Origin of the sequence: Bradyrhizobium nitroreducens, from assembly GCF_002776695.1 — a bacterium.
In the GTDB taxonomy this organism is placed as follows: Bacteria; Pseudomonadota; Alphaproteobacteria; order Rhizobiales; family Xanthobacteraceae; genus Bradyrhizobium; species Bradyrhizobium nitroreducens.
Genome location: NZ_LFJC01000003.1, coordinates 3986314 through 4042029, shown reverse-complemented (window position 1 = coordinate 4042029; position 55716 = coordinate 3986314). Strand labels below are relative to the sequence as shown.

Genomic DNA, 55716 nt, shown 5'->3' with positions numbered 1-55716 from the left:
CAACCGCACGCCGGCGCCGTCGAACTGGCCGACGCTCCAGCTCTACCAGCCGGGCGGTGTGTTCACGATGAGCCAGGCCGGCAACGCCAATGTCAGCAACGCCTATGTGGTGTTCTATACCGGCGGCGTCTCCGCGACCGTCACCAATTACGGACCGAGCCACACCTGCTGCAACGACTTCACCGGCGCCAGCATGATGCGGAACATTGCGGTCGACGGCGAGGGCAAGGAGAGCATCGAGGCCTGGCTCGCGAAGAAGGACGGCGGAACGTTCTACCAGCTCGGCCTCTCCGGCCAGGCGCGGCTCGATGCGCTGCTGATGCCGCGGCCGGTCGAGGCCGTCGGCTCCGGCCCCGCCGTCAACATCGAGGGACTGAGCGACATGCGCAAGCTGCGCCAGAAGGGGCAGCGTGCGGGTCGCGCGGGCTGGAAGGACGCGGCGATCGAGACGGCGAGCCCGGCGATTGGCCGTCTTGCCGAGGCATGGTAATCGGATTCGGGATGCGGATTCTGGGGGCAGCATTGGCGGTTGGGCTGGCAGCGTCCTGCGTCGCCTCCGCGCGTGCGCAGTCGATCAATCCCGGCGTGATCCAGAACGACGTCGACCGGCAGCGCCGCCAGCTTGAACAGCAGAGCGCGCCGCCCAAGATAACGGGGCCAGCGGTGGTCGGCGGCGAGCGGGAAAAGTCCCAGCTGCTGAAGCCTGGCGGGCCGAAATTCCGCCTGCGCAAGGTGACGTTCGATGAGTCCAAATTCATCACGCCGGCGGAGCTGGACGAGATCGCGAAGAAATATGTCGGTAAGGACGTCGACATCGCAGCGCTCCTGCAGCTCGTCGCCGACATCAATGCCGTCTATGCCGCGCGCGGCATCGTCACGGGCATCGCGACGCTGCCCGACCAGGACGCCAAGGGCGGCGTCGTCCGCATCAAGCTCACCGAGGGCCGGCTCCAGAAGACGACCGTCGAGGGCAACAAGCAGACCCGCACCGACTACATCCTGGATCGCGTGAAGGAGCCCGAAGGCGAGGTCCTCGACGTTCCCAAGCTCAACCGGGACGTGATCTGGTTCAACCGGACCAACGACGTGCAGATCAAGGCGCTGCTGCAGCCCGGCACCAGCTTCGGCCTCACCGATCTCCAGTTCGCCGTGATCGAGCCGCCGGTCGACACCTTGCAGCTCTTCACCGACAACCAGGGCTCGGAGAACACCGGGCGCTGGGAGGGCGGGGCCTTCTACAAGCGCCACGGCCTGTTCGGCGTCGACGACCGCCTGACCTTCTACGGCGTTCGCTCCGACGGCAATCTCAACGGCAATGTCGCCTACAACATTCCGGTCAATCCCTGGGGCGGCCGCGCCGGCGTCAGCTACACCGAAGGCAAGATCAAGATCGTCCAGGGACCGTTCGTCGCGCTCGACGTCACCGGCCGCTCGAGCCAGGCCGCGGTCAATTTCAGCCAGCCGGTCTGGGTGACGCAGGACTGGCTGGTGCTGCTCAACGCCGCCTTGACCGAGGGCAAGACGGTCAGCCGTTTTGCCACCGTCGCAGTCACCGACGATCACTACGACAAATCCACGGCGGGCGTCTCGGTGACCAAATCCGGCAACACCTATTCGATCACGGTCTCGCCGGCAGTGAACTACGTTGCTTGGCACGATCACGTGCTCGGTGGCAACCGCGCGTTCACCACCTATACCGGCTCCATGCTTGCGACCAGCGCCGCGGGGCCCGCGAATTTCAGCGCCAATGTGCTGGCGAGCTGGCAGTACACGCAGGAGAAACTGCTGCCGGGCGACCAGATCTTCTCGATCGGCGGTCCAACCACCGTGCGCGGCTATCCCTCCAACGCGGCCTCCGGCGACAGCGGCTATTATTTCAACGCCGAGCTGCACTACAACTGGTCGCAATGGCTGAGGGGTTTCGACACCTACATCTTCACCGACTACGGTGCGGTGTACTCGACCTTCCCCGGCGTCACCGAAATGGCCTCCGTCGGCGTCGGCTTCTCCTGGACCTATGCGCAGTTCATGACCTTCGAGGCGAACTACGCGACGCCGGTGAAGATGGCGGTGTCGACCCAGAACCATTACGAGGCCTACGGCCGCGTCATTTTCCGGCCGCTGTTGATGTTCCAGAAGCAGGAAAGCGCGGCACCAGCGGTGGCGGGCAGGAGCAAGTCGTAGCGGAAGGTCGCGCCGCTCTCTCCGCCGTCATTGCGAGCGTAGCGAAGAAATCCAGACTGCCTCCGCGGAGGAATTCTGGATTGCTTCGTCGCAAGGGCTCCTCGCAATGACGGAGGATAGTGCGGTTTTCTAACGCCGCAGCGTGAACTCGTCCGCGCCGCGCCGGTGCTCCCATTTCGCCTGCTCCAGCTCCGGCTGGTCGCACTCGGCTTCCGGGTGGCCGATGCAGAGATAGGCGATGAACTTCCAGCTCTGGGGCACGTCGAGAATGGCGTGGATGCGATCCGGGCTCAGGATCGACACCCAGCCGAGACCGATGCCGTCCGCCCGCGCGGCGAGCCACATCGCGGTGATCGCGGCGACCACCGAATATTCCGTCGTCTCCGGCATGGTGGCGCGACCGAGGCCGTGCCCAACGTCGCTGGCCTTGTCCGCGAACACGGCGAGGTGGCCGGGTGCCTGTTCGAGGCCCGACAGCTTCAGCGTGGCGTAGCGCGCGGCGCGTTCGCCGGAATAGCAGCTCAAGGCATCGGCATTGCACGCCCTGAAATCGTCGATCACGGCGCGGCGGCGCGCGGCATCGTCCACGATGACGAAGCGCCAGGGCTGGCTCAGGCCGACCGAAGGCGAGAGGCAGCCGGTCTCGATCAACCCATCGATGGCGCCCTCCGGCAGCGGATCGCTGCGGAAGCGGCGCACGTCGCGGCGCCACACGAACAGCTCGTGCAATTGCCGGCGGAAGGTGTCGTCGAACGCGACCATGGATCAGCCTCCCGTTGGGAAGGATGCGGCGACCAGCAGGATCAGGATCTCGCCGATCTGCTCGAATGCGCCGAGGATGTCGCCGGTCTGCCCGCCGATCTGGCGAATGGCAAGCCGCGCCAGCAACAGTCCGGCGAGCGACAGCAGGAACAGGCCGGCAAGCGCCTTGGCTGGTCCGAGCATCAGGACAAGAGCGAGCGTACCAAGTGCAAAGGCGACAGCGACGCTGCGGCCGGGCGGCGCTCCGGCGCTCGCCGACAGCCCATCCGGCCGCGCTGGCGGCACCAGCGACATGAAGGCCGGCACGCCGGCGCGGGCGGCAGCGTGCGCGGCGCAGAGCGCCAGGGCGACGGCGAGGGGGTTGGCGATGACGGCGAGTGCGCTCCAGCGCAGGCCGAACGACAGGATCAGCGCGCAAGTCCCATAGGTGCCGATCCGGCTGTCGCGCATGATCTCGAGCTTGCGCTCGCGCGTCCGACCACCGCCGAGCCCATCCGCAGTGTCGGCAAGACCGTCCTCATGCAGCGCGCCGGTGATCAGCGCGGTGGTCGCGAGCGCGAGCAGGGCGGCAAGGCTCGGCGACAGGCCGACGCGGATGGCGACCTTGTAGATGAACGCGCCGGCCAAGCCGACCAGCAGTCCCGCGATGGGAAGCGCCCAGGTCGCGCGTGCGACGGCGCCGTCAGGTGCGGGCTTCGACGATGCCACCGGGAGGATCGTGACAAACGATGCCGCCATCCTGAGATCGGCAACGATGTCCTTGAGAATCTCGGCGCGCGGCATCATTTCAATTTCATGGGAAGGCCGGCGACCACGAACTCGACCTCGTCGGCGGCGGCCGCGATCATCTGGTTCATCAGTCCGGCCGCGTCGCGATAGCGGCGCGCGAGCGCGTTGTCGGGGACGATACCCAGGCCAACCTCGTTGGTGACGAGGACGACGGGGCTCTTCAAGCCGGGCAGGGCGGCGGCGAGCGCGGCCACCTCGCGTTCCCAATTGCGTTCGGCGTGCATCAAATTGGAGAGCCACAGCGTCAGGCAATCCACCAGCCGTGCGCCGCCGCCGTCTGTCGCGACCAGCGCGGGCACGAGATCGAGCGGCACCTCGCGTTCGATCCAGTCGGTTCCGCGCCGCGCGCGATGCGTCGCGATGCGTGCTTGCATCTCCGCGTCGAGCGCTTCGGCCGTCGCGACATAGACGGGCTGCCCGGGAAAGGCGCGCGTGCGGAATTCCGCACGCTTGCTTTTGCCCGATCGCGCTCCGCCGGTAATCAAGATGACGGCCATGAAGGTCTCCTGGAGGGCCTGACTAACCACCAATCGCGGCCAAAGACAAAGCCGAAATCAGGCGTGGAGGGGCTTGCGCTCAGCCCTTGCTTTGCGCAACAGGGGCGGGACAGGAGGCGGGTTTGGGCTTTGCGGGCGCGGTGGTGGTGGCGATGGCGGTGGATGCTCTGCTGGGCTGGCCGTCGTGGCTGTTCGCGCGGATCGGCCACCCCGTGACCTGGCTGGGGCGGCTGATCGGTGCCATCGATGCCGGCTGGAATCGCGAGTCCGATCCCACGACATTTCGCCGTGCTGCCGGCGTCGCCGGAGCGCTGGTGGTGATCGTGCTCGCTGTTGCCATCGGTTGGGTGCTCCAATTCTCGCTTCCGTCGGGCTGGGTTCAGATCGTGCTGGTCGGCATCCTCGCCTGGCCGCTGGTGGCACTGCGCTCGCTGCATGATCACGTGGCCGCTGTCGGTGCTCCCTTGCTGGCCGGCGATATCGCCGCCGCGCGCGAGGCGGTGTCGCGCATCGTCGGCCGTGATCCCGCGGCGCTCGATGAAGCCGGCATCGCGCGCGCCGCGATCGAGAGCCTTGCCGAGAATGCCTCGGACGGGATCGTGGCGCCGGTGTTCTGGGGCGCGCTGTTCGGCTTGCCGGGTATTCTCGGCTACAAGGCGATCAACACGCTGGATTCCATGATCGGCCACCGCAACGAACGGCACGAGGCCTTCGGCTGGGCCGCCGCGCGCATCGACGATGTCGCCAATTTCATCCCGGCGCGCCTGACCGGCTTTCTGTTCGTGCTGCTGGCGCCGCGACGATCCGAGGCGCTGGCTTGCATGACGCGCGATGCGCGCTGTCATCGCTCGCCCAATGCCGGGTGGCCGGAGGCGGCGATGGCCGGTGCGCTCGGCGTACGGCTCAGCGGTCCCCGGATCTATCACGGCAGCATCACGAACGAGCCCTGGCTGAACGAGGGCGCGCGCGATCCGCACGCGGCCGACATTGGCGAGGGATTGGCGGTCTATCGCCGTGCCATGCTGTTGCTCGCCGGCGTGCTTGCGATCCTGGCTTTCGCGTGAAAGAACGGGGCATGCGCGAGCACGGTGGAAATCTCGATCTGGCCCAGCAGCATTTTGGCGGGCGGGCGGAAGACTGGATCGACCTGTCGACCGGGATCAACCGGCTGCCTTATCCCGTCGGCGAGGTGAGCGCGCGCGCATGGAGCGCGCTGCCCTCGCGCGCCGAGATCGAGGGGCTGCACCGGGCCGCGCAGCATGCCTATCGCACGCGCGCGCCGCTCGTCGCGCTCGGCGGCGCACAGGCCGCCATTCAGTTGCTGCCACACCTCGCGCCGCCGGGCCGTGCGCGCATTATTGCGCCGACCTATAACGAATACGCCGGCGTGCTGTCGGCCGCGGGCTGGGAGGTGCAGGAGGTCGGAGAGCTCGGTGCGCTTGAAGGCGCGGACCTCGCCATCATCGTCAATCCCAACAATCCCGACGGCCGCTGCCATTCGCCGAAGGATCTGCTCGCGCTGCCGTCGCGCGTCGGCCGCCTTGTGGTCGACGAGAGCTTTGCGGATGCGGTTCCGCAGCTGTCACTCGCATCTGAAGCGGATCGGCCGGGACTGCTGATCCTGCGGTCCTTTGGAAAATTTTATGGACTGGCCGGCCTGCGGCTGGGATTCGCAATCGGCCATGCAGCCGACATCGACAGGCTGGATGCAATGTCGGGTCCATGGCCGGTCTCGGGTGCGGCCATCGCGATCGGCTGCCGCGCCTTGCGCGATGATGTCTGGGCCGAAGCCACGTCCGCGCGGCTGGCGCGCGACTGTGTCCGGCTCGACGAAATGGCCCAAGCGCAGGGCTGGCGGCTCATCGGCGGCACCGCGCTGTTTCGTCTCTACGGGACGCCGGATGCGCTTCCTGTGCAGGAGAAACTTGCGCGTGGCCACATCTGGTCGCGCGTCTTCGCACAAAAGCCGACATGGCTTCGGCTCGGGCTTCCCGGCAGCGAGGCCGAATGGACGCGCCTTGCCGAGGTGCTAGCGCGCTAGCGCAAGCAGTCCCTCGACGTCGAGATGCTTTTCGATATGATCGGCCAGCGCCTCGAGCGCGCTCTCGACCCTGGCGTGATAGGGCTCGTCGCCTGCGGGAATGTCGAGCTTGGCGAGATACGCCTTGCGGAAATCATCCGAGGTGAACAGGCCGTGCAGATAGCTGCCCTGCACACGGCCGTCGCGCGACATCGCGCCTTCCGGCTCGCCGTTCAGCGTCGCGAACGGGCGGATGCGGTCCGGGCCGTCGGTGCGGCCGATGTGGATTTCGTACGCCTCGATCGGCTGGTTCGTGGCGGCATGCACAGCCGCGACGCGCGTCAGCGTCTTCTGCGGGCTCATCACCGTCTCGACATCCAGCAGTCCGAGGCCCGGCGTGTCGCCTGCGGGACCTTCGATCCCATCGGGGTCGGCGACGCTGCGCCCGAGCATCTGATAGCCGCCGCAGAGGCCGAGCACATGGCCGCCCCTGCGGTGATGCGCGAGCAGATCGATGTCCCAGCCCTGCGCGCGCAGGAAGGCGAGGTCGCCGCGGGTGGATTTCGAGCCGGGGATGATGACGAGCCTGACATCGCCCGGAATGGCTTCGCCTGGTCGCACCATCACGAGATCGATGCCCGGTTCGAGCTTGAGCGGATCGAGATCGTCGAAATTGGCGATGCGCGACAGCGCGAGGCAGGCGATCTTGCATTGGCCGGGCTTGCGTGCGTCGCTCAGGCCCAGCGCGTCCTCGGCAGGCAGCTCGCCGGCGCGAGCGAACCAGGGCAGCACGCCGAAGCCGGGCCACGACGTCTTCTGCTCGATCAGCCTGTAGCCGTCGTCGAACAGCGTGGGATCGCCGCGGAACTTGTTGATGACGAAGCCGTGGATCATCGCGGCATCATCGGGGTCGATCACCGCCTTGATGCCGACGAGCTGGGCGATGACGCCGCCGCGGTCGATGTCGCCGACCAGCACCACCGGCACGTCGGCCTTGCGTGCAAAGCCCATATTGGCGATGTCGGACTTGCGCAAATTGACCTCGGCCGGGCTGCCGGCGCCTTCGACCAGCACCAGATCAGATCGCGCCTTCAGCCGTTCAAAGCTCTCCAGCACCGCGCCCATCAGCGAAGGTTTCATCGCCGCATAGTCACGTGCCCGCGCGGTGGCGATGCGCTTTCCGTGGACGATCACCTGCGCACCGACATCGGTCTCGGGCTTCAGAAGCACCGGGTTCATGTCGGTGTGCGGCTCGACGCCGGCGGCGAGCGCCTGCAGCGCCTGGGCGCGGCCGATCTCGCCGCCATCGACGGTGACGGCCGCGTTGTTCGACATGTTCTGCGGCTTGAACGGGAGCACGCGCAAGTCCCGCCGCGTGAAGGCGCGCGCAAGTCCGGCGACGATGAGCGACTTGCCCACGTCCGAGCCTGCCCCCTGGATCATCAGCGCGCGTGCCATCTGGCTTCAGAACTCGACGCCGGCCTGCGCCTTGATGCCGGAGCGGAACGGATGTTTCACCAGCGTCATCTCGGTGACGAGATCGGCGATCTCGATCAGCTCGTCCTTAGCGTTGCGCCCGGTGAGCACGACATGGGTCATCTCGGGCTTCTGTGTCGTCAGGAACTCGACCACTTCGGCGATGTCGAGATAGTCGTAGCGCAGCGCGATGTTGATCTCGTCGAGCACGACCATGCGCAGGTTGGCATCGAGGATCAGCTCCTTGGCCTTCTCCCAGCCGGCGCGCGCGGCGGCGATGTCGCGGGCGCGGTCCTGCGTCTCCCAGGTGAAGCCTTCGCCCATGGCGTGGAACTGGCAGAGCTCGCCGAAATGGCCGGTGAGCAGGCGCCGCTCGCCGGTATCCCAGGCGCCCTTGATGAACTGCACGACCGCACAGGGAAAGCCATGCGCGACGCAGCGCACGATCATGCCGAAGGCGGAGGACGACTTGCCCTTGCCGGCCCCGGTGTGGACGATGATGAGGCCTTTCTCGCCGCTCTTGGTCGCCATGATCTTGTCGCGGGCGGCCTTCTTCTTCGCCATTTTCGTGGCGTGCCTGATGTCGGTATCCTCGGCTGTTTTTGTATCCGGTTCAGGCGTCATCGATCCCGGTCCTTCGGCTTGACAAGAGGCGGCCACCGGCAAATGGTGGCCCGGCGTTGGTTCCTGTCCTATGACAGGCGAAGAGGGAATGCGATAGGGTCCGAATCGGCAAGATTTGGCTCCAAAATGCAGCCGCCCCCGCGACCGTGACCGGAGAGATGCCCGAAGCCACTGATTCCCTCAGGGAATCGGGAAGGCGGGGATCGAAGGGGAAACCCTGCTCCGCAAGCCGGGAGACCTGCCAGCGCGACGAGTTTTGGACCGGCGGACGGGGTGTTCCGCGACGGGGAAACGGGCCTTCCGACGAATGGTCCGTGTGCCTCATCGCCTCCCGCTGATATCTGGAAGAGGCGATGACCGTCACACTTCATGTCTGCATCACGTGCCGTGCCGGCCAGACGCTCGGCGAGGGCGAGACCACGCCCGGCAAGCGCCTGCACGGTGCGATCCTCGAAGCCGGCGTGCCTGACGGCGTCAAAGTGGTTCCCGTCGAATGCCTGTCGGCCTGCAGCCAGGGCTGCTCGGTCGCGCTGAGCGCGCCCGGCCGCTGGTCCTATGTCTATGGCCGTCTCTCGGATGCGAATGCGCAGGACGTGGTCGCGGGCGCCGCAGCCTACGCCGCCGCACCCGATGGCCTCGTGCCCTGGCGCAGCCGTCCGGAAATCTTCCGCAAGCAATCCCTTGCTCGCATTCCCCCCATTGCCGTGTTGCCGGAGGCCGCCGAATGAGCTCGCTTGCAAAAGTTCCGGTCACGGTGGTCACCGGTTTCCTCGGCTCGGGCAAGACGACGCTGATCCAGCACCTGCTCGCCAACCCCAACGGCAAGAAACTCGCCGTGCTCGTCAACGAGTTCGGCAGCGAAGGCGTCGACGGCCAGATCCTGAAATCCTGCGCCGACGCCAACTGCCCGGAAGAGAACATCGTCGAGCTTGCCAATGGCTGCATCTGCTGCACCGTCGCCGACGATTTCATTCCGACCATGGAGCTGTTGCTGGCGCGGCCGGTGCGGCCCGATCACATCCTGATCGAGACCTCGGGCCTGGCGCTGCCGAAGCCGCTGCTGAGGGCGTTCGACTGGCCGGAGATCCGCTCGCGCATCACGGTCGACGGCGTGATCGCGCTGGCTGATGCCGAGGCTGTCGCCGCCGGTCGCTTTGCGCCCGATCCCGACGCCGTCGAGGCGCAGCGCGCGGCGGACGAGAGTCTGGATCACGAGACGCCGCTGTCGGAAGTGTTCGAGGACCAGATCGCCTGCGCCGACATCGTGCTGCTGACCAAGGCCGATCTTGCCGGCGCCGCGGGCCTCGAAGCCGCCAGGGCCGTGATCACCGCCGAGATGCCGCGCCGCGTGCCGATGCTATCAGTCACCGACGGCGCGATCGATGCGCGCGTCATACTCGGCCTCGGCGCCGCCGCCGAGAACGATCTCGCCGCGCGCCCTTCGCATCACGACGGCGAAGAAGAGCATGAGCATGACGACTTCGCCTCCGTCGTGATCGATCTGCCTGAAGTGACCGACGTCGATGCGCTCGTCGCCTCGGTGCAGAAGCTGGCGCGCGAGCAGAACGTGCTGCGTGCCAAAGGCTACATCGCGGTTGCGGGCAAGCCGATGCGACTTCTGCTGCAGGCGGTCGGCGAGCGCGTGCGCCACCAGTTCGACAAGCCCTGGGGCGCGAGTATCAGGCAGTCAAGGCTCGTCGTGATTGGCGAGCACGGCGATATCGACGAGGCCGCGATCAGGGTGGGACTTGGTCTTTCAGGATCTGGGATCTGATGCACGTCGTCTTCCGCGAGAGCCGCGGTCTCGAGGAGACCGCGACGCCAAGGGACATCGGCCAGGACCCGGCCGATCTCGTGGTGCTCTCGTATTCGGATTCCGACCTTGCTGCGTTCGCAGCCGGCTGGCGCCGCGGTCGCGATAGCCTGCCGACGCTGCGGCTCGCGAACCTTGCCGAACTGCGTCATCCGCTGTCGGTCGACACCTATATCGAGCGCACGTTGTCGCAGGCGCGCGGCATTCTGGTGCGCCTGATCGGCGGAGAGTCCTATTGGGCCTATGGCCTCGCGGCTCTTCAGCAGCTCGCGAAGGACCGCAACATCGTGCTGGCCGCGCTGCCGGCCGACGGCCGCGATGACGTCAGGCTCGATGCGTACTCGACCTTGCCGGTCTCGACGCTGCGGCGCCTCAAGGTGCTCTGCGACACCGGCGGTCCGGTCGCGGCGCAAGCGGCGATCGCGCAGCTCGCGCTGGCCTCGGGGCTCTACGCCGGGCCTGTCATCGGCGAGATGAGCGTGCCCGAGATGGGCTTTTACGATCCCGCGCGCGGCGTCATTGCTGCGCCAATGGGCGCTGACGGCAAGCCGCGCGCGCTGGTGACCTTCTATCGTTCCTATCTCACCGCCGCCGACACCGGCCCGGTCGATGCGCTGATCGCGGCGCTGCGCGAGCAGGGCTTTGACGCCTATGGCGCCTTCGTCACCTCGCTGAAGGCTGCGGGCGTCGCGGACTGGATGCGGGCGCATCTGGCGCAAAATCCTCCAGCGGCGATCGTCAACGCAACGGCGTTCTCCGCGGTCGGTGACGACGGCACGACGCCGTTCGATGCCGCGCCATGCCCGGTGTTCCAGGTCGCGCTCTCCACGGCGCGGCGCGAGGACTGGGCGGACTCGCTGCGCGGCCTGTCGCCCGGCGACCTCGCGATGCATGTGGTGCTGCCCGAGGTCGACGGCCGCCTGTTCGCGGGCGTGGTGAGTTTCAAATCGGCGGCGATGCGCGACCCCGATTTGCAGTTCTCGCATCTGGCGCACCAGCCGGATGGGGAGCGGGTGAAAGCCGTCGCCGCGCGTGTCGCGGCCTGGTGGCGCCTTGCGGAGAAGCCGGTTGCGGAGAAGCGGCTGGCGATCGTGCTCTCGAACTATCCGGGGCGTCCGCATCAGATCGCGCATGCGGTCGGTCTCGATGCGCTGGCGTCGGTCGAAGCGCTGGTGTCCGATCTCGGGCCGGCCGGCTTCGAAATAGCGCCTGTTCATGCGCTCGGCGAGACGCTGCTGAAGCAGAGCTTGACCTGGAGCGTTGCCGACTATCGCGCGGCGCTCTCGCGTTTGCCCCAATCCTTGCAGGATGATCTCGCGCAAGCCTGGGGCGCGCCGGAACATGATCCTGGCTGCCGCGACGGTGCCTTCCATTTCGCGGCGATTCAATGCGGCAACTCGATCATCGCGGTCCAACCGGAGCGCGGCGATGCGACCTCGCGCGATGCCGATTATCACGATCTCGCCCGCACGCCGCGCCACGCCTATGTCGCGTTCCATCTCTGGCTTCGGCAGCGGAACGTCGATGCCGTCGTGCACATGGGCGCGCATGGCACGCTGGAATGGCTGCCCGGCAAATCCGTGGCGCTGTCATCGCGTTGCTGGCCGGAAGCTCTGATCGGCGATCTCCCCGTCATCTATCCCTTCATCGTCAACGATCCCGGCGAGGCCGCGCAGGCCAAGCGCCGCATCGGTGCGGTCACGATCGGCCATCTGCCGCCGCCGCTGGAGACATCCGCGGTGCCGGAAGGCTTGCGCCGGCTCGAACGACTGCTCGACGAATATTCGACCGCCGATGGTCTCGATCCCGCGCGCCGCCAGCGCCTGATTGCCGCGGTCCGCGATGAAGCACGTGCGGCGGGTCTCGAAGACGATCTTGGTCTCGATGCCTCGGCCGCGCCGGCCGAAGCGATTCCGCGGATCGATCGCTTCGTCTGCGATCTCAAGGAAAGCCAGTTCGGTGACGGCCTGCACGTGTTCGGTCGCGGCGCCTGTGGCGAAGCGGAGCGAGATGCGTTGCGCGCCGCGCTTGCAGGCCGGCGCGTTGCACCGGGTCCATCCGGCTCGCCCTATCGCGGCCGTCAGGACGTGCTGCCGACCGGGCGCAATCTCTTTGCCGTCGACCCGCGCGCGGTGCCGACACCTTCGGCGCATGCGCAGGGAATAAAGCTCGCCGAAGAGCTGCTGCGCCGTCACCTGCAGGATCACGGCGACTGGCCGAAAGGCCTCGTGGTCGACCTCTGGGGCTCGGCGACGATGCGCACCGCGGGCGAAGAGTTTGCAATGGCGCTGCATCTGGCCGGCCTTGCGCCGCGCTGGGATCACGCCTCCGGCCGCGTCACCGGCTACGATATCGTCGCGCCGGCTGAGCTCGGCCGGCCCCGCATCGACGTCACGTTGCGGGTGTCGGGCCTGTTCCGCGACGTCTTCGCGGGTCTTGCGCAATTGTTCGAGGCGGCATCCGAAGCGCTTGCGTCGCGCGACGACGAGGGCGAGGAGAATCCCTATCGCCACCGCGCCTCGCGCGTATTCGCGCCGCGTCCCGGACAATACGGCGTCGGCCTGTCGGCGATCCCCGATGCCTTCACGCCGGAGACGCGCGAGGCTGCGGGCGAAGCCTGGCTGTCGGCGTCGTCCTGGGCGTTCTCGGCCGATGGCGAGATCAAGCCGGATCGCGCCGGCATCGAGCAGCGCCTCGCGGCCGCCGACGCCTTTGTCCACGTCCAGGATCTGCCGGAGACCGACCTGCTGCTCGCTGCCGATTATGCCGCCCATGAAGCCGGCGTTGCGGCCGCGGCAGCGCATCTCGGCGCGGCGGGGCCTGCGCTCTATCATCTTGATACGACGCGCCCCGAGCAGCCGAATGCACGCACGCTGACCGAGGAAATTTCCCGTGTCGTCCGCGCACGCGCGACCAACCCGGCCTGGATCGCCGGCATGATGCGGCATGGCTTTCGCGGCGCCGCCGAGATCACCGCGACGCTGGAGCACATGGCGGCCTTCGCGCATCTCGCCGGCGCCGTGCCGCCGCATCTGTTCGATCTCTATTACGACGCGACGCTCGGCAATGACGACGTCCGCGCCTTCATGGCGCGCGAGAATCCGTCAGCGCTCGTCGCAATGGAGACCTGCTTTGCGCGCCTGCATGATGCGGCACTGTGGCAGACGCGTCGCAATTCGATCGCCGCGGCGTTGCGGGAGGCCTCATGAGCGCGGCTTCGGTCAAGGGCTGGTGTCCCGGCGCGCTGCGCCCGATGCAGTCGGGCGACGGTCTCGTGGTGCGCGTGCGCCCGTTCGGGGGACGGCTCGAAGTCCAGCAAATCACCGGGCTTGCCGAACTCGCCGGGCAACACGGCAATGGCCTGATCGATGTGACGAGCCGCGCCAATCTCCAGATCCGGGGCGTCAGCGAACAAAGCCATCGGCCGCTGCTCGACGGCCTTGCGCGACTGGCACTGCTCGACCCCGACGCCGAGATCGAAGCCAGGCGGAATATTCTGGTGATGCCGTTCTGGAGCGGCGGCGACGAGACACAATCGCTGGCCGCCGGGCTGGAGGAGGCGCTTGCCGAGTGCGGCCTCGCGCTTCCCACCAAGTTCGGCTTCGCTATCGATGACGGGCGGTCGCGGGTGCTTGCCGGCGATTCCGCCGACATCCGCATCGAGCGCGATCGCGCGGGCGGTCTCCTGGTGAGAGCCGATGGCGCAAGGCTCGGCCGCTCGGTCGCACGCGGCGAGGCGGTCAGCACGGCGCTGGCGCTCGCAAGCTGGTTCCTGGTCTCCGGCGGCGCGAAGGGCGGGCGAGGGCGCATGGCCGCCCACATCGCCTCCGGCGCGGCATTGCCTCAATCGCTGCGCGGCGAGATCGAGCCTGCGCCCGTGATGGCCGCCTCGCGACCCGGGCATTACCCGCAAGGCGCGATGGTCGGCGTCGCGTTCGGGCAGTTGCTGCACACGACGCTCGGTCAATTCGCCGGTTGCGGCCACGCGCTGCGCATGACGCCGTGGCGAATGGTGCTGAGCGAGGGCAAGCGCGAGATGCCGAGCGGGGCAGGTCTCATCACCGAGCCGTTCGATCCCGCGCTGCGCGTCATCGCCTGCAGCGGTGCGCCGCGCTGCCGCGAGGCCCATGCCGATACGCGCGCGCTGGCCGCGGCGCTCGCGCCGAGCATCGCCGCCGACGCACGCCTGCACGTCTCCGGCTGCGGCAAGGGCTGCGCCCATTCCGGCGCGGCCGCGGTCACGCTGGTTGCGACGCACGCCGGTTTCGATCTCGTCCGCGACGGGTCGACGCGTGACGAGCCGGCCCTGCGCGGCCTGAACGGCGCGGACATCGTCAGCGATCCCTCGATCCTGGTCGGAGGGCATTGATGCCGCACACCTACGAGACCGATGGCGCGGAGATCTACCGGCAGTCTTTCGCCACCATCCGGGCCGAAGCCGATCTTGCGCGCTTCTCGCCTGATGAGGAGCAGGTCGTGGTGCGGATGATCCACGCCGCCGGCATGGTCGGCCTGGAGGCGCATATCCGCTTCACATCAGGCATGGCGACCGCCGCGCGCGCCGCCCTGCAGCGAGGCGCGCCGATCCTGTGCGACGCGCGCATGGTCTCGGAGGGGATTACGCGCGCAAGGCTTCCCGCGGCCAGTGCCGTGATCTGCACGCTGGGCGACGAAACCGTGCCCGCGCTCGCTCAATCCATGCGCAACACCCGCTCGGCCGCGGCGCTCGAGCTGTGGCGGCCGCATCTCGGCGGCGCGATCGTTGCGATCGGCAATGCGCCGACCGCGCTGTTTCATCTCCTCAACATGCTGGAGGACCCAAGCTGCCCGCGGCCGGCGGCGATCATCGGTTGCCCCGTCGGCTTCGTCGGTGCGGCCGAGTCCAAGGCGGCGCTGATGGCCGCTCCGCCCGTGCCGGCGCTGACGGTCGAGGGCCGCCTTGGCGGATCGGCGATCACCGTTGCCGCGGTGAATGCACTGGCGAGCCGGAGCGAATAGCGATGGGACGCATCATCTGCTGCGGTCTCGGCCCCGGCGATCCCGATCTGATGAGCGTGCGCGCCGATCGCACCGTGCGCGCAGCGCAGCACGTCGCCTATTTCCGCAAGAAGGGAAGGCCGGGCCAGGCGCGCCGCATCGTCGAAGGCATGCTGGCGGCCGGCGTCACCGAATATCCCATGGAATATCCGGTCACCACCGAGATCGCCTTCGACAGCCCCGAATACGTTCAGCTGCTCGCCGGCTTCTACGACGAATGGGCCGAGCGCCTGGCGCGGCTTTCGCGCGCGGTCGACGTCGTCGTGCTCTGCGAGGGCGATCCTTACTTCTACGGCTCCTTCATGCATCTGCACACGCGCCTGCAAGGCCGTGTCGAGATCGAGGTGATCGCCGGCATTCCCGGCATGGTCGGCTGCTGGAACGGTGTCGGCCAGCCGATCGCGCTCGGCGATGACGTGACGACGGTGCTGATGGGGACGCTTGCCGAGGCCGAGCTCGAGCGGCGCATGCGTGATTCCGACGCGCTGGTCGTCATGAAAACCGGCCGTAATCTCGCAAAGGTGCGCCGCGCGCTCAGCTCGGCCGGTCGGCTGGATGACGCCTGGCTGGTCGAGCGCGGCACCATGCCGGGCGAGCGTGTCGCGCGGCTCGCCGAGATCGATGCCGCCGACTGCCCCTATTTCGCGATCGTGCTGGTGCACGGCAAGGGCCGGCATCTGGACGCCGCCGAATGACGGGCACGCTGACCATCGCGGGCCTCGGGCCGGGCAACGAGGCGCTGGTGACGCCGGAGGTATCTGCCGCGCTCGCTTCTGCGACAGACATTCTGGGCTACGCGCCCTATGTCGCGCGCGTGCCGCCGCGGGCCGGACTCAAGCTGCATCCCTCGGATAATCGCGAGGAGCTTCATCGCGCAAGCGAAGCCCTGCGGCTTGCATCCGAGGGCGGCCAGGTCGTCGTCGTGTCCTCCGGCGATCCCGGCGTCTTCGCGATGGCCTCCGCCGTGTTCGAGGCGCTCGAGCAGGCACCGCAATATCAGGCGCTGTCGATCCGCGTGCTGCCCGGCATCACCGCGATGCTGGCAGCCGCCGCGCGCGCAGGTGCGCCGCTCGGCCATGATTTCTGCGCGATCAACCTCTCCGACAATCTCAAGCCGTGGACGGCGATCGAGAAGCGGCTGCGTCTCGCCGCGGAAGCCGATTTTTCGATTGCGATGTACAATCCGCGCTCGGCAAGCCGGCCGGAGGGTTTTGGCCGCGCGCTCGCAGTGCTGAAGGACGCCGGCTGCGGCGAGCGTCTCGTGATCTTCGCGCGCGCGATCAGCGCCGCCGACGAGACGATCGAGACCGTGACGCTGAATGATGCGACACCCGAGATGGCCGACATGCGCACGCTGGTGATCGTCGGGAATTCGCAGACGCGCCGCGTCGGCCGCTGGGTCTATGCACCGAGGCGGGTCGAATGACCGAGCCACTGCATCACTTCAGTGACGCTCTCGACCCGCCGGCGTTCGGGCAGCTCCGGTCGCGCGATCATGATCACGGGAAGGTCGAGCCTACGGGCCGCGTCGATCTTGGCGCGCGCGCCATCGCCGCCGGAATTGCGGGCGACAATCCATGCGATATTGCGCGCGCGCATCATCGCCAGCTCGCCCTCAAGCGTAAACGGTCCGCGCGATACGATCACGTCGGCGGCGAAAGGCAGGGGCGCTTCCGGCGGATCGACGAACCGCAGCGTGTAGGCATGCTGATTCTTGCGTGCGAACGGCGCGATGTGCTGGCGGCCGATGGCGAGGAACACGTTTGTGGGGGCCTCGGGCAGCGCCGCGACTGCAGCGTCGACATCGGTGACCTCGATCCAATTGTCGCCAGGCGTCTTCGGCCAAGGCGCGCGTTCGAGCGCGATGAGCGGCGTGCCGGTGGCCGCGCACGCCTGAACAGCATTGCGGCTCATCTCGGCTGCGAACGGATGCGTCGCGTCGATCACGTGCGTGATGCCTTCGGCGCGGATGGTATCGGCGAGACCTCTCACGCCGCCGAAGCCGCCGATACGGGTCGGCAGCGGCTGATCCGCCGGCGCGCGGGTGCGGCCGCCATAGGAATAGACGGCGTCGATGCGCGCGCGCGCGATTGCCGCAGCAAGCTCGCTCGCGTCGGCGGTTCCGCCCAGAATGAGGGCGCGTATGGCTGATCCCTGGCTGACCATCATCGGTATCGGCGAAGATGGCCTTGCCGGGCTGTCCGAGGCAAGCCGAAAGGCGCTCCATGAAGCCGAAACCGTGTTCGGCGGCGAACGACATCTCGCGCTGGCCGGTGTGGGCGACCGCGGTCGTCCGTGGCCGGTACCGTTCGACGCGAACGTCGTGCTGAGCTGCCGTGACCGGCCGACAGTGGTGCTCGCTTCCGGCGACCCGTTTTGGCACGGCGCCGGAGCAAGCCTTGCCGAGAAGCTCGGTGGTGACGAATGGATCACCTATCCGGGCCCCTCGACGTTCTCGCTCGCTGCCGGGCGGCTCGGCTGGCGTCTCGAATCGGTCGCGTGCCTCGGGCTCCACGCCGCGCCGTTCGAGCGTCTGGTGCCGCACCTGGCGCGCGATGCGCGCGTCATCTGTCTGATGCGCGATTCAAGGGCGGTGGGCGATCTCGCCAGATGGCTGACGGCGCGCGGATGGGGCGCTTCGCTGCTGTGGACTCTCGCTGCCCTCGGCGGTCCACGTGAAATTGTCGATCAGCATCGCGCCGATCTCTTTGCCGATGATCGCGATGAGAAGCTGATCGCGGTGGCGTTGCTGGCGAGAGGCGGGCAGGGCCTTCCCCGCAGTTCCGGACTGCCAGACAATCTCTTCGTCCATGACGGCCAGATCACCAAGCGGCCGGTGCGCGCGCTGGCGCTCTCCGCGCTGGCGCCGCGGCCGGGCGAACGGCTGTGGGACATCGGCGCCGGATCGGGGTCGATCTCGATCGAGTGGGCGCTGTGCGGGGGACTGGCGAGCGCAGTCGAAGCGCGCGAGGATCGCACCGAGAATATCCGCAAGAATGCGGCGGCGTTCGGGCTGGCACACCGCGTCACCGTCGTCACGGGGAAAGCGCCCGAGGTCCTTGCGGGGCTGAACGCGCCCGACGCCGTTTTCGTCGGCGGTGGCCTTGATGGCGCGCTGTTCGATGCCGTCTGGTCGCGGCTCACGCCCGGGACGCGGCTCGTCGCGCATTCCGTGACGCTGGAGACGGAAGCGCTGCTCGGCGAGCTGCATCAGCGCCACGGCGGCGAGCTGATGCGGGTTGAGATCGCACATGCCGCGCCGCTCGGCCGCTATCGTTCATGGGAAGCGGCGCGCCCGGTCGTGCAGTGGAGCGCGGTCCGATGAAGGTCGCCGGGCTCGGATTCAGAAAGGACGTCACGCTGGCTTCGCTGCGCGAGGCGCTGCTGGCAGCGGGCGGCCCCGATGGGCTGGCCGCGATGGCGACCGTCAGCGACAAAGCCGATACGGAGCCGCTGAAGCAGCTCGCGCGCGAGTACGGTTTGCCGATCAAGCCTGTGTCGGCCGACATGCTGGCAGGTATCGAAACGCCGACGCAGTCGAAGCTCGTCGTGGAAAAGTTCAATACCGGATCGGTCGCCGAAGCCGCGGCGCTCGCGGTTGCCGGCCCTCGGGCCCGGCTGATTGCGACGCGCGTGGTCTCGCAGGATCGCACGGCGACGGCCGCGATCGCGGAAGGAGACGGCGCATGACGGTGCATTTCATCGGCGCAGGGCCGGGCGCACCCGATTTGCTGACGCTGCGCGGCCGCGACCTGATCGCGGCGTGTCCGGTCTGTCTCTATGCCGGTTCGCTCGTGCCCGAGGGCGTGCTGGCGCATTGCCCGCCCGGTGCGCGGATCGTCAACACCGCACCATTGTCGCTCGACGAGATTATCGCAGAGATCGCCGCGGCGCATGCCGACGGCAAGGACGTCGCACGGCTGCATTCCGGCGATCTCGCGATCTGGTCGGCGATGGGCGAGCAGCTTCGTCGCCTGCGCGCGCTCGGGATCCCCTACACTGTCACGCCGGGCGTGCCGTCTTTCTCGGCTGCCGCGGCCGCGCTGGAGGCCGAGCTGACGCTGCCGGGGCTCGCTCAGAGCGTGGTGCTGACGCGCACGCCCGGCCGCGCCAGCGCGATGCCCGAGGGCGAGAAGCTTGCTGCTTTCGCTGCCACCGGGGCGGTGCTCGCAATCCATCTGTCGATCCATCTGCTCGATCAGGTCGTCGCCGAGCTCACGCCGCATTATGGCGCAGATTGCCCGGTTGCGATCGTCTGGCGCGCGAGCTGGCCGGACCAGCGCATCGTGCGCGCGACGCTGGCAACGCTCGATGCGGCCGTGGGCGCCGAGATGGAGCGCACCGCGCTGATCCTCGTCGGCAAGACGCTCGGCGCTGCGGATTTCGACGAGAGCCGCCTCTATGCGGTCGACTACGACCGTCGCTATCGGCCGGTCGGCGCCGAACCACGCTTTCCGGAGGCGTCGTGATGGCGGCAGGCCTCGTCATCTCCGCACCGGCCTCCGGCGTCGGCAAGACCACGCTGACGCTGGCGCTCGCGCGTGCCTGGCGCCATCGCGGCCTGAACGTGCAGTGCTTCAAGAGCGGGCCAGACTATATCGACCCCGCCTTCCATGCCGCCGCCACGGGCCGCGCCTCCGTCAACGTCGATAGCTGGGCGATGGAGCGCGGCACGATCGCGCACCTCGTCAGCAGCGGCGCCGATGCCGATATCGTGCTCGCCGAGGGATCGATGGGCCTGTTCGACGGCGTCGCCGCGCGCGGCGTCTCCGGCACAGGTGCCACCGCCGACATCGCGGAGATGCTGGGCTGGCCGGTGCTGCTGGTGATCGATCCCTCCGGCCAGGCGCAGACCGCAGCCGCAATCGCCGCGGGCCTTCGCGATTATCGCCCCGGCGTGCGCCTTGCCGGCGTGGTGCTCAACCGCGTCGCCAGTCCGCGGCACGAGGACCTGGTGCGGCGCGCACTCGCCGATGCCGGCATCGCCGTGTTCGGCGCGCTGCCGCGTCACGCCGAGATCAGCCTGCCGAAGCGGCACCTTGGCCTCGTGCAGGCCGAAGAGCAGGCGGAGATCGGCAAGCTGATCGACGAGGCCGCGCGGTTCGTGGCGGAGCATGTCGATCTCGAAGCGGTGCTGCGATCCGCGGCCAGCTGGTCGCCGCAGCCGGCGGCGAGCGGACCGAAATTGGTGCCGCCGGGCCAGCGCATTGCGCTTGCGCGCGATGCCGCATTCTCCTTCGTCTATCCGCACATGCTGGAGGCCTGGCGCGCGGCGGGCGCCGAGATATTGCCGTTCTCGCCGCTGGCAGATGAAGTGCCGGACGCAAGCGCGGATGTCTGCTGGCTGCCCGGCGGCTATCCCGAGCTTCATGCCGGCAGGATCGCGTCCAGCGCCCGTTTTCGCAGCTCCTTGCGCGCCTTCGCCGAAACGCGCTCCGTGCACGGCGAGTGCGGGGGCTATATGGTGCTGGGAACCGCTTTGACCGACGCGGACGGAGTCCGCCACGAGATGACGGGCCTGCTTGGCCTCGAGACGAGTTTTGCCAAGCGCCGCATGCATCTGGGCTATCGTCTCGCGACGCTCGCCGCGCCGATGCCGGGATATCGGACCAGTGCGCGTCTGCGCGGTCATGAGTTTCACTATTCGACCATTCTCGCCCAGCCTGACACGCCGCTGGCCGTCGTGCATGATGCGACGGGCGCCGTCGTTGCCGAGACCGGCTCGCACCGGGGCCACGTCAGCGGCACGTTCTTTCACCTGATCGCGGAGGACCGGTGAGCGGATTCGTTTCCTTCATCTCCGCCGGGCCCGGCGACCCCGAGCTGCTCACGCTCAGGGGTGCCGCGCGGCTGCGCGAGGCCGACGTCGTGCTCTATGACGATCTCGCCTCGGGCGCGATCCTCGATCTCGCCCGACCCGAAGCCAACCTCGTCGCGGTTGGGAAACGGGCGGGGCGCCCCTCGACCAAGCAGCATCACGTCAACCGCCTGCTGGTCGACTACGCCGCAACGGGGGTGCGCGTGGTGCGGCTCAAGTCCGGCGATGCCGGCATCTTCGGCCGGCTCGAGGAGGAGATCGAGACGCTGCGCGAGGCCGGCATCGGCTATGAGATCATTCCAGGCGTCACCTCGGCCTGCGCCGCAGCGGCCCAGGCGGGAATTCCTCTGACCCGGCGCCACACCTCGCGTCGGGTGCAGTTCGTGACCGGGGCCGATGTCACAGGCGAGCTGCCGCCGAATCTGAACTGGGCGGCGCTGGCCGATCCCGAGGCGACCACGGTGGTCTATATGGGCCGGCGCACCTTTCCGGCGCTTGCCGCAAAATTGATCGCGCATGGCCTTGCCGCAGATACCCCGGCGCTGGTCGCCGAATCCCTCGGCCGCTCCGACGAGCGGCTGGTTCGCACCACCATCGCCGAGCTTGCCGAGCAGCTTGCCCGCGGGGGCGCTCCCTCGACCGCAGCCGTGATCCTGTTCGGCGCGCTGGCAGGGGATTATCCCTCGTGACCGCCGCGGCGGCGCCTCGCCCCTTGACGCAGGCTCAGCGAAAGGGGCACACAGGAGAGGCATGGTGCTCACCACGGCGCAAAGCGCCGGAGCATAATCGGGAATGGGGGTGGGCGGACCCAGTTGCGGCGCCCAAAACCCCAGCCGCCCCCGCGACTGTAAGCGGTGAGGGACTTCGATCCGCCACTGGGCCGCAAGGTCCGGGAAGGCCGAAAGTCCCAGTGAACCGCGAGCCAGGAGACCGGCCCTGCACGTTTTGAGGCCAAGGCCGTCGGGTGTGACGGCAGGAAGGAACTGAGCCATGCATATCGAACCCGGCATCGTGACGGGCGCCAAGCTCGTGTTGAGTTACGCAACCGGCATCGCCGCAGGCGGCGTTGCCTTGAAGCTCGCAGCCGAGACCGTGCGCGAGCAGGGCGTCGGCTCGTTCGCGGCGCGGACGCTCGCCACCACCGCTCTCGTCTTCACCTTCTTCGAGATCCTGCCGCACTTCCCGGTCGGCGTCTCCGAGGTGCACTTCATCCTTGGCTCGACCTTGTTCCTGCTGTTCGGGGCCGCGCCCGCCGCCTTCGGCCTCGCGCTCGGTCTCTTCTTCCAGGGCGTGTTCTTCGAGCCGGCCGACATCCCGCAATACGGCATGAACGTCACGACGCTGCTGGTGCCGCTGTTCGCGATCCAGGCGATCGCCTCGCGGATCGTCTCGCGCAACACCGCCTATGTCGATCTGAAGTATCGTCAGGCGCTAGCGCTTTCGACGACCTATCAGGCCGGCGTGATCGCCTGGGTGGCGTTCTGGGCGCTCTATGGCTCCGGCTTTGCGATGAGCAACCTTGCCAGCATCGCGACGTTTGCGGCGTCCTACGCGCTGGTCATCGTGATCGAGCCGCTGGCTGATCTTGCCGTGCTGGCGCTGGCGAAGTCGCTGCGCGGCGTCACCGCGCCCGGCCTCGTCACCCCGCGCCTGCACAACGCGGCTTGAGGAGACAAGGGGCGGCCGTCATGGCCGCCCCCAGCGCCCGCGATGCTCACGCTTTCCCTGATCGGCATCGGTTGCGGCGATCCTGGCCAGCTCACGCGCGCCGCCGTCGAAGCCGTCAACGCCGCCGATCTCATCCTGATCCCGCGCAAGGGAACGGCGAAGGCCGATCTCGCCGATCTCAGGCGCATGATCTGCGCGGATGTTCTGACCAACGACAAGACTGTCATCGCCGAATTCGATCTTCCGGTGCGCGACGCAGGCGAAGCGGACTATCGCAAGGGCGTGGACGACTGGCACGATGCGGTCGCCGCAACCTGGTCGAAAGCGATCGCGGATCATCTCGGCGGCGAGGGCAAGGTCGCGCTGCTGATCTGGGGCGATCCCTCGCTCTACGATTCCTCGCTGCGCATCGCGCGGCGGCTCGATCCCTTGCCCAATATCGAGGTCGTGCCCGGCATCACCTCGATCCAGGCGCTGTGCGCGGCGCATGCGCTGCCGCTCAACGACATCGGCGAGCCGTTTCTGGTCACGACCGGGCGCCGCCTGCGCGAAGGCGGTTGGCCGGCAGGCGTCGATACGATTGTCGTGATGCTCGACGGCGGCACGGCGTTCCAGTCGCTCGATCCGGAAGGCTTGCACATCTATTGGGGCGCCTATCTCGGCATGCAAGATCAGATCATCCTATCCGGCGCGCTGGCCGACATCGGTCCGCGCATCGTCGCGGCGCGGCAAGAGGCGCGCGAGCGGCATGGCTGGATCATGGACAGCTACATTCTCAAGCGCGCGCGTGAGGCGAGGCAGCATGCTTCCTGACTGGGTTACCCAACAATGCCCTGCGATCTCCGCGACCCATCGCGACGCCGCGATCGCACGCCAGGCGCAACTGACGAAGCCGACCGGCGCGCTTGGCCGGCTCGAGCAGCTCGCGATCGAGCTCGCAGGCCTGCAGGCGACCGAGCAGCCGCGTGCCGCGCGCGTGCCGATCATCGTCTTCGCCGGCGATCACGGCATCGTCGCGCAGGGCGTCTCGGCCTATCCGCAAGCCGTGACCATCGCGATGATGGCGAATTTCGCCTCCGGCGGCGCCGCGATCTCGGTGCTGGCGCGCGAGCTCGGCTCCAGCCTTGATGTCGTCGACGCCGGCACGCTGGCAAATGAGGCGATGGCCGGCGTCATCACCGACAAGCCGCGCCATGGTACGCGCGATTTCAGCGTGGAGGCCGCGCTCTCTCCCGCGGAGCTGGCCTTCGCCTTCGAGGCCGGCCAGCGCGCGGTCGTTCGCGCAGAGGCGGGCAAGCCGGATCTCGTGATCTTCGGCGAGATGGGCATCGGCAACACGACAACGTCGGCAGCGATTGCAGCGAGCCTGCTCGGCGTCAGCGCCGAGGAGATCGCGGGCAGCGGCACCGGCGTCGATGCGGCCGGCCGCGCGCACAAGGCGCGGGTGATCGATGCGGCGATCGCACGTCACGGCGTGGCGGGCGCTTCGCCGGAAAAGATCCTGTGTGCCGTTGGTGGCCTGGAGATCGCGGCGATCTCAGGCGCCATCATTGCGGCTGCGCAGCGCCGCATCCCCGTGCTGATCGACGGCTTCATCGTTTCCGTGGCGGCGCTTGCGGCGGTGCGGCTGAACCCGTCGTGCCAGCCTTTCCTGCTGCCCTCGCATCAATCGGCGGAGCAGGGGCATCGGCTGGTGCTGCGCGCGCTGAACGTGCAGCCGCTGATCAGCCTCGATCTCCGGCTCGGCGAGGGATCGGGCGCGGCGATCGCGCTGCCGCTGGTACGGCTGGCCTGCGCGCTCCACAACGGCATGGCGACCTTCGCGCAGGCCAATGTGCCTGATCGGCCTGTCTGATCGGCTTCAGGCCACGCGCTGGTTGACGGAAACGACGCGCCAGCCGGCCGCGAGCCGGTCGATCCGGGTCAGCGAGAGCGGATCGATCACGAAGCGCAAGGCGGCCTGCGGCGTGAGATCCAGCGCGAGACAGAGCGCGGCGCGGATGGTGCCGGAATGCACGACGAGCGTGGCGGGTCCAGCTTCGATCCGCGACAGACCCAGCCGGACGCGCACGACCTGATCGGCAAAGCTCTCGCCGCCCGGCGGCCGTCCGCCGGCGGGGTCATTCCAGAAATGTGCATAGGCCTCGCCGCCGGTTGCGGCGAGCTCGTCGTGCCGGTGGCCGGTCCAGTCGCCGAAATCCTGCTCGCGGAATTCGCTGACGAGGGTCGGTTCGAGCCCCAGCGCGCGCGCCGTCTCGACCGTGCGTCGCGACGGGCTGGCATAACCGGCGGCATCTTGCGGGAGGCGCTGCCGCAGCACCTCCAGCCGCGCGCGATCGCCGAGATCGGCCGGCGCGTCGGCAGCGTGGATTGTCCCTTTGACGCCATCGACCGGCGCGTGCCGGACCAACCAGAGGAAGGTCTCGCCTTCCATGCTCATCTCTCCAAAGGAAGTTGGCCGCTGTGGCAATAACACCGCATGGGATACATTGACTCTGTCGTGATGGTAATCCTAGATGCTCGCGACGGTTTCCCCGAGAGGGGATGAAAAGGGAATGCGGTGCGGGGAATTTGTCCCCAACGCCGTGGCTGCCCCCGCAACTGTGAGCGGATAATCCTTCGTCACAAGCCACTGGGCCCTCGGTCCCGGGAAGGCGACGAAGCGGTGATGACCCGCGAGCCAGGAGACCTGCCGTCAGCCGTGGTCACACGCGAAGATGTCGGTCGGGGAGTACAGACATTCGGCTTCATCGGAGGGCTGACAAGCCCGTGGTGAGACCTCGTTCGCTGTGACGTGCCACTGACGTCATACCGAGGTCCGAAAATCGTGTCATCCATTCATACCGTACGACCGCGCGGCTTCCTGCTCGCCTCCGCTGCCCTTACGCTGGCTGCGGCTGATATGCCGGCCGCGCTGGCGCAGCAATCTCGGGAGCCGCTGCCGCCGATCGAGGTGTCGCCCGCCCAGTCCCGCAAGCAGGCGAAGCCTGCCGGGCGGGAAGGGCAGAGCGCACGTCGCGCGTCATCGCGCCGATCCGCAACTGCTGCGGCCGCGCCAGGGCCTGCGGTTCCGGGCGCATCGTCGCAAGTGCAAGCGGCGACGCCGCTCAACTCCAATGCCGTGGCCGAAAGCGCTTCGCGCCTTGGCCTGACCGTGCGCCAGACGCCTGCGACCGTCGAGGTGATCTCGGCCGAGACCATGCGCGAGCAGGGCTATCGCACCGTGTCCGAAGTGGCGCAGGGCGCGGTCGGCGTCACCTCCGGCGACGCTCCGGGAGAGCCGGCGGGCTTTTCGATGCGCGGCTTCACCAACAGCCAGATCAACACGCTCTACAACGGCATCAAGATCGGCCCGCAGAACATGACCTCGCGGATCATGGACACGGCCAATCTGGAGGCCGTGGAATTCCTCAAAGGTCCGGCCTCGCTGATCTCGGGCGAGGGCGCCGCCGGCGGCGCGATCAACTTCGTCACCAAGCAACCGCACACGGGGCCGATCCGCAACGAGGCGGATTTTTCGTATGACTCCCTGAACTCGTTCCGCGCCCATTACGGCTCGGGCGGCAGCACCAACGTGCAAGGTCTCGACTACCGCTTCGACATCAGCCGCTCCTCGCTCAACGGTTTCGTCGACGACACCTATACCAAGACGCTCGACGTCTCCGGGCAGCTCAACTACCGCATCTCCGACAGCCTCAAGGTCTGGGGCGCGATCGAGTACCGCGAGGATCGCGGCAAGGCCTATTGGGGTGCGCCGCTGGTGCCGGTCGCCTTCAGCGGCTCGCACGCGACGAGCGGGATCGTCTCGGGCAATTACGTCTCGAACTACAACAAGACCAATCTCGGCGCGGTCACCATCGACGACCGTACCTTCAGCACCAATTACAACGTACTCGACAATCGCAACGTCGCCCAGGAAGTCTGGCTGCGCGGCGGCTTCGAGCTGAAGCTGGCGCCCGACCTGACCTTGAAGAGCCAGGCCTATGGCTATGGCGCAGAGCGCAGCTGGTTCAACAACGAGATCGAGGCGTTCAACTCCGGTACGAACCTGGTGGATCGCGAACGCTTCTATGTCGCGCACAGCCAGCGCCTGGTCGGCAACATCACCGACCTGATCTGGGATACGAACATCGCAGGTTTCGACAACCGGCTGGTCACGACGCTGTCGTCGAGCTATCTCGATTTCGTCAGGCCGGGTGCGGCGAATTTCCCCGGGGATTCCGTTTCTCTTGTCGATCCCAACCGCGGATTCTACGGCCTGCTTACCACACAGCAGCAGACTGCACGCATTGACAACGAGGCGCTCTCGTTCGAGGACCGGCTGAAGCTGACGCGCAGCTTCGCGCTGGTCGGCGGCCTGCGCGTCGAGCATATCGGGCTCGACCGCAATTCGACTGACGTCAACGGTTCGGTGAAGGCCGGCTTCCCGTTCACCAAGGACTGGGCGCCGGTGACGGGGCGGATCGGCTACACCTGGGAGGCCGTGCCGGGCCTCACCTTCTTCAGCCAGTACGCGACCGGTGCCGACGTGTCCGCCAACAACATCTTCCTGTTGTTGCCGACCCAGCCGCTGGACCTCACGACGTCGCGCACCTACGAGACCGGCGTCAAGCACCTGTTCTGGGACAACCGGGCGGAGTGGTCGTTCTCGGCCTATGATATCCAGCGCAAGAATGTCTATGCGGCCGCCGGCGGGCAGGCGCTCAATATTGCCGGACGGCAGGAGTCCAAGGGCGTCGAGCTCGCAGCCTCGGTGCGGCCGATTGATCCGCTGCGGCTGTGGGGCAACATCGCCTATATCGACGCGCGCTATGCCGACTATAATTTCGTCGGCGGTTCGTTCTCCGGCAACACGCCGCCGAACGTGCCGCGCATCGTTGCCAATGCCGGTGCATCGTATCGGTTCTTCACGCCGTGGCCGGTGGAGCTCGGCATCACCGGCCGGCATGTCGGCGACCGCTACAACACCGACGCCAACACGGTGACGATGAAGGCGTATACCGTCGCCGACGTCTACGCCTTCGTCGACATCCCCAAGACGGTGCTTGGCGCGGTCGACCAGGCCCGCCTGACCTTCCGCGTCCGCAACATCACCGACAAGCGCTATGCGATCTGGGGCGATCCGTTCTATCCCGATCAGATCCTGCTCGGCGCGCCGCGCACCTACGAGCTCTCGGCGGCGTTCAAATGGTAGGGCGCTGACGAGATGATGGGCGTGATCGTCCTGCTGCATCGCTGGCTCGGGGTCGCGTTCTGTCTGCTGTTCGCGATGTGGTTCGCGACCGGCATCGTGATGCACTTCGTTCCATTCCCGTCGCTGACGGAAGCGGAACGTTTTGCCGGGCTTGCGCCGCTGGACCCAACGGCGGCGCGGATCGCGGTTGCCGATGCCGTGGCCGCGAGCGGCATCCCCGATGCGACGCGCGTGCGGCTGATCCAACGGGGCGATGGGCCGGTCTACATCGTGTCGATGGCCGCGCACCTGCGCGCGGTTCGCGCGACCGACGGGCAGGACGCGTCGGTGCGGTCGGCCGATCTGGCGCTCGCCATCGCGGGTGCGCATGCGCGTCAACGCGGGCTCGATGCCGCGCATGCGGCTCTCGTTGCGCGCGCGGCCTTCGACCAGTGGAGTGTTCCGAACGGCTTCGACCGTCACCGACCCTTGTTTCGGGTGGCGCTCGGCGACGCGACCGGAACGGAGGTCTACGTCTCCTCGCGCACCGGCGAGGTCGTGCTGGATACGACGCGAAGCGAGCGCGGCTGGAATCTCGTCGGCAGCGTGCTGCACTGGATCTACCCGACCGTCCTGCGGAGCGATTGGGCGCTGTGGGACGGCGTGGTCTGGACGCTGTCGCTGCTGGCCCTGATCGCGGCCCTGCTGGGGGCCGTGCTCGGCATCGTGCGGATCAGGATGAGGAGCGGCCGCCTCGCAACGCCTTATCGCGGCTGGCACGCGCTGCATCACGTCCTCGGCCTTGCGGCGATGGTGTTCGTGCTCAGCTGGATCTTCAGCGGCTGGCTCTCGATGGATCATGGCCGGCTGTTCTCGCGCGGGCAGCTGACGGGCCCCGAAGCCGACGCGGCGAATGCCGTGCCCGACTGGGCCGCAGCGTCATTGCTGGACCGGGTGAAGCTGCCGCCATCAGTCCGGGAAGCCGAATGGTTTGCCTCCGGCGGCGAAGTCTACCGCCGCGATCGGCTTGCGCTGGATGCGCAGGCGCTGGTCAGGACGGAAGATGCGTCTGATGCGGGACAAGGCGGATTTCTCAGCGCGCGAGAGGTTCGCGGCTTGACGACCCGCCTTGCTGCGGATTGCGGCATTCCCGGCATTCTCGCGGGCAATGACGACTATCCTGCACGATCCACCGTCCCGGGTGCACCGGTCTACCGTTCGCATTGCGGCGAGGTCTGGTTCGATATCGACAGCGCCGACGGCACTGTGCTGCAGAGGCTGGATGCTTCGCGTCGTGCCTATCGCTGGGCGTATGGCGCGCTGCACACGCTGGACTTTCCGAGCCTGCTCGCACGTCCTCTCTTGCGCGACATCCTGATCGTCGCGCTTTGCGGGCTTGGGCTGGCGTTCTCCGTCACGGGAATGGTCATCGGCTGGCGGCGCCTGCTTCTGTCGCGTTGACCGCTTGGTGCGCGCCAGTCAGCCCGCCACCGGAATCGCACGCAAGACCTCCTTGAAAACGCCGGACTGCAGCTGAAACGCGCGCGGGCTGTAGTCCTGATAATACCCTGCGGTCACAGCCACCACGAGATCGAGCTCGGGAACGACGCGGATGGACTGCCCGCCGCGGCCGAGCGCGGCGTCCCAATGGATCTCGCGTCCGCCATGGAGGGAGCGGCCAAGCCACCACAGATAGCCGTAGAAATAGGGACCCGTGGCTTCCAGCCGCGGTCTCGTCGACGCGTCGATCCACGCCTGCGACACGATTTGACGATCGTTCCAGCGGCCGCCCGCGAGCACGAGCTGACCGATCTTGACCATGTCGCGTGGACGCCGGCGCAATCCTCCTCCGGCGTCGGTGTCGCCCTTCACGCGCGTCCATTCGTAGCGGGTGATGCCGAGCGGCTCGAACAACACCTCGCGCGCGAATTCGTCGAGCGGCTTTCCGACGGCCTTTCGGATGATGGCCGAGACCAGCGTGAGCGTGCCGGTGTTGTAGAAGAAATCCTGTCCGGCCGGCGTCACCACGGGAAGACCGAGCACATAACGACAGGGGTCGGCGGCCATGTGCATGCGCGCCTCGTCATTGTTGTAGTTGCCGGTGCTCGGCGTCGCCTCCACCCATTTCAGGCCCAGCGACATGGTGAGCGCGTGTGACAGGCGGATGCGGTCTTTCTCTGGCGAACGCAGGTCGGACAATTCGGGAAAGAAGCTGAAGATCGGTTCGTCGACGCCCGCGATCAACCCACGATCGATCGCGATCCCGAGCGCGAGGCAGGCCACGCTCTTGGACACCGATTTCATGTCGTGCAGCGTATCGGCATCGAAGGTGGCGTTTGCGATGGGACGATCGTTGATCTCGTCGGAGCCCGTCAAATAGCGCTCGAACACCAGCTTGCCGCCGCGCGCGACCAGGACGGCGTGCACATTGGCGGACGCCGCGAGCCGGTCGGTCATCCTGCACAACGCCGCGGTATCGACGAGTCCGTCCTCAGTGGCGGACGCAATTGGCCAGCCATCGGCTTGTGGGGCAGGGATGCCGCAACTTCCGGGCTCTGCGGTTAAAGGCATCCCGGCGAGCGGTGACAACGCCGCTCCACCGATGAGCGACATGAACTGGCGCCGTTTCATCCGATCGTGCCGCTCTCGTCCACGACAACCTCATTAATGCATCGCACAATGCTGCCATCAGGAATTGTCGAGGGCAATGGGCAATTCGCCGGCCTACGCTCCCGGCCGACCTCGAGGTCTAGCTCACGAAAATGACAGTGAGATCGCGCTGGTGAAGGCGCATTTAGTGGCATACCATTTGCAAGCGAATGAGCTCTGGTTTCACTGCTCTTGGCCAACGATGGCCGGCATCACGGCAATAACGGGAGAACTTCATGGATCGCAGGACCGTATTGAAGGGACTGGCCGGCGCAGGCGGTTTGGCGTTGACCGGCCTCTCGGCACCGGCCATCGCGCAGGGCGCGTCAGCCCGCACCTTGCGCTTCGTGCCGCAGGCCAATCTCGCCAATTTCGATCCGATCTGGGGCACGCAATATGTGGTGCGCAATGCGGCCGCGCTGGTCTGGGACACGCTTTACGGCATCGACGCGCAGCTTCAGCCGCAGCGCCAGATGGTCGAGTCCGAGGAGACCTCCGACGACGGCAAGACCTGGACCTTCAAGCTGCGCCCTGGCCTCAAGTTCCATGACGGCGAGCCGGTGCTGGCCAAGGACGTCGTCGCGAGCCTGTCGCGCTGGGCTGCGCGCGATCCGATGGGGCTGATGATCATTGCGATCCAGCAGGAGTTGACCGCCGTCGACGACCGCACCTTCAAATGGGTCTTGAAGCAGCCCTTCCCGAAAATGCTCTACGCACTGGCCAAGAACAATGCGCCGTGCTCCTTCATCATGCCCGAGCGCATCGCCAAGACCGACCCGTTCAAGCAGATCACCGAATATGTCGGCTCGGGCCCGATGAAGTTCGCCAAGGGCGAATGGGTCCCCGGCGCCAAGGCCGTGTTCGAGAAATTCGCCGATTACGTCCCCCGCCAGGAGAAGGCATCGTGGCTGGCCGGCGGCAAGCAGATCATGGTCGACCGCGTGGAATGGATCGTGATGCCGGACCCGGCGACTGCGGCGGCTGCGCTGCAGAACGGTGAGGTCGACTGGTGGGAGAACCCGATCGCCGACCTCGTGTCCGTGCTGAAGAAGAACAAGAACATCAGCGTCGATATCGGCGATCCCCTCGGCAATATCGGCTCGTTCCGCATGAACCATCTGTTCGCGCCGTTCAATGACGTGCGGGCACGGCGCGCGGTGCTGATGGCACTGAGCCAGGAAGATTACATGCGCGCGATCGTCGGCGACGACACCGCGCTGTGGAAGCCGCTGCCGGGGTTCTTCACGCCGGACACGCCTGTCTACAATGAGCTGGGCGGGGAGATCCTCAAGGGCAAGCGCGATTTCGACGCGGCCAAGAAGCTGCTCGCCGAGAGCGGCTATTCAGGTCAGCCGGTGACCTGCCTCGTCGCGCAGGACCAGCCGATCACCAAGGCGCAAGGCGACGTCACCGCGGATCTCCTGAAGCGGCTCGGCATGAATGTCGACTTCGTCGCGACCGATTGGGGCACGGTTGGCTCGCGCCGGGCGCAGAAGACACCGCCCGGGCAGGGCGGCTGGAACATGTTCCACAGCTGGCATGCCGGCGCCGACTGCATCACGCCCGCCGCCTATACCGCGATCCGTGCCAACGGCGACAAGGCCTGGTTCGGCTGGCCCAACAGCCCGAATACCGAGAAGGAGATCACGGGTTGGTTCGAGGCCAAGAGCATCGACGAAGAGAAGGCCGCGATCGGGCGGGTCAACAAGGCGGCGATCGAGGACGTCGTCTACGCGCCGACCGGGTTCTTCCTGACCTACACGGCATGGCGAAAGAACGTCTCCGGCATCACCAAGGGGCCGCTGCCGTTCTTCTGGGGCGTATCGAAGTCCGCATGATCGTGCGCTGAGGTCAGATGCTCTCCTACATCCTCCGTCGCATCGTCGCGACCCTGCCGGTCATGGCGATCGTCGCGCTGTTCGTGTTCAGCCTGCTCTACATCGCGCCGGGCGATCCCGCCGTGGTGATCGCGGGCGACCAGGCCAGCCCGGAGGATGTGGAGCGCATCCGCCAGAGCCTCGGCCTCGACCGTCCGTTCCTGGTCCAGTTCGGAAGCTGGGTCTGGCGCATTCTGCACGGCGACCTCGGCACCTCGATCTTCACCAACCTGCCGGTCTCCGCCATGATCGGGCAGCGTCTCGGACCGACGCTGTCGCTGATGATCGTCACGCTGCTGCTCACGATCGTGGTGGCGGTGCCGCTCGGTGTGGTGGCGGCGTGGAAGGCCGGCAGCCTGATCGACCGCGTCATCATGGGCTTTGCCGTGTTCGGCTTCTCGCTGCCCGTCTTCGTGGTCGGCTACATGCTCGCCTACATCTTCGCGCTCGAGCTCGAATGGCTGCCGGTGCAGGGCTACACGCCGCTCAGCTCTGGCTTCTGGCCGTGGCTGGAGAATTTGATCCTGCCGGCGATCGCGCTCGGCTGCGTCTACATCGCGCTGGTCGCGCGCATCACGCGTGCCGCCATGCTCGAAGTGCTGCAGCAGGACTATATCCGCACGGCCAAGGCGAAGGGCCTGGGGCAGGGCGGCATCCTGTTCATTCATGCGCTGAAGAACGCGGCGGTGCCGATCGTGACCGTGATCGGGATCGGCATCGCGCTGCTGATCGGCGGCGCGGTCGTGACCGAGAGCGTGTTCGCGATTCCCGGTCTCGGCCGGCTCACGATCGATGCGATCCTGCGCCGCGACTATCCCGTCATTCAGGGCATCGTGCTGCTGTTCAGCTTCGTTTACGTCCTCGTCAATCTGATGATCGACGTTATCTATACGCTCGTTGACCCGAGGATCCGCTATTGACCGACACCACCGTCAATCCGCAATCGCTTCCGGCCGGATTCGTCCTCGCGCCGCAACTGCCGGAGATCCTTCGGCCGGTCAAGATCCGGCACGGCTTCATCGGCTTCCTGCGCGGTCACCCCACGGTCGCGATCGGCGGCGCGCTGCTGCTGACGCTGGTCCTGATCGCGGTCTTCGCGCCCTATCTCGGCACGGTCGATCCGACCGCGCTGGCACCCGCGAAGCGGACGCGCGCGCCCTCGGCGCTTTACTGGTTCGGGACCGACGTGCTCGGCCGCGACATCTATTCGCGCGTGCTGTTCGGTGCGCGGGTCTCCCTCACGGTCGGCCTGTCGGTCGCGATCTTCGCATCCGCGGCCGGCCTTGCCATCGGCATGGTCTCCGGCTTCATCCGCTGGGCCGACGGCATCTTGATGCGCTTCATGGACGGGCTGATGTCGATCCCGCCGATCCTGCTCGCGATCGCGCTGATGGCCTTGACGCGCGGCAGCGTCGGCAATGTCATCCTCGCCATCACCGTTGCTGAAATCCCGCGCGTCTCGCGCCTCGTGCGTAGCGTCGTGCTGTCGCTGCGCGAGCAGCCCTATGTGGATGCGGCCGTGGCCTGCGGCACGCGCACGCCGATGATCATCCTGCGCCACATCCTGCCGAACACCGTCGCGCCCATGCTGGTGCAGGCGACCTATATCTGCGCCAGCGCCATGATCACGGAGGCGATCCTGTCGTTCATCGGCGCGGGCACGCCGCCGACCATTCCGTCCTGGGGCAACATCATGGCCGAAGGCCGCGCGCTGTGGCAGGTGAAGCCCTACATCGTGTTCTTCCCGGCGGCGTTCCTGTCCGTCACCGTGCTCGCCGTGAACCTGCTCGGCGACGGCCTTCGCGATGCGCTCGATCCGCGCATGGCCAAGAGCCTGTGATGTTGCCTCTGATGGATCGAGGCTGATCGCGATGGCGCTGCTCGAAGTCGAGAATCTCCAGACCCATTTCCGTACGCCGAGCGGCATCAACCGCGCGGTGGACGGTGTGTCCTTCCATGTCAACGAAGGCGAGACGCTCGCCATCGTCGGCGAGTCCGGCTGCGGCAAGTCGGTGACCTCGATGTCGCTGATGCGGCTGATCCCGGAGCCGCCGGGTAGGATCGCGGGCAGCATCCGCTTTGCGGGCAAGGATCTCCTCGAGCTCTCCGACCGCGAGATGCGCGCGATCCGCGGCAACGACATCTCGATGATCTTCCAGGAGCCGATGACGAGCCTGAACCCGGTGCTCACCGTCGGCCGCCAGATTCGCGAGACGCTGATGATCCATCAGGGCCTCGACAAGGCCGCCGCCGAGGCGCATGCGGTCGAGATGCTGACGCTGGTCGGCATTCCCGAGCCGAAGCGGCGGGTGGGCGAATATCCGCATCAGCTCTCCGGTGGTATGCGCCAGCGCGTCATGATCGCGATCGCGCTCGCCTGCAATCCGAAACTTCTGATCGCTGACGAGCCGACCACCGCGCTCGACGTGACGATCCAGGCGCAGATCCTCAAGCTGATGCTGGACCTGAAGCGCCGGGTCGGCGCCGCCATCATCCTGATCACCCACGATCTCGGCGTCGTTGCCGAGATCGCCGAGCGCGTCATGGTGATGTATGCGGGACGCAAGGTCGAGGAAGCGCCGGTGGCCGAGTTGTTCCGTTCGCCGCGCCATCCTTATACGCAAGGCCTGCTGGGTGCGGTGCCGCGGCTCGGCTCCTCGCTGACGGGCACGGCACGACGGCTTGCCGAGATTCCGGGCCAGGTGCCCGACCTCAGGAAGCCGATCACAGGCTGCGTCTTTGCCGGCCGCTGTGCGCTCGCGACCGATCTCTGCCGCCAATATGCGCCGGGGCTGGAGGAGAAGGGACCCCGTCACGTCGCGGCCTGTCACTACGCTGCCAAGGGAGCCGTCGCGGCATGAGCCCTCCGCTGCTCCAGGTCAACGACCTCAAGAAGCATTTTCCCGTCAAGAAGGGCCTGTTCCAGCGCAAGTCCGAATTCGTCTATGCGGTCGACGGCGTGTCGTTCGAGATCGCGCGCGGCGAGACGCTGTCGCTGGTCGGTGAGTCCGGCTGCGGCAAGTCGACGGTCGGCCGTGCCATCCTGCGGCTGTTCGACATCACTTCGGGGCAAGTGATCCTCGACGGCCAGCGTATCGACGATGCCGCGCCGAACACGATGCGCCAGATGCGACGCCGCGTGCAGGTGGTGTTTCAGGACCCGTTCTCCAGCCTCAATCCGCGCATGCGCGTGCGCGACATCCTGGCCGAGCCGATCCGCAATTTCGGCCTCGCCAAATCCGCCGAGGATCTCGAAGTCCGTGTCACCGCGCTGATGGATACCGTCCGCCTGCCGCGCGAGGCGCTGAACAGGCGGCCGCACGAATTCTCCGGCGGCCAGCGCCAGCGCATCGGCATCGCACGGGCACTTGCGGCCGAACCGGAGCTGATCGTCTGCGACGAAGCGGTCTCCGCGCTCGACGTCTCCGTGAAGGCGCAGATCGTCAATCTCCTGCAGGATCTCCAGCGCGAATTCGGCCTCGCGCTGCTGTTCATCAGCCACGATCTCGCCATCGTCGAGCACATGACCCATCGTGTGGCCGTGATGTATCTCGGCAAGATCGTGGAGGTGGCGCCGCGCCGCGAGATCTTTGCGGCTCCCCGGCATCCCTACACCAGGGCGCTGCTCTCCGCGGTGCCTCTGCCCGAGCCCGGCGCCCAGCGCAATCCCATCATCCTCAAGGGTGACGTGCCGAGCCCGATCAACCCGCCGAAGGGTTGCCGCTTCCACACCCGCTGCCCGCTCGTGTTCGACCGCTGCCGGGTCGAAGAGCCGACGCTGCGCTCGGCCGGTCCGGAGCAGTGGGTGGCCTGTCATCTCGAAGACGGGACGGCGGCGACGGCCGAATAGCCGTCGCCCAAGCGCCCACGCGATCAGCCGGCCGGAACGAGTTCACGGCCGGCCGACGTCCCGGTCTCACGACGCCTTAGCCGTGAGCTTACTTGGCGAGCCTCGTCTTGATCTCCGAGAGCCCCGCTTCGTAGACGCCGGTCAATGCCTCCGCTGCGGCAGTTTCCTTGCCCTGATCCGGAGTATAGGAGCCAGTCCAGGTCACAGTTGACGTCCCGTCCGCATTGGCCGTGACCTTGATGGTCGAGGCGTAATCGGTGACAGGAAGCGGGCTGGCGAGGAATGCGTAGGAGTAGCTGCGCTCGGCATCGTTTCGCGCCGTTTGCTTTTCCACGAAGGCGGCCTTGCCGTCCTTCGTGACGAGGATGCGGGTCGGAGGCGCCTTTCCATCCTCGATGCATTCGCCGACCGGCGGCAACCACGCCTTGATGGCGCAGAACGGACCGATCAGGGACCACACGGCCGATGCGGACGCTTTCACCTCGGCGCTACGCGAAATTGTCGCGGCGAGGGCGGGTGGCATGCTCAGGCTCGAAAGCAGGGCGATGGCGAGCATCGTCAGTAGCATCGAACGGAGGGGGGTATGGCTCGAGTGTTTCCGCATTGGAAATCCTGTTCATCTAAGGGGACAGCGCTCTCCTGTCGGAGAAACGATAGTGGCAGAGCGCCAGGGTGGGGCGGAGCCCGAAAGCCCGCATGTGGGCGAGCTATCAGCCGGTCTCGTGCGCAACCAGTTCAGGAACTGAATCGAAACCGATACAGAAACTGAACTGGAGTCGGACGCACTCCACGGTTAGGGTTCCCCGCTCGGGTGTCGGAGGGAAACATGGCCGTCGGTAGCTACAAGCAGTTCTGTCCGGTCGCGATGGCGGCCGAGGTCCTCTGCACGCGTTGGACCGTAGTGTTGCTGCGCGAACTCGTCGCTGGTTCGACTCGCTTCAATGAATTGCGCCGCGGAGTGCCGCGCATGTCGCCCGCCTTGCTGTCGCAGCGACTAAGAGATCTCGAGGCTGCCGGAATCCTCGCTCGCGAGCCCTCCGTGTCAGATCCGGGCATATTCGAATATCATCTGACCGCTTCCGGGCGCGAGCTTGGGCCGATTGTCGAGGCCTTCGGCATCTGGGGCCAGCGCAGGATTGAAGCGGACCTGTCGCTCCAGCATCTCGACGTCCAGCTTCTGATGTGGGACATGCGGCGAAATCTGAACACGACGCCGATGCCGAAGGGGCGCAACGTGATTCAGTTCGCTTATCCCGAGCTTCCGGCCTCGCAGCGGTCCTGGTGGTTGATCGTCGACCCCGAGGATGGCGTGGATCTCTGCTCGGTCGATCCCGGCTTCGACGTCGACCTGTATGTCTCGGTTGACCTGCGAACGATGACGGCGATCTGGATGGGGCTGGACACCGTGCGAGCGGCTGTCGGCAACCAGCGAATGCTATTGACGGGCGACCGGAAGATTGCGTCCGCCATGCAAACCTGGCTCGGCCTCAGCCCGTTCGCGAAGGAGCGCAAGCTCGCGAGCTGAGATCGAGTACAGTTTCAGAACTGGAAGTGACCCAAAGGTCCCTGTTAGTCGAAGTGAGTTGTCCGACTTTGAAAGGGATTTGAATGAGTCACGCTGGAAGCTGTTTTTGCGGAGCGGTCGCGCTTGTCGTCAGCGGTGCGCCCGAGGCCATGGGTTATTGCCATTGTCGCTCTTGCCGCTCCTGGTCGGGCGGACCGGTCAACGCCTTCAGCCTGTGGAAGGTTGGGACTGTTGAAATCGTATCCGGAGCCGAAAACATCGCGATGTACCAGAAGACGCCGCTCAGTGAGCGCCAGTACTGCAGGCGATGCGGCGGTCATCTCCTGACAAATCATCAGCCGCTTGGACTCGTCGACGTGTTTGCCGCGACGATACCGACGTTGCATTTCGTGCCTGCGGTTCACGTCAACTACGCCGAGACGGTTCTGCCGATGCGCGACGGCCTGCCCAAGCTCCGCGACTTTCCGGCCGAACTCGGCGGATCCGGCGAGATCATTGCGGAGTAACGGCCCCGTTGGATTTTGCAATACGCGGGGCGAACGGGCGTGCGGCCGAAGCCGGTGGCCATGCGAGCACGTCTGCGACGCAGCTCGCGTATTGAACAGCTGACGTCCACGCTGAAATTCGAACCAAGACAGGAGATCTGAACATGCGTAGCCTTCTGATGATGGCCCTCGGCCTTACGGCTCTTGCCGTTTTCTCCCTGCAAGCCGCACCAGCCTTTGCCGCTAGAAAGATTCAATGCAGCCGGTCCTGCTACTGTCCCTTCAACAAGTCCGCATGCCAGCAATTGTGTGAACGCCGCTATCAGATCTGCAAGACGCTGTGACGCTCTAGATATCCATCGCACCTCTCCAGTGCGGACCATTCAACAAGAGGAATCGGTATGACAATCGCAACAACCACCATCCACGTCAGGCGTCTGACGGCTTTCACCTGCTGCGCGATCGTTCTGTTCGCGTGGTCGACCGCGCCGGCCTCCGCCCGGGCATCCATGTGCGACCGGAAGTGGTTGAGCTGTAACAGCTCAAAATGCACCGGCACGAAATGCATGCAGAAATGCGACCAGCAATATTCGAAATGCAGAGGCGGTCCGTTCGCGGATTGAAGCTGGAGAATGATCCGGAAAAGTGCGTAGCGGTTTTGCCGGATCATGCTCAAACAATAGCCTGTGCCGGCTCCGCTGCCCGACGTATCAAGGCTGCTTGCGGCGCAAATTTGCGTGCAAAATCAACCCCATTCTACTGTGCATGGGGTTGTTTTCGCATTTTTTGTTGGGGCCGGGCTCAACCCTGCCGGCGCAGGAAGCCGGTGATCGTGACCTTGTCCCAGATGCCGGCCGCGGCGAAGGGATCGGCGCGGTTGAAAGCCTCGACCTCGCTACGGCCTGGCGCCTCGATCAGGAACAGGCTGCCGATCATGGTCTGGCCATCGTCGGAGACGAGCGGCCCCGACATCACGATCTTGACGCCGAAGCGCGAGGTGTCGCTCAGAAACGCCTTGTGCGCATCGTAATTGGCGAGCCGCGTCGGCAGCGCGCCGCTGCGGTCGAGGGCATGGATGGCGAACAGCATGGTGGTCTCCGTTTCTTGGTGTCGTTCTTGGGACGGCCGCCGAGGCGACCGTCCGGGTGCGATAGGTGGACTACTTGGCGCCGAGCTTGCTGGCGTCCTCGAAGGTCGGGCAGGTGCGCTGCTCCAGCGGCACGTCGAACGGCTGGTAGTTCTCCTTGGTGATCACGGTCGGCTTCAGCACGATCTCGGCGATGACGGGCTGATTGCGAAGGCTACGGATCGCCATCATGGTGCCGAGGCAGCCTTGGGCGAACCCGTTGTAGTCGCCGCTGGCGAGCAGCTTGCCGGACTTGATCGCGTCGATCGCCTCCTTGGTGCCGTTGATGCCGATCACCTGGGCCTTGCGGTTGGCGCCGTCGAGCGCCTCGATCGCGCCGACCGCCATGGCGTCGTTGGCGGCGAGCACGCCGTCGATTTGCGAGTTCGACTGCATCAGGTTCTCCATCACCTGGAGCGCCTGCAGCCGCTGGTAATTGCCGGGCTGCGAGGCCAGCAGTTTGGCGCCGGGCGCCTCCTTCAGCGCATCGTTGAAGCCGCGGACGCGATCGACATTGGTGAGTGAGCCCTTCACACCCTCGATGATGACGATGTTGCCCTTGCCGCCGAGCGTCTTCAGCAGGAAGCGCGCGGTCTCGAGCCCCAGGCTGTAATCGTCGGCGCCGACGAAGGAGAGGAATTTCCCGCCGGCGGAGCGGTCGGTGATGTTGACGACGGGGATCTTGGCCTCGTTGATCTTCTCGACCCCCGGCACCATCGCCTTGTAGTCAACAGGCGTGAACACGATCGCGCTCGGCTTCTTCACCACGACGTCCTCGATCTGGCTGAGCTGCTCGGGGATCGAGTCCGGCTTGGTCGGGATGTATTGCAGCGTCTTGGCGTTCAGCGTCTTCGCCATGTTGTCGGCGCCGACCCGCACCGTCTGGAAGAACGGATTGGTCTGGTTCTTGGTGAACACGGCGATGGTCTCGCCGTCGGCACGCGCTTGCGTGGTGAATGCCGCCGCCATCAGCAGCGGCACTGCGAGATATCCGAGTTTCTGTTTCATGTTGCCTCCATCCCTCATTTTGCTTGTTGGATTACTATAACTCATTGCGTGCGGCGGCGCGTCTTCATGTCGAGCCAGACCGCCAGGATGACGATGATGCCGGTCACCAGCGGCTGCCAGTTGGCGCTGACGGAGAGCAGGTTCATGCCGTTCAGCACCAGGGTCAGGATCAGCGCGCCGATGAAGGTGCCGAACACGGTGCCGACACCGCCGAACAGCGAGGTCCCGCCGATCAGCACCGCCGCGATCGCCGGCAGCGTCAGGCTCTCGCCGATGTCGGCCTCGGCCGAATTGAGCCGTGACAGGAAGATGATCGAGGCGAGCCCCGCCATGGTGCCGGAGACCGCGTAGACCAGCAGCAGGCGGCGCGCGACGGGAATGCCGGAGAGGCGGGCCGCGACCGGATTGGCGCCGATCGCATAGATTTCCTGGCCCCAGATCGTCCGCTGCGCGAAGAACGTCCCGATGCCGAGGAACACCAGCAGCAGATAGACCGGGATCGGCAGGCCGAACAGATAGCCGCTGCCGATCTGGCGGAAGCCGGCCGGAAAGCCGTGCAATGTCTCGCCCGCCATGTACCAGTAGGTGAGGCCGTTCAGCACCCAGAGCATGCCATAGGTGGCGATGAAGGAGGGGATGCGCAGCGCCGTCACCATGATGCCGTTGAGCAAGCCGACGAGGCCGCCGCAGGCAAGCCCGGTGAGGATGCCGAGCGCGGGCGAGCCGGTCTTGTGGATCACGGTGCCGGCGATGCAGGCCGACAGCGCGACATTGGCGCCGACGGAGAGATCGAGGCCGGCGGTCAGCACCACCAGCGTCAGGCCGGAGGCGATGAAGAAGGTCAGGCTGGCCTGGCGCAGCACGTTGAGGATGTTGCCGAGGCTCAGGAAGGAATCGCTGAGCACGGCGAGTACCGCACAGATCAGGAGCGCTGCGAGCAGGCGGTAGAACACCTGGATGGCATCCTGCGACAGGAACGAGCGGGGCGGCATCATGGCGTCTTTGGTGATGTCGGTCATGCCCGGCTCCTGAGGCCATCGAGGAACAGGGCAACGATGACGAGGACGCCGACGCTTGCGACCTGCACCGAGGACGGCAGCGAGATCAGGTTCAGCCCGTTGCGCAGCACGCCGACGGAGAGGACACCGAGCAGTGTGCCGAGCAGCCAGCCATTGCCGCGCTCGAACGAGGTGCCGCCGACGGCGACGGCCGCGATCGCATCGAATTCGAGGCCGAGGCCTGCGGTCGGATGACCGGAATTCATTCGCGCCGTCATCAACAGACCGGCGATGCCGGCCATGGCGCCGCCGATCGCATAGACCGCGATCAGGAGCCGGTTCGGCGAGAGACCGGCATAGCGCAGCGCCTCGCGGTTGCCGCCGAGCGCGAAGATGTAGGTGCCGAAGCGGGTGTGATAGAGCAGGCCGTGAAACGCCGCATAGGTCACCAGCGCCATCACGATCGGCACGGGGATGCCGAGAAGCGTCGCCGAATAGATGTCGCGCACGCTGTGGGGAATGCCGACCACGCTCTGGCCGTCGCTGACGATCAGCGACAGGCCCTGCGCCATGCCGAGCGTGCCCAGCGTCGCGACGAAGGGCGGGATGCCTGACATGGCGACCAGCCAGCCGTTGGCGATCCCGAAGGCCGTGCCTACCAGCAGGCCGGCCCCTAAGCCCAGCAGCATCGATTTGGTGGCCAGCGACACGATCGCAACGCAGAGCGAGGTCAGCGTCAGCACCGCGCCCATCGACAGGTCCAGGCCCTCGGTCATGATGATCAAGGTCATCGGCAGCGCGAGCATGGTCAGGATGGTCGACTGCACCAGCACGTTCGAGAGGTTGGCGACCGACAGGAAGCCCGGCGCGATGACGCTGAACAGCGCGATCAGGAGCGCCAGCACGATGGCGACGCCGGGAATCCGTTGCAGCGGATTGGATTGAGAGACGACCGCGGCCTCACGCATGATGCATCCCCAGTCGCACGATGTTCTCCTCGGTCAGTTCGTTGCGCGTCAGGTGTCCGGCAATGCGCCCCTCGCGCATCACATAGGCGCGGTCGCAGACATGGCAGATCTCGATCTGCTCGGACGAGATCATCAGGGCTGCCGCGCCTTCGGCCACCAGTCGATCGATGAGCGCGAAGATCTCGGATTTGGCACCGATGTCGATGCCCCGTGTCGGCTCGTCGAAGATGAAGAGCTTTGAGCCTGCAGCGAGCCATTTACCGATCACGACCTTCTGCTGGTTGCCGCCGGAGAGCAGGCCGACGGTCTGCCGCGCGTTTGGGGTTGCGATGCGAAGCTGCCGGATCAGGCCATCGGCGGTGCGCTGCGCGCTGCGCTGGTCGAACAGTCCGCTCGGGAAAAGCTTCTTCAGCGCCGAGACCACGAGGTTGTCGCTCACCGAGCGCAGCAGCGCGAGGCCTTCGCTCTTGCGGCTCTCCGGGATCAGCGCGATGCCGCGGCGAGCTGCGAGATCCGGCTCGCCGGAAATGGCCTTGCCGTCAAAGATGATCTCGCCCGACGTCACGGGATCGGCGCCGAAGATGGCGCGCGCGACTTCGCTGCGGCCGGAACCGACCAGGCCGCACAGGCCGACGATCTCGCCCCGCCGCACCTCGATGTTGATGTCGGAGATGCCGGTCGATGCGGAGAGGCCCTTGACCTCCAGCAGCACCTCGCCCGGCTTGTCGGCAAAGTGCCGTGGATAGGTCATGTCGACATTGCGGCCGACCATCATGCGCACGAGCTGGTCTGGCGTGACGTCGGCGGGCCTGACGCCGTCGATGCGGCGGCCGTCGCGCAGGACCGTGATGCGGTCGCCGAGCGCGAACACCTCGGCCATGCGGTGCGAGATGTAGACGATGGAAACGCCATCAGCCTTCAACCGCGCGATCAGGGCGAACAGCAGCTCCGTTTCACGATCGGACAACGCGGCAGTCGGCTCGTCCATCACGAGGATGCGTGCGTTCTGGCTGATCGCTTTCGCAATTTCGACCATCTGCTGCTGCGCAACGCCCAGCTTGTCGACGGTGGTGGAGGGATCGATGTCGAAGCCGATCGTATCGAGCACGCGCCTGGCATCGGCCAATATCCTGCGGCGGTCGATGGTGCCGGGAATACGGCCCTTCGGCTCGCGGCCGAGGAAGATGTTCTGGGCGATATCGAGATAGGGGACCAGGGAGAATTCCTGGAAGATCACGGCGATGCCGAGCTTCTGCGCATCGGCAGTGGACGAGATCGTGACCTTCGCGCCGTTGTAATAGAACTCGCCGGCATCGGCGCGGTAAGCGCCGCACAGCACCTTCATCAAGCTCGACTTGCCGGCGCCGTTCTCGCCCAGCAGCATGTGGACTTCGCCGGGGTAGACGGCAAAGGACACGTCATCCAGCGCCTTGACGCCGGGAAACTCCTTGCTGATGCCGCGCAGCTCCAAGAGCGGCGTGGGCGAGGTGACCTCGATCGGGAGCGCGTCGCTCATGCTTTGGCTTCCCTCGCAAAGATCTTGCCGGGGTTCATCAGTCCATCAGGATCGAGCGCCGTCTTGATCGATCGCATCACATCCACGGCCTCGCCGAGCTCATCGGTGAGATAGTCGATCTTGCCGAGCCCGATGCCGTGCTCGCCGGTGCAGGTGCCGTCCATGGCGATGGCGCGGGAGACCATGCGGGCCTGCAGCGCCTTGGCGGCTTCGGCCTCCTCGGGCTTTGCCGGATCGATCAGGATCAGCATGTGGAAATTGCCGTCGCCGACATGGCCGACGATCGGCGCGGTGAAACCGTGCTCGTCCGCGTCGCGCCGCGTTTCGGTCAGGCATTCCGCCAGCCGCGAGATCGGCACGCAGACATCGGTGATCACGGCGCGTGCGCCGGGTCGCAGGCCGAGGCCGGCATAGAGCGTGTTGTCGCGGGCATGCCAGAGCCGGCTGCGGTCTTCCTGTGCCTTCGCCCAGGCAAAGCCATGGCCGCCATGGTCGGCGGCGATCGCCTGCGCGGCCTCGGCCTGCTCGGCGACGGAGGCCTCGGAGCCATGGAATTCGAAGAACAGGGTGGGGGCCTCGCGATAGCCGAGCTTGGCGTAGGCGTTGATGCCGCGCATCATGACGTCGTCGAGCAGCTCGACGCGCGCCACGGGAATCGCAGACTGGATCACGGAGATCGCGGTGTCGACGGCATCGTGCAGGGTGTCGAAGCTGCACACCGCGGCCGAGATGGCCTGCGGCACGGGGTGCACCTTCAAGGTGATCTCGGTGATGACACCGAGCGTGCCTTCGGCGCCGACGAACATGCGTGTCAGGTCATAGCCGGCGGCGGACTTTCGTGCGCGTTTGGCGGTGCGGATCACGCGGCCGTCGGCCAGCACCACCTCCAGCGCCATGACATTGTCCTTCATGGTTCCGTAGCGCACGGCCATGGTGCCGGAGGCGCGCGTCGACGTCATACCGCCGATCGAGGCGTCGGCGCCGGGATCGATCGGGAAGAACAGGCCGGTATTGCGCAGCTCGGCATTGAGCTGCTTGCGCGTGATGCCGGGTTGCACGACGACATCCATGTCGCTGTCGTGCACCGCCAGCACCTTGTTCATGCGCGCGAAGTCGAAGCAGACGCCGCCGGCGACCGCGGCGGCGTTGCCTTCGAGCGAGGTCCCCGCGCCGTACGGCACGACCGGCATGCTCGCACTGGCGCAGAGCTTGACGATTTCCGCGACCTCCTGCGTCGTCTCGGGGAAGACGACGATGTCGGGCGGCAGGCTCCGATAATGCGACTCGCTCTGCCCATGCTGATCGAGCACGCCGCGCGCAACGCTCGCGCGCGGGCCGATCATGCCGGTGAGGCGATCGGCCAATATGCTCGTGCTGACCCGCGGTCCCATCCTTGCTCCCTGTCTGCTTCGATCGCGGACGCTTGCCGGTCCGCTCTGTTGTCGTTCGGCTTAGGCGGCTCTTGCGCTGCTCGCAACCTGCTTCAGGCCGAAATCATAGTTGAGATGAAAATAGTCGCTGTCCACCATGCGACCATCCGGCGCACGGCCGGCGGGATGCCTGGTGAATTCGCGGATCAGACTGTCCTTGACGCCGAACACCACGTCGCTGTCGAGATATTTGTCGCCGGCCACGAACACGTGCGTGACGAGCTGCTCGAAGCCCGGTGCCGAGATCATGAAGTGCACGTGCGCGGGACGCCAGGGATGGCGGCCCTGGGCCTCCAGCATGTCCCCGACCGGGCCGTCATGCGGGATGGGATAGGCGGCAGGCTTGATCGACCAGAAATGGAAGCGGCCGTTGGCGTCGGTGTGAAAGCGGGCGCGCATCGCGAGATCGCCGATCTGGTCGAGCTGCTGCACGTCGTAATAGCCGTCGTCGTCGGAATGCCAGACATCGACGATGGCGCCTGCGAGCGGCTTGCCGTCCACGGTCGAGACCGAGCCGGTGACCAGCATCGGATCGCCTTCCATCGGGCCGGAGATGTCGGCGCCGCTGTCCTTTTCGGGCGCAGCCTGAACGAAGAACGGGCCAAGCACCGTGGTCTCCGTCGCGCCTTCCGGCACCGGATGATTGATCGCGTCGACCAGCATGGAGACGCCGAGCGTGTCCGACAGCAGGATGAATTCCTGGCGCTTGTCGTTGCACATGTGGCCGGTGCGGGTCAGGAAGTCGATGCCGAACTCCCATTCCTTCTGGGTCGGCCGCACCTCGCGAACGAAGGCGTGCAAGTGCCGCACCAGCGCCTCGCTGACCTCCTTGATGCGCGGATCGGACGCGCCCGCGATCCGCTCCAGCACCGCGTCGGTGATCGTGGTCTCGTCGAAGTTACGCATATGGGGCTCCGTGGATCAGAGTTTGGGCTCGCCGAGGCCGGACAGACGTTCCAGATGCTTGACGGTCGCGATGAAGTCGGTGTCGCCGTCGCCTTGCGCGACCAGCGAGCCATAGGTCTCGCGCACCTGCGCGGCGAGTTGAAGCGGCACGCCGACGGCATGGCCGGCGCCGAGGATGAGATCGAGATCCTTGGCCATCTGCTTGCAGGAGAAGGTGGACTTGAAGTCCCGCGTGCGCAGCGGTGCGGTCTTGTACTTCACCATGGGGGAGGCGACCGCGCTGTCGTCGAGCACTTTCAGGATGTCCTGCCAGGCGATGCCGCCCTTGCGCGCCAATGCGAGACTCTCCGCCATCATCGCCGCCGACACCGCGATCATCAGATTGACCGAGAGCTTTGCGTAGCGCGCTTCCTCGGTCGGCCCGAGATAGGTCTGCGCGCGGGTGAAGGCAGCAAACAGAGGTTTTGCGTTGTCGAAGGCGTCCTTCGGACCCGAGATGAAGCAAGTCAGGGCACCGGTGTGAACGATGCTGGCGTTGCCGGAGACCGGCGAACGCAGATAGGCGATGTCGCGCGCCTGCGCCGCGGCTGCAACCTCCGTGGAGGCCTCGACGCTCACCGTGCTGGTTTCGATCAGGACGGTTTCGGGCGCCATCGCCGCAATGAGGCCGGCGGAGCCGAGCAGCGCGCCGCGCAAAGCCGCGTCGTCGGGCAGGGATGTGATGACGGCGGCCTTGCCGCTCACGGCCTCGGCGGGCGAAGCGGCAATCGAAATGCCCTGTGCACGCGCCTCCGCGATCCGCGCGGCGCTCTGGTCGAACGCGGTGACGGCGTAGCCGGCCTTGGCGACGAGCACCGACATCGGCAGACCCATCTTGCCGATACCGATGAACGCGACGCTTTTAGAGGTGTCTGTCATTGTTCCTATCCATGGGCGCCTTCAGGCGGCGCGTCCTTGTCGTTCGATGTCCTGCACCAGCCGGCGCCCCGATCGCGCCAGCAGTTCCTTCTTCGTCTCCAGATCGTCGACCAGCAGCCGGCCGCTCCGCTTCTTCCACGCACCGCCGATCATGACGGACTCGATATTGGCGAGGCTCGTCTGCATCACCACGGTCGCGACGGGATCGTGGACCGGATGGAGATTGAGGTCGGAGGCGTTGACGATGACGAGGTCGGCCAGCTTGCCGGGCGTCAGCGAGCCGATGTGGTGTTCGCGACCGAGCATGCGGGCGCCTTCCATCGTGAGCCAGCGCAGCGCCTCCCGGACGGGAATCGTGGTCGTCGCCGGAATGGTGCCGTGGGTCTTGCGCGCCTCCGCGTTGTCGAGTGCCCGCTGCATGGAGAGGGCGACGCGTGCGGCGGAGAGAAGATCGCCGGCCAGCACCGATTCCAGATCGACGCCGATGGTCGGTCGCACGCCGCGTTCGAGCAGCCGCCCGGTGATCGGGAAGCCGTGGCCCTGGATCATCTCGTTCTCGGGCGTGACCGAGAAGGACATGCCGAGATCGACCATCCGGTCGAGCAGATTGTCGGGCAGGTCATTGCCATGAACGACGTTGACGCCGGCGCCGACGAGGCCGGCCTCGATCAGCTTCTCCCAACCGCCGGGCGTTTTCGCCGGTCCGCCGCCCTGATGCATCGATGCGATCAGCTTCAGCTCCCGCGCCAGGCGGAAATCGTGCATGGCGACGTCGAGCGTTGAATAATGCGGGCCGAGAATGGCGAGCCCGAGCGTGACGAGGCCGTCGCGATCGGCGAGGGGGCCGGCCAGCAGCCGCTCGACTTCGCGGCGCGGATGCGGCACTTCCGAGAAATGCGGCTCGCCCGGCTTCGGCTCCGGTTTGGGCGAACCATGGAAGAAGGCGGCGCGGATGCCGCTTTCGATCAGGCCGCGCACGGCAGCGTCGGTGTGATCTGGCGTCGGATTGTTGTGGCACCAGTCGACCAGCGTCGTGACGCCGTGGTTGATCTGGTTCAGCGCGCCGACGAGGGTGGCGATGTGGATGTCGTCGGGCCGGAACACGGTCGCGAGCCCGGCATGCATGCGGCGGAAATATTCCAGCAGCGTCCAGTTCGCGGCAAAGCCGCGCAAGCCCGTCTGCCAGGTATGCATGTGGGCGTTGATCAGACCGGGGATGACGATGCGGCCCGCGCCGTCGACAACCTCCGTGTCGGCCGCGACGTCGATCGACGGGCGCACGTCAATGATGCGGCTGCCCTCGACCAGCACGTCGCCGGTCGCGAGGTCGCCGATCGCGTCATCCATGGTGATGACGGTGGCCGATCTGATCAGCGTGCGTCGCATCGCCTCAAGCCGCCGCTTTGACGGCGCCGGGCGGCTCGCCGGCCCAGGCGCGTGCGATCAGGTCGCGGATGGCGTTGCGGTCGAGCGGACGCGGATTCCAATAGGCATTCGTCACCGCAAGATCGGCCGCCCTGTCGATCCCGCTCTCGGGCATGCCGATATCGCGCAGCGCCAGCTTCGCACCAAGCTGTCTTGCGAGATCGAAGAGTCCCCGCGCCGCATCGGCCGCGCCGATCGCGCGCGAGATCCGCGTCATCGCATCGGGCACGGCCGGCGCGTTGTAGGCGAGCGCATGCGGCAGCACGATGGTGTGGGTTTCCGCGTGAGGCAGATCAAAAGTGCCGCCGAGTGTGTGGCAAAGCTTGTGATGCAGCGCCATGCCGACGGTGCCGAGGCAGACGCCGCACAGCCAGGCGCCATAGAGCGCCTCGGTGCGCGCCTCGCGGTCGTCGCTTTTCGCGGCGATCGCGGGCAGGGCGCGGGCCAGCGCGCGGATGCCTTCTTCCGCCATCAGCGATGTGACGGGATTGGTATCGCGCGCATAGAGCGCCTCGACCGCATGGGCGATCGCATTGATGCCCGAGGTCGCGGCCATGCTCGCCGGCAGCGTCAGAGTCAGGTCGACATCATAGATCACGGTCTCCGGCAGGATCGCCGCATCGCGCACCGTGGTCTTCAGGCCGTTCTCGGTCTGGCCGACGATCGGCGTCATCTCCGAGCCGGCATAGGTGGTGGGAATGCAGAGCTGGTTGACGCCGGTGCGCAAGGCCAGCGCCTTGCCGAGGCCGGTGGTCGAGCCGCCGCCGAGCGCCACGACGCAGTCGGCCTCGCACGCCTTCATCGCGGCGAGCGCCCGCTCGGTGACCTCGACCGGGGTATGCATGGTGGCGCCGGGAAAGATGCCGGCATAGAGCGCGCCGAGCGCGGCCCCGAGACTTTTGCCCTGCGCCTCCTGCTGCGGCGTCGTCAGCACCAGCGCGCGCGTGCCGCCGAGCCGCTCGACTTCGGCCTTCGCCGCAGCCAAGGTTCCGCTGCCGAACACGACACGGCAGGGCAGGTTTTCAAAGGTGAACGAACCGATCATGCGCCGGTCTCTTTGATGGGATAATCGACCTGGAAGCGTCCGATCCGCAAGTCGCCAAGCGCCTCACGGACGCGCAGATGTTCCGGATGGTTGGCATAGGAGCTGAGCGCGGCCTGGTCGGTGAATTCGGAGAACAGGACCACGTCGCAGGCATAGTCGACGGCACTGACGTCCATGCCGACCTCGATATGGGTGAGGCCGTCGATCCGTCCCTTGAGGCCCTCGAACAGGGTCTTGACCTTGACCCGGGCGGCGGAGCGCTCCTCGGGGGTCTCCCCGCGCAGCCGCCACATCACGATGTGCCTGATCGGGCCCGACATTTCCTGATTTCCTCGCCTGCAATAGTGCTTTGTTGGCGTCATTTTGACTTGCAGAAATCGGAAATAAAGGACAAAATTTGTAAGTCTCTTTTCCTTATTTCGCAAAAATGGACCGGCTGCTCCAACTCGAGGTCTTCGCCAAAACGGCCGAACTCGGCAGTCTTTCCAAAGCTGCCGAAATCCTCCGGATGTCGAACGCCGCCGCCAGTCGTCACCTCAGCGCGCTGGAGGAGCGGCTTGCGGTCCGGCTGATCGAGCGCAACACGCGCCGGCAATGGCTGACCGAGGCAGGGCAGGAACTGCTGCAGCGCTGCAGCACGCTGTTGAACGAACTCGCCGAGGCCGAGGACGCCGTCTCCGACCGCGCGCTGTCGCCGAAGGGCATGCTGCGCGTGACGAGCTCGCTGTCCTTCGCGATGATCTACCTTGCGCCGATGCTGCCCGGCTTCCGCGCGCTCTATCCCGATCTCAGCGTGCAGATCATCAGCGCAAACCGCTATCTGGACTTCATCGAGGCCGGCATCGACGTCGCGATCCGCACGCGGGAACACGAGCCGGATTCCAACATCGTCGTACGCCGTATCGGCCAGATGCACCGCGTGCTCGCCGCTGCCCCGTCATATCTGGAGAAGCATGGCGTGCCGGAGCATCCCGCCGATCTCGCTCGCCACAACATGCTGATCTACAATCTCGCCAACGATCCCTATTCGTTGAAGCTGAGCCAAGGCAGCACGACGCAGACGATCCGGATCGCACCGACGCTCGACAGCAATGACGGCCAGATCATCTGTGGTGCGGCGCGCGCAGGGCTCGGCATCCTGATTCAGCCGCTTTACATCGTGCAGGGCGATATTGCGGCCGGCCGGCTGGTGCCCGTCCTGACGGGCTGGGAGCTGCCGCTGCTCACCATGAACATTGCCTATCAAAACCGCGTCAGGCTGCCCGCCAAGATCAGGGTCTTCTCCGACTTCCTGGTCAGCTATATTCGCGAGCGTTCGGAGCCAGGGATCTGGATCGATACGGCGAAATGAGCGGGAAGCATCCATGTATCTCGGCATCGATCTCGGGACGTCCGCAGTCAAGACCGTCCTCGTCGACGATGCCCAGCGCGTGATCGCAAGCGAGAGCCGCCCGCTCGCGACCGCCTCGCCGCGGCCAGGCTATTCCGAGCAGGACCCCGCGCAATGGATCGATGCGGTCTTCGCCACGCTGGATGCCTTGAAGGCGTCGCATGGAACGGAGCTGGCGGCCGTCGAAGGCATCGGATTGTCCGGCCAGATGCACGGCGCCACCCTGCTCGATGCGAGCTCGAGACCCTTGCGGCCCTGCATCCTCTGGAACGACGGACGCTCGGCCGCTGAGTGTCGCGTCCTGGAGCAACGCTGGCCCGCCTTGCGCGCGACGACCGGCAACAAGGCGATGCCGGGATTCACGGCGCCAAAATTGCTCTGGATCGCGACGCACGAGCCTGACGTCTTTGCGGCGACGAAGCTCGTCCTGCTGCCAAAGGCCTATCTACGGCTGGTACTGTCCGGTGAGGCCATCGAGGACGTCTCGGACGCATCGGGATCCCTATGGCTCGACGCCGCGCGCCGGGACTGGTCGGACGCGGCGCTGGCGGCGACCGGCCTGTCGCGCGATCACATGCCGCGTCTGGTCGAGGGATGCGCGCCCGCAACGATCCTGCGAGGTGAGCTGGCGCGGCGCTGGGGCATGACCAGGCCGCCGATCATTGCGGGCGGTGCCGGCGACAATCCGGCCGGCGCCGTCGGCATCGGCGCCATCGCGCCGGGAACCGCGTTCATATCGCTGGGAACCTCAGGCGCCTTGCTGGCGCCGACCAGCACAATCGCCGCCAACGCGGACCGTGCGGTGCATACGTTTTGTCACGCCGTTCCCGGCATGTGGATTCAGGCCGGCGCGATCCTCTCGGCCGCCTCCTGCCTCGCCTGGGCCGCGCGCCTGTTCGGCATCACCGAGGCCGAGTTGCTGGCGCCGTTGGGGTCGCGTCCGCAGGCGCCGTCGCCGGTGAGCTTCCTGCCGTATCTTGCCGGCGAGCGGACGCCGCACGACGACCCCGCCGTGCGCGGCACGCTCGACGGCTTGAGTCATGGCACCGATCGCACGGCGGTCGTGCAGGCTGTGCTCGAAGGCGTTGCCTTCGCACTTGCCGATTGCCGCGATGCGCTCGCCGATGCCGGCATCGAGATTGCGGAGGCCGATGTCATCGGCGGTGGCTCACGGTCGGCGTTCTGGCTCTCGGTGCTGGCGAACGTACTGAACGTACGGATCCATCGCTTGGCCGGAGGCGAGACCGGCGCGGCGTTCGGTGCGGCGAGATTGGGGCGACTTGCTGTCACCGGCGAGGCAATCGACACGGTATGCACGCGGCCGCAGCGCATCGAAGCATTCGAACCTGACGCCGGGCTGACGGATGCGTATGCCGAGCGGCTTCACGCGTGGCGCGAACTGTATCGGCCGCGCCACTAGCGCCGCCGCGAGGTTGCATTCTGTTGTGTTCAGTATTGCCCTGCGCCGCGGCCTTTTGTTTAATGCGTGAGCCGCGCTGACAGAAGATCGAGACGCGGGTGGGAAACGCATTGCGCCGGGAGGCACGATGAACGATCCGATCCTCGAGATGCGCGGGGTCTCAAAATCCTTCTTTGGCATCAAGGCGCTGCGTGCTGTCGATCTCACCGTCTATGCCGGCGAAGTCCATGCCTTGATGGGGGAGAACGGCGCCGGCAAGTCGACGCTGATGAAGATCCTGTCCGGCGCCTACAGGCCCGATCCCGGCGGCGAGATCCGCATCGAAGGACACCCGGTACGGATCGAAGGTCCGCTCGGCGGCCGCAATGCGGGGATCGCCATCATCTATCAGGAACTGTCGCTCGCTCCCAACCTCACCGTGGCGGAGAATATTTATCTCGGCCGCGAGATCTCGCGTTCGGGAATGCTGGCGCGCGGCGAGATGCGCGAGGGCGTCGGTCCCATCCTGAAACGGCTGGGCGCAGACTTCCTGCCATCGACGCTGGTCGCGCATCTCTCCATGGGGCAGCGGCAACTTGTCGAGATCGCGCGTGCGCTGCACGCGAGATCAAAGATCCTGATCATGGACGAGCCGACCACCGCGTTGTCTGCCGGCGAGAGCGCGCGGCTGTTCGCGCTGATCCGCCAGCTTCGCGCCGAGGGACTCGCCATCATCTACATCTCGCATCGCATGGACGAGGTCTACGCGCTCGGCGACCGCGTCACCGTGCTGCGCGACGGTCGGCTGGTCGGCTCGCTCGACAAGGGCGAGATTCGTGCCGACGCCATCGTGCGGATGATGGTGGGGCGCGACGTCTCATCGTTCTACAAGAAGGACCACGATCCCAAGGCGGGGCGCGGACATCCCGTGCTCGCTGCGATCGACATGGCCGATGGCCGGCGTGTCAAGGGCTGCTCGCTCACCGTGCATGCGGGCGAGGTGGTCGGGCTTGCCGGTCTCGTCGGCGCCGGCCGCACCGAGCTTGCGCATCTCATCATCGGGGCGGCGCCGCGAACGTCAGGGCGTCTCGAGCTTGAGGGCCGCCCGATCGAGATCCGCACGCCGAGTGAGGCGCTCGAGGCCGGGATCGCCTACCTGACCGAGGACAGGAAGGCGCTCGGGCTGTTTCTCGACATGTCGTGCCTGGACAACATCAATCTCGCCGTGCTCGGCCGCGATGCGAAGCTCGGCTGGTTCCTGGATCGCGACAAGGCGCGCGAACGCGCCGACCGGGCCTTCGCAGGTCTCAGCATCCGCGCCGCCGATGTCGGCGTCCCCGCCGGCGGCCTGTCCGGCGGCAATCAGCAGAAGCTGCTGCTGTCGCGGCTTCTGGCCATTGGGCCAAAGGTGTTGATCCTCGACGAGCCGACGCGCGGCGTCGATGTCGGTGCCAAGTCGGAGATCTACTCGATCATCGACAATCTGGCCAAGGCCGGCACCGCGATCCTGGTCATCTCGTCCGATCTCCCCGAAATCATCGGCATCTGCGACCGCGTCGTCGTGATGCGCGCCGGGCACATCGCCGGCGAGGTCACGCGCGGCCCCACTTCGCCGCTGACACAGGAAGACATCATGGCGTTTGCCACGGGGATGGAGCATCTCGATGCCTGACAATGGTGCTGCGGAGGCTCAGTCCGCCCCGACGACGACCAACGGTGCTGCCGCAGAGACGAGGCGCCAGCGCGTGAGGGTGCTGATCAGCGCGCTGGGTATGCTGCCGGTGCTGCTGATCCTCTGCATCGGCTTCCATTTCCTGTCCGACGGACGTTTCTTCACCGGGCAGAATCTCGGGATCGTGTTGCAGCAGGCCGCCGTGAACACCGTGCTCGCCGCAGGCATGACCTTCGTCATCCTCACCGGCGGCATCGACCTTTCGGTCGGCTCGATCCTGGCGGCCTCCGCGATGGCCGGGTTGACGCTCTCCAAGTTGCCGGAGCTTGGAATGCTGTGGCTGCCGGCGTCGCTGCTCACCGGCCTTGGTTTTGGAATCGTCAACGGCGCGTTGATTGCGCTGCTCCGCCTGCCGCCCTTCATCGTCACGCTCGGCTCTCTCACTGCCGTGCGGGGCCTTGCGCGGCTGCTCGGGGCCGATACCACCGTGTTCAATCCGTCCATTCCCTATGCCTTCATCGGCAACGGCTCGCTGACCCTCATTCCCGGCGTCGCATCGATCCCGTGGCTCTCGGTGATCGCCTTGCTCGTCATCGTCATTTCGTGGCTGGTGCTGCGCCGGACCGTGCTCGGCGTGCACATCTATGCGGTGGGCGGCAATGAGAGCGCGGCGCGGCTTGCGGGCATCAAGGTCTGGGCCGTGGTGATCTTCGTCTACGGCGTCTCCGGACTTTTCGCCGGGCTCGGCGGGGCGATGCAGGCGGCGCGGCTCTATGCGGCCAACGGCCTGCAGCTCGGACAGAGCTACGAGCTCGACGCCATCACCGCCGTGATCCTCGGCGGCACCTCGTTCGTCGGCGGCATCGGCTCGATCTGGGGTACGCTGGTCGGGGCGCTGATCATCGCCGTTCTCTCGAACGGCCTCATTCTCGTCGGCGTCTCCGACATCTGGCAGTATGTCATCAAGGGACTGGTGATCATCGGCGCCGTGGCACTCGATCGCTATCGGCTGCAGGGCTCCGCCAGAACTTGAAGGCTCCGCCAGAGCTTGAAAATCGAAGTTCCGTTGCGGCAACTGGTCTGCCGCGCCGGGGACGAAGACAGACCAGGGAGGAAGCCAATGTTGAAGAAGACCACGCTCGCCGGCGCCGCGATGGCGCTCGCCCTGACCACCGCGCCGTCCTTCGCCAAGGAGCTCAAGTCGATCGGCGTCTCGCTGGGCTCGATGGGCAACCCGTTCTTCGTCGCGCTGTCGAAGGGCGCCGAGTTCGAGGCGAAGAAGACCAACCCCAACGTGAAGATCACCGCGGTTGGCTTCGAATACGATCTCGGCAAGCAGGTCACCCAGATCGACAATTTCATCGCCGCCGGCGTCGACCTGATCCTGCTCAACCCCGGCGATCCCAAGGCGATCGGGCCGGCGATCAAGAAGGCGCAGGCGGCGGGCATCGTCGTCGTCGCGGTTGATACTGCGGCCGAAGGCGCCGATGCCACCGTGACCACCAACAACGTGCAGGCCGGCGAGATCTCCTGCCAGTACATCGTCGACAAGTTGGGGGGCAAGGGCGACGTCATCATCCAGAACGGCCCGCAGGTCTCCGCCGTGATCGACCGCGTCGTCGGTTGCAAGAACGTGTTCTCGAAGAACCCCGGCATCAAGGTGTTGTC

Annotated in this window: 54 protein-coding genes and 3 riboswitches (2 of these 57 cut by a window edge); of the genes, 33 read left to right on the top strand and 21 right to left on the bottom strand. The window is 66.5% G+C overall.

Annotation, left to right across the window (positions count from 1 at the left end; all coding sequences use genetic code 11):
• Positions 1-490: the final stretch of a leukotoxin LktA family filamentous adhesin gene (locus tag TSA1_RS19510; RefSeq protein WP_100177777.1), read on the top strand. It extends 16496 nt beyond the left edge of the window; only the last 490 of its 16986 coding nucleotides appear in the window; its start codon lies beyond the left edge, outside the window; the stop codon is at positions 488-490.
• 11 nt (positions 491-501) lie between these two features.
• The gene (locus TSA1_RS19505; RefSeq protein ID WP_100177776.1) at positions 502-2184 is read left to right on the top strand and encodes a ShlB/FhaC/HecB family hemolysin secretion/activation protein; all 1683 of its coding nucleotides are present in this window, start codon (positions 502-504) and stop codon (positions 2182-2184) included.
• A 129-nt stretch (positions 2185-2313) separates the two neighbouring features.
• Here the strand turns inward: TSA1_RS19505 and bluB are convergent, their stop codons facing one another.
• Genes bluB through cobU form a run of 3 tightly spaced genes read right to left on the bottom strand, consistent with a single transcriptional unit; the run spans position 2314 to position 4232 of the window.
• The gene (gene bluB, locus TSA1_RS19500; RefSeq protein WP_100177775.1) at positions 2314-2946 is read right to left on the bottom strand and encodes a 5,6-dimethylbenzimidazole synthase; all 633 of its coding nucleotides are present in this window, start codon (positions 2944-2946) and stop codon (positions 2314-2316) included.
• 3 nt (positions 2947-2949) lie between these two features.
• Complete coding sequence (gene cobS / locus TSA1_RS19495) at positions 2950-3732, bottom strand: adenosylcobinamide-GDP ribazoletransferase (RefSeq protein ID WP_100177774.1); 783 nt, start codon at positions 3730-3732, stop codon at positions 2950-2952.
• Positions 3729-4232: a bifunctional adenosylcobinamide kinase/adenosylcobinamide-phosphate guanylyltransferase gene (gene cobU / locus TSA1_RS19490; RefSeq protein ID WP_174718980.1), complete on the bottom strand. Its 504-nt coding sequence runs from the start codon at positions 4230-4232 to the stop codon at positions 3729-3731. Before cobU ends, cobS begins: the two co-directional genes overlap by 4 nt.
• A gap of 122 nt (positions 4233-4354) precedes the next feature.
• Between cobU and cbiB the strand changes: the two genes are divergently transcribed.
• Positions 4355-5296, top strand: coding sequence for an adenosylcobinamide-phosphate synthase CbiB (gene cbiB, locus TSA1_RS19480; RefSeq protein WP_174718979.1), 942 nt, complete (start codon positions 4355-4357; stop codon positions 5294-5296).
• An 11-nt stretch (positions 5297-5307) separates the two neighbouring features.
• Positions 5308-6273 carry a threonine-phosphate decarboxylase CobD gene (gene cobD, locus TSA1_RS19475; RefSeq protein ID WP_174718978.1) on the top strand — a complete coding sequence of 322 codons (966 nt, stop codon included), beginning with the start codon at positions 5308-5310 and terminating at the stop codon, positions 6271-6273.
• On the opposite strand, the gene TSA1_RS19470 is transcribed toward cobD, so the two are convergent.
• Entirely contained in the window at positions 6262-7710 is a 1449-nt protein-coding gene (locus TSA1_RS19470) for a cobyric acid synthase (RefSeq protein ID WP_100177772.1), read from the bottom strand. The two genes, cobD and TSA1_RS19470, sit on opposite strands and share 12 nt — an antisense overlap.
• A 6-nt stretch (positions 7711-7716) precedes the next feature.
• Positions 7717-8352, bottom strand: a complete 636-nt coding sequence (cobO, locus tag TSA1_RS19465) for a cob(I)yrinic acid a,c-diamide adenosyltransferase (protein ID WP_100177771.1) — start codon at positions 8350-8352, stop codon at positions 7717-7719.
• 40 nt (positions 8353-8392) lie between these two features.
• Positions 8393-8612, top strand: a riboswitch (cobalamin riboswitch).
• A gap of 93 nt (positions 8613-8705) precedes the next feature.
• Between cobO and TSA1_RS19460 the strand changes: the two genes are divergently transcribed.
• The 7 genes from TSA1_RS19460 to cobJ are packed head-to-tail and all read left to right on the top strand — an operon-like array spanning position 8706 to position 16628.
• Positions 8706-9080, top strand: a complete 375-nt coding sequence (locus tag TSA1_RS19460; protein ID WP_100177770.1) for a DUF1636 family protein — start codon at positions 8706-8708, stop codon at positions 9078-9080.
• A complete protein-coding gene (cobW, locus tag TSA1_RS19455) occupies positions 9077-10126 on the top strand; it encodes a cobalamin biosynthesis protein CobW (protein WP_100177769.1) in 1050 nt (349 codons plus the stop codon). The genes TSA1_RS19460 and cobW overlap by 4 nt, the downstream gene beginning before the upstream one ends.
• Positions 10126-13374: a cobaltochelatase subunit CobN gene (gene cobN / locus TSA1_RS19450; RefSeq protein ID WP_100177768.1), complete on the top strand. Its 3249-nt coding sequence runs from the start codon at positions 10126-10128 to the stop codon at positions 13372-13374. The genes cobW and cobN overlap by 1 nt, the downstream gene beginning before the upstream one ends.
• Positions 13371-14534, top strand: coding sequence for a precorrin-3B synthase (gene cobG / locus TSA1_RS19445; protein WP_100177767.1), 1164 nt, complete (start codon positions 13371-13373; stop codon positions 14532-14534). Before cobN ends, cobG begins: the two co-directional genes overlap by 4 nt.
• Positions 14534-15163: a precorrin-8X methylmutase gene (locus tag TSA1_RS19440; RefSeq protein ID WP_100177766.1), complete on the top strand. Its 630-nt coding sequence runs from the start codon at positions 14534-14536 to the stop codon at positions 15161-15163. Before cobG ends, TSA1_RS19440 begins: the two co-directional genes overlap by 1 nt.
• A 2-nt stretch (positions 15164-15165) precedes the next feature.
• Positions 15166-15897, top strand: a complete 732-nt coding sequence (locus TSA1_RS19435; protein WP_100177765.1) for a precorrin-2 C(20)-methyltransferase — start codon at positions 15166-15168, stop codon at positions 15895-15897.
• The gene (cobJ, locus tag TSA1_RS19430; RefSeq protein ID WP_100177764.1) at positions 15894-16628 is read left to right on the top strand and encodes a precorrin-3B C(17)-methyltransferase; all 735 of its coding nucleotides are present in this window, start codon (positions 15894-15896) and stop codon (positions 16626-16628) included. The genes TSA1_RS19435 and cobJ overlap by 4 nt, the downstream gene beginning before the upstream one ends.
• On the opposite strand, the gene TSA1_RS19425 is transcribed toward cobJ, so the two are convergent.
• Positions 16604-17368 (bottom strand): cobalt-precorrin-6A reductase, encoded by a 765-nt coding sequence (locus TSA1_RS19425; protein ID WP_100177763.1) that lies wholly within the window; start codon positions 17366-17368, stop codon positions 16604-16606. The two genes, cobJ and TSA1_RS19425, sit on opposite strands and share 25 nt — an antisense overlap.
• On the opposite strand from TSA1_RS19425, the gene cbiE reads away from it, so the two are divergent.
• The 8 genes from cbiE (at position 17346) to cobT (ending at position 24543) form a co-directional block, all read left to right on the top strand.
• Positions 17346-18527 carry a precorrin-6y C5,15-methyltransferase (decarboxylating) subunit CbiE gene (gene cbiE / locus TSA1_RS19420; protein ID WP_100177762.1) on the top strand — a complete coding sequence of 394 codons (1182 nt, stop codon included), beginning with the start codon at positions 17346-17348 and terminating at the stop codon, positions 18525-18527. The genes TSA1_RS19425 and cbiE overlap by 23 nt on opposite strands.
• Entirely contained in the window at positions 18524-18892 is a 369-nt protein-coding gene (locus TSA1_RS19415; RefSeq protein ID WP_100181215.1) for a cobalamin biosynthesis protein, read from the top strand. Before cbiE ends, TSA1_RS19415 begins: the two co-directional genes overlap by 4 nt.
• Positions 18889-19671, top strand: coding sequence for a precorrin-4 C(11)-methyltransferase (cobM, locus tag TSA1_RS19410; protein WP_100177761.1), 783 nt, complete (start codon positions 18889-18891; stop codon positions 19669-19671). Before TSA1_RS19415 ends, cobM begins: the two co-directional genes overlap by 4 nt.
• On the top strand, positions 19671-20981 hold the full coding sequence (locus TSA1_RS19405) for a cobyrinic acid a,c-diamide synthase CobB (RefSeq protein ID WP_100177760.1): 1311 nt from the start codon (positions 19671-19673) through the stop codon (positions 20979-20981). The genes cobM and TSA1_RS19405 overlap by 1 nt, the downstream gene beginning before the upstream one ends.
• Entirely contained in the window at positions 20978-21709 is a 732-nt protein-coding gene (gene cobA / locus TSA1_RS19400; protein WP_100177759.1) for a uroporphyrinogen-III C-methyltransferase, read from the top strand. The genes TSA1_RS19405 and cobA overlap by 4 nt, the downstream gene beginning before the upstream one ends.
• A gap of 45 nt (positions 21710-21754) precedes the next feature.
• A riboswitch (cobalamin riboswitch) is annotated at positions 21755-21973 on the top strand.
• A 37-nt stretch (positions 21974-22010) separates the two neighbouring features.
• Positions 22011-22688, top strand: coding sequence for an energy-coupling factor ABC transporter permease (locus TSA1_RS19395; protein WP_100177758.1), 678 nt, complete (start codon positions 22011-22013; stop codon positions 22686-22688).
• Positions 22689-22730: 42 nt separating this feature from the next.
• Positions 22731-23501, top strand: a complete 771-nt coding sequence (gene cobF / locus TSA1_RS19390) for a precorrin-6A synthase (deacetylating) (RefSeq protein ID WP_100177757.1) — start codon at positions 22731-22733, stop codon at positions 23499-23501.
• Complete coding sequence (gene cobT, locus TSA1_RS19385) at positions 23491-24543, top strand: nicotinate-nucleotide--dimethylbenzimidazole phosphoribosyltransferase (protein WP_100177756.1); 1053 nt, start codon at positions 23491-23493, stop codon at positions 24541-24543. Before cobF ends, cobT begins: the two co-directional genes overlap by 11 nt.
• A 6-nt stretch (positions 24544-24549) precedes the next feature.
• Here the strand turns inward: cobT and TSA1_RS19380 are convergent, their stop codons facing one another.
• On the bottom strand, positions 24550-25122 hold the full coding sequence (locus TSA1_RS19380) for a histidine phosphatase family protein (protein ID WP_100181214.1): 573 nt from the start codon (positions 25120-25122) through the stop codon (positions 24550-24552).
• A 75-nt stretch (positions 25123-25197) separates the two neighbouring features.
• A riboswitch (cobalamin riboswitch) is annotated at positions 25198-25399 on the top strand.
• 116 nt (positions 25400-25515) lie between these two features.
• On the opposite strand from TSA1_RS19380, the gene TSA1_RS39765 reads away from it, so the two are divergent.
• Entirely contained in the window at positions 25516-27882 is a 2367-nt protein-coding gene (locus TSA1_RS39765; RefSeq protein WP_174718977.1) for a TonB-dependent receptor, read from the top strand.
• A gap of 12 nt (positions 27883-27894) precedes the next feature.
• Positions 27895-29322, top strand: coding sequence for a PepSY domain-containing protein (locus tag TSA1_RS19365; RefSeq protein ID WP_100177754.1), 1428 nt, complete (start codon positions 27895-27897; stop codon positions 29320-29322).
• An 18-nt stretch (positions 29323-29340) separates the two neighbouring features.
• Here the strand turns inward: TSA1_RS19365 and TSA1_RS19360 are convergent, their stop codons facing one another.
• On the bottom strand, positions 29341-30318 hold the full coding sequence (locus tag TSA1_RS19360; protein ID WP_245448355.1) for a serine hydrolase domain-containing protein: 978 nt from the start codon (positions 30316-30318) through the stop codon (positions 29341-29343).
• 428 nt (positions 30319-30746) lie between these two features.
• Between TSA1_RS19360 and TSA1_RS19355 the strand changes: the two genes are divergently transcribed.
• The 5 genes from TSA1_RS19355 to TSA1_RS19335 are packed head-to-tail and all read left to right on the top strand — an operon-like array spanning position 30747 to position 36237.
• Positions 30747-32348 carry an ABC transporter substrate-binding protein gene (locus TSA1_RS19355; RefSeq protein WP_100177752.1) on the top strand — a complete coding sequence of 534 codons (1602 nt, stop codon included), beginning with the start codon at positions 30747-30749 and terminating at the stop codon, positions 32346-32348.
• Positions 32349-32365: 17 nt separating this feature from the next.
• Positions 32366-33307: an ABC transporter permease gene (locus TSA1_RS19350; protein WP_063195829.1), complete on the top strand. Its 942-nt coding sequence runs from the start codon at positions 32366-32368 to the stop codon at positions 33305-33307.
• The gene (locus TSA1_RS19345) at positions 33304-34227 is read left to right on the top strand and encodes an ABC transporter permease (protein WP_100177751.1); all 924 of its coding nucleotides are present in this window, start codon (positions 33304-33306) and stop codon (positions 34225-34227) included. The genes TSA1_RS19350 and TSA1_RS19345 overlap by 4 nt, the downstream gene beginning before the upstream one ends.
• Positions 34228-34258: 31 nt before the next feature.
• Positions 34259-35248, top strand: a complete 990-nt coding sequence (locus tag TSA1_RS19340) for an ABC transporter ATP-binding protein (protein WP_174718976.1) — start codon at positions 34259-34261, stop codon at positions 35246-35248.
• Positions 35245-36237 (top strand): ABC transporter ATP-binding protein, encoded by a 993-nt coding sequence (locus tag TSA1_RS19335; RefSeq protein ID WP_100177749.1) that lies wholly within the window; start codon positions 35245-35247, stop codon positions 36235-36237. The genes TSA1_RS19340 and TSA1_RS19335 overlap by 4 nt, the downstream gene beginning before the upstream one ends.
• Positions 36238-36325: 88 nt before the next feature.
• On the opposite strand, the gene TSA1_RS19330 is transcribed toward TSA1_RS19335, so the two are convergent.
• Positions 36326-36760: an SRPBCC family protein gene (locus TSA1_RS19330; protein ID WP_245448354.1), complete on the bottom strand. Its 435-nt coding sequence runs from the start codon at positions 36758-36760 to the stop codon at positions 36326-36328.
• 303 nt (positions 36761-37063) lie between these two features.
• Between TSA1_RS19330 and TSA1_RS19325 the strand changes: the two genes are divergently transcribed.
• Positions 37064-37762 (top strand): winged helix-turn-helix transcriptional regulator, encoded by a 699-nt coding sequence (locus tag TSA1_RS19325; protein ID WP_100177747.1) that lies wholly within the window; start codon positions 37064-37066, stop codon positions 37760-37762.
• An 83-nt stretch (positions 37763-37845) separates the two neighbouring features.
• Positions 37846-38268 (top strand): GFA family protein, encoded by a 423-nt coding sequence (locus tag TSA1_RS19320; RefSeq protein ID WP_100177746.1) that lies wholly within the window; start codon positions 37846-37848, stop codon positions 38266-38268.
• A 301-nt stretch (positions 38269-38569) separates the two neighbouring features.
• Here the strand turns inward: TSA1_RS19320 and TSA1_RS19315 are convergent, their stop codons facing one another.
• The 12 genes from TSA1_RS19315 to TSA1_RS19260 all read right to left on the bottom strand — a co-directional run bounded on the left by TSA1_RS19315 (position 38570) and on the right by TSA1_RS19260 (position 49907).
• The gene (locus TSA1_RS19315) at positions 38570-38917 is read right to left on the bottom strand and encodes a hypothetical protein (protein ID WP_145984335.1); all 348 of its coding nucleotides are present in this window, start codon (positions 38915-38917) and stop codon (positions 38570-38572) included.
• 131 nt (positions 38918-39048) lie between these two features.
• On the bottom strand, positions 39049-39336 hold the full coding sequence (locus TSA1_RS19310; protein ID WP_100177744.1) for a YciI family protein: 288 nt from the start codon (positions 39334-39336) through the stop codon (positions 39049-39051).
• Positions 39337-39406: 70 nt separating this feature from the next.
• Positions 39407-40381, bottom strand: coding sequence for a sugar ABC transporter substrate-binding protein (locus tag TSA1_RS19305; protein ID WP_174718975.1), 975 nt, complete (start codon positions 40379-40381; stop codon positions 39407-39409).
• Between the two features lie 41 nt (positions 40382-40422).
• Positions 40423-41400 carry an ABC transporter permease gene (locus TSA1_RS19300; RefSeq protein WP_100177742.1) on the bottom strand — a complete coding sequence of 326 codons (978 nt, stop codon included), beginning with the start codon at positions 41398-41400 and terminating at the stop codon, positions 40423-40425.
• Positions 41397-42347 (bottom strand): ABC transporter permease, encoded by a 951-nt coding sequence (locus TSA1_RS19295; protein ID WP_100177741.1) that lies wholly within the window; start codon positions 42345-42347, stop codon positions 41397-41399. The genes TSA1_RS19300 and TSA1_RS19295 overlap by 4 nt, the downstream gene beginning before the upstream one ends.
• Positions 42340-43863 carry a sugar ABC transporter ATP-binding protein gene (locus tag TSA1_RS19290; RefSeq protein ID WP_100177740.1) on the bottom strand — a complete coding sequence of 508 codons (1524 nt, stop codon included), beginning with the start codon at positions 43861-43863 and terminating at the stop codon, positions 42340-42342. The genes TSA1_RS19295 and TSA1_RS19290 overlap by 8 nt, the downstream gene beginning before the upstream one ends.
• Complete coding sequence (locus tag TSA1_RS19285; RefSeq protein ID WP_100177739.1) at positions 43860-45254, bottom strand: FAD-linked oxidase C-terminal domain-containing protein; 1395 nt, start codon at positions 45252-45254, stop codon at positions 43860-43862. The genes TSA1_RS19290 and TSA1_RS19285 overlap by 4 nt, the downstream gene beginning before the upstream one ends.
• Before the next feature lie 60 nt (positions 45255-45314).
• A complete protein-coding gene (locus TSA1_RS19280; protein WP_100177738.1) occupies positions 45315-46199 on the bottom strand; it encodes an intradiol ring-cleavage dioxygenase in 885 nt (294 codons plus the stop codon).
• 15 nt (positions 46200-46214) lie between these two features.
• Complete coding sequence (locus tag TSA1_RS19275; protein WP_100177737.1) at positions 46215-47117, bottom strand: NAD(P)-dependent oxidoreductase; 903 nt, start codon at positions 47115-47117, stop codon at positions 46215-46217.
• Between the two features lie 21 nt (positions 47118-47138).
• Positions 47139-48503: an amidohydrolase family protein gene (locus tag TSA1_RS19270; protein WP_100177736.1), complete on the bottom strand. Its 1365-nt coding sequence runs from the start codon at positions 48501-48503 to the stop codon at positions 47139-47141.
• A gap of 4 nt (positions 48504-48507) precedes the next feature.
• Entirely contained in the window at positions 48508-49587 is a 1080-nt protein-coding gene (locus TSA1_RS19265) for a maleylacetate reductase (protein ID WP_100177735.1), read from the bottom strand.
• Entirely contained in the window at positions 49584-49907 is a 324-nt protein-coding gene (locus tag TSA1_RS19260) for a Dabb family protein (protein ID WP_100177734.1), read from the bottom strand. Before TSA1_RS19260 ends, TSA1_RS19265 begins: the two co-directional genes overlap by 4 nt.
• 107 nt (positions 49908-50014) lie before the next feature.
• Here TSA1_RS19260 and TSA1_RS19255 point away from each other — a divergent pair, with 107 nt between their 5' ends.
• The 5 genes from TSA1_RS19255 to TSA1_RS19235 form a co-directional block, all read left to right on the top strand.
• Positions 50015-50938, top strand: a complete 924-nt coding sequence (locus tag TSA1_RS19255) for a LysR family transcriptional regulator (RefSeq protein WP_100177733.1) — start codon at positions 50015-50017, stop codon at positions 50936-50938.
• Positions 50939-50951: 13 nt separating this feature from the next.
• Positions 50952-52397 (top strand): xylulokinase, encoded by a 1446-nt coding sequence (gene xylB / locus TSA1_RS19250; protein WP_100177732.1) that lies wholly within the window; start codon positions 50952-50954, stop codon positions 52395-52397.
• 127 nt (positions 52398-52524) lie between these two features.
• Entirely contained in the window at positions 52525-54048 is a 1524-nt protein-coding gene (locus tag TSA1_RS19245) for a sugar ABC transporter ATP-binding protein (protein WP_100177731.1), read from the top strand.
• Positions 54041-55081, top strand: coding sequence for an ABC transporter permease subunit (locus tag TSA1_RS19240; RefSeq protein ID WP_100177730.1), 1041 nt, complete (start codon positions 54041-54043; stop codon positions 55079-55081). Before TSA1_RS19245 ends, TSA1_RS19240 begins: the two co-directional genes overlap by 8 nt.
• An 87-nt stretch (positions 55082-55168) precedes the next feature.
• Positions 55169-55716: the 5' portion of an ABC transporter substrate-binding protein gene (locus TSA1_RS19235; RefSeq protein ID WP_100177729.1), read on the top strand. 400 nt of this gene lie beyond the right edge of the window; only the first 548 of its 948 coding nucleotides appear in the window; its start codon is at positions 55169-55171; the stop codon falls past the right edge of the window.

Excerpts from the sequence above, each read along its gene's own strand:
- TSA1_RS19505 (WP_100177776.1), top strand. The coding sequence starts at position 502 with ATGCGGATTCTGGGGGCAGCATTGGCGGTTGGGCTGGCAGCGTCCTGC.
- bluB (WP_100177775.1), bottom strand. The coding sequence starts at position 2,946 with ATGGTCGCGTTCGACGACACCTTCCGCCGGCAATTGCACGAGCTGTTC.
- cobS (WP_100177774.1), bottom strand. The coding sequence starts at position 3,732 with ATGATGCCGCGCGCCGAGATTCTCAAGGACATCGTTGCCGATCTCAGG.
- cobU (WP_174718980.1), bottom strand. The coding sequence starts at position 4,232 with ATGGCCGTCATCTTGATTACCGGCGGAGCGCGATCGGGCAAAAGCAAG.
- cobD (WP_174718978.1), top strand. The coding sequence starts at position 5,308 with ATGCGCGAGCACGGTGGAAATCTCGATCTGGCCCAGCAGCATTTTGGC.
- TSA1_RS19470 (WP_100177772.1), bottom strand. The coding sequence starts at position 7,710 with ATGGCACGCGCGCTGATGATCCAGGGGGCAGGCTCGGACGTGGGCAAG.
- cobO (WP_100177771.1), bottom strand. The coding sequence starts at position 8,352 with ATGACGCCTGAACCGGATACAAAAACAGCCGAGGATACCGACATCAGG.
- TSA1_RS19460 (WP_100177770.1), top strand. The coding sequence starts at position 8,706 with ATGACCGTCACACTTCATGTCTGCATCACGTGCCGTGCCGGCCAGACG.
- cobW (WP_100177769.1), top strand. The coding sequence starts at position 9,077 with ATGAGCTCGCTTGCAAAAGTTCCGGTCACGGTGGTCACCGGTTTCCTC.
- cobN (WP_100177768.1), top strand. The coding sequence starts at position 10,126 with ATGCACGTCGTCTTCCGCGAGAGCCGCGGTCTCGAGGAGACCGCGACG.
- cobG (WP_100177767.1), top strand. The coding sequence starts at position 13,371 with ATGAGCGCGGCTTCGGTCAAGGGCTGGTGTCCCGGCGCGCTGCGCCCG.
- TSA1_RS19440 (WP_100177766.1), top strand. The coding sequence starts at position 14,534 with ATGCCGCACACCTACGAGACCGATGGCGCGGAGATCTACCGGCAGTCT.
- TSA1_RS19435 (WP_100177765.1), top strand. The coding sequence starts at position 15,166 with ATGGGACGCATCATCTGCTGCGGTCTCGGCCCCGGCGATCCCGATCTG.
- cobJ (WP_100177764.1), top strand. The coding sequence starts at position 15,894 with ATGACGGGCACGCTGACCATCGCGGGCCTCGGGCCGGGCAACGAGGCG.
- cbiE (WP_100177762.1), top strand. The coding sequence starts at position 17,346 with ATGGCTGATCCCTGGCTGACCATCATCGGTATCGGCGAAGATGGCCTT.
- TSA1_RS19425 (WP_100177763.1), bottom strand. The coding sequence starts at position 17,368 with ATGGTCAGCCAGGGATCAGCCATACGCGCCCTCATTCTGGGCGGAACC.
- TSA1_RS19415 (WP_100181215.1), top strand. The coding sequence starts at position 18,524 with ATGAAGGTCGCCGGGCTCGGATTCAGAAAGGACGTCACGCTGGCTTCG.
- cobM (WP_100177761.1), top strand. The coding sequence starts at position 18,889 with ATGACGGTGCATTTCATCGGCGCAGGGCCGGGCGCACCCGATTTGCTG.
- TSA1_RS19405 (WP_100177760.1), top strand. The coding sequence starts at position 19,671 with ATGGCGGCAGGCCTCGTCATCTCCGCACCGGCCTCCGGCGTCGGCAAG.
- TSA1_RS19395 (WP_100177758.1), top strand. The coding sequence starts at position 22,011 with ATGCATATCGAACCCGGCATCGTGACGGGCGCCAAGCTCGTGTTGAGT.
- cobF (WP_100177757.1), top strand. The coding sequence starts at position 22,731 with ATGCTCACGCTTTCCCTGATCGGCATCGGTTGCGGCGATCCTGGCCAG.
- cobT (WP_100177756.1), top strand. The coding sequence starts at position 23,491 with ATGCTTCCTGACTGGGTTACCCAACAATGCCCTGCGATCTCCGCGACC.
- TSA1_RS19380 (WP_100181214.1), bottom strand. The coding sequence starts at position 25,122 with ATGGAAGGCGAGACCTTCCTCTGGTTGGTCCGGCACGCGCCGGTCGAT.
- TSA1_RS19365 (WP_100177754.1), top strand. The coding sequence starts at position 27,895 with ATGATGGGCGTGATCGTCCTGCTGCATCGCTGGCTCGGGGTCGCGTTC.
- TSA1_RS19360 (WP_245448355.1), bottom strand. The coding sequence starts at position 30,318 with ATGACCGACCGGCTCGCGGCGTCCGCCAATGTGCACGCCGTCCTGGTC.
- TSA1_RS19355 (WP_100177752.1), top strand. The coding sequence starts at position 30,747 with ATGGATCGCAGGACCGTATTGAAGGGACTGGCCGGCGCAGGCGGTTTG.
- TSA1_RS19350 (WP_063195829.1), top strand. The coding sequence starts at position 32,366 with ATGCTCTCCTACATCCTCCGTCGCATCGTCGCGACCCTGCCGGTCATG.
- TSA1_RS19340 (WP_174718976.1), top strand. The coding sequence starts at position 34,259 with ATGGCGCTGCTCGAAGTCGAGAATCTCCAGACCCATTTCCGTACGCCG.
- TSA1_RS19335 (WP_100177749.1), top strand. The coding sequence starts at position 35,245 with ATGAGCCCTCCGCTGCTCCAGGTCAACGACCTCAAGAAGCATTTTCCC.
- TSA1_RS19330 (WP_245448354.1), bottom strand. The coding sequence starts at position 36,760 with ATGCCACCCGCCCTCGCCGCGACAATTTCGCGTAGCGCCGAGGTGAAA.
- TSA1_RS19325 (WP_100177747.1), top strand. The coding sequence starts at position 37,064 with ATGGCCGTCGGTAGCTACAAGCAGTTCTGTCCGGTCGCGATGGCGGCC.
- TSA1_RS19320 (WP_100177746.1), top strand. The coding sequence starts at position 37,846 with ATGAGTCACGCTGGAAGCTGTTTTTGCGGAGCGGTCGCGCTTGTCGTC.
- TSA1_RS19315 (WP_145984335.1), bottom strand. The coding sequence starts at position 38,917 with ATGATCCGGCAAAACCGCTACGCACTTTTCCGGATCATTCTCCAGCTT.
- TSA1_RS19310 (WP_100177744.1), bottom strand. The coding sequence starts at position 39,336 with ATGCTGTTCGCCATCCATGCCCTCGACCGCAGCGGCGCGCTGCCGACG.
- TSA1_RS19305 (WP_174718975.1), bottom strand. The coding sequence starts at position 40,381 with ATGAAACAGAAACTCGGATATCTCGCAGTGCCGCTGCTGATGGCGGCG.
- TSA1_RS19300 (WP_100177742.1), bottom strand. The coding sequence starts at position 41,400 with ATGACCGACATCACCAAAGACGCCATGATGCCGCCCCGCTCGTTCCTG.
- TSA1_RS19295 (WP_100177741.1), bottom strand. The coding sequence starts at position 42,347 with ATGCGTGAGGCCGCGGTCGTCTCTCAATCCAATCCGCTGCAACGGATT.
- TSA1_RS19290 (WP_100177740.1), bottom strand. The coding sequence starts at position 43,863 with ATGAGCGACGCGCTCCCGATCGAGGTCACCTCGCCCACGCCGCTCTTG.
- TSA1_RS19285 (WP_100177739.1), bottom strand. The coding sequence starts at position 45,254 with ATGGGACCGCGGGTCAGCACGAGCATATTGGCCGATCGCCTCACCGGC.
- TSA1_RS19280 (WP_100177738.1), bottom strand. The coding sequence starts at position 46,199 with ATGCGTAACTTCGACGAGACCACGATCACCGACGCGGTGCTGGAGCGG.
- TSA1_RS19275 (WP_100177737.1), bottom strand. The coding sequence starts at position 47,117 with ATGACAGACACCTCTAAAAGCGTCGCGTTCATCGGTATCGGCAAGATG.
- TSA1_RS19270 (WP_100177736.1), bottom strand. The coding sequence starts at position 48,503 with ATGCGACGCACGCTGATCAGATCGGCCACCGTCATCACCATGGATGAC.
- TSA1_RS19265 (WP_100177735.1), bottom strand. The coding sequence starts at position 49,587 with ATGATCGGTTCGTTCACCTTTGAAAACCTGCCCTGCCGTGTCGTGTTC.
- TSA1_RS19260 (WP_100177734.1), bottom strand. The coding sequence starts at position 49,907 with ATGTCGGGCCCGATCAGGCACATCGTGATGTGGCGGCTGCGCGGGGAG.
- TSA1_RS19255 (WP_100177733.1), top strand. The coding sequence starts at position 50,015 with ATGGACCGGCTGCTCCAACTCGAGGTCTTCGCCAAAACGGCCGAACTC.
- xylB (WP_100177732.1), top strand. The coding sequence starts at position 50,952 with ATGTATCTCGGCATCGATCTCGGGACGTCCGCAGTCAAGACCGTCCTC.
- TSA1_RS19245 (WP_100177731.1), top strand. The coding sequence starts at position 52,525 with ATGAACGATCCGATCCTCGAGATGCGCGGGGTCTCAAAATCCTTCTTT.
- TSA1_RS19240 (WP_100177730.1), top strand. The coding sequence starts at position 54,041 with ATGCCTGACAATGGTGCTGCGGAGGCTCAGTCCGCCCCGACGACGACC.